The following is a 54877-nucleotide window of genomic DNA, read 5'->3' as shown; positions in this document are numbered from 1 at the left end:
ATCACGTTCGCGTAGATGTCGTGCGCGAAGGACGAGGAGGAGGCCAGGGTGAGGCCGGCGACCACGGCGAGGATGGTGGCGAAGGCGACCGCCGAGATGACGGCGAGGAGGATCGCGCCGCCGGTGGAGCCCGCGCCGCCGCCGACTTCGAGGGCGGTGAGCGGGGCCGCCGTGTTGCCCGCCTTGTTGGACGCCTTGATGGTGTCGCCGCTGAGCAGTGCGGCGGCGCCGAAGCCGAGGACGATCGTCATCAGGTAGAAGGCGCCGATGATGCCGATCGCCCAGTTGACCGACTTACGGGCGGCCTTCGCGGTCGGCACCGTGTAGAAGCGGATCAGGATGTGGGGCAGGCCGGCGGTGCCGAGGACGAGGGCGATGCCGAGGGAGATGAAGTCCAGCTTCGAGAGGGCGGTGGCGCCGTACTTGAGGCCGGGTTCGAGGAAGGCGTCTCCCTTGCCGCTGTTGGTGGCGGCGGCGCCGAGCAGCTGCGAGAGGTTGAAGTCGAACTTCAGGAGGATGAGGAAGGTGATGAGGAGGGTGCCCGCGATGAGCAGGACGGCCTTGACCATCTGCACCCAGGTGGTGCCCTTCATGCCGCCGATCGTCACGTAGACGATCATCAGGACGCCGACGAGGGCGACGATCCCGATCTTGCCGCCGTCGCTGGTGATGCCGAGCAGCAGTGAGACGAGGACGCCGGCGCCGGCCATCTGGGCGAGCAGGTAGAAGATCGAGACGACGATGGTGGAGGTGCCGGCTGCGGTGCGGACGGGCCGCTGGCGCATGCGGTACGCGAGGACGTCGCCCATCGTGAAGCGGCCGGAGTTGCGCAGGGGTTCGGCGACCAGGAGCAGGGCGACGAGCCAGGCGACGAGGAAGCCGATCGAGTAGAGGAAGCCGTCGTACCCGTAGAGGGCGATGGCGCCGCTGATGCCGAGGAAGGACGCGGCGGACATGTAGTCGCCGGAGATGGCGAGGCCGTTCTGGAAGCCGGTGAACTGGCCGCCGCCGGCGTAGAAGTCGGCGGCGCTGCGGGTCTGGCGGCCGGCCCAGACCGTGATGAACAGGGTGGCGACGACGAAGGCCCCGAAGAGGGCGATGATCAGGGGCCGGTGCTCGCTGGTGGCGTTGCCCGCCGCGAGCAGGACGGGGGTGCTCATGCGTCGCCCTCCATACGGTGTCGGATGGCCTCGGCCTTGGGGTCGAGGCGGTTCGCCGCGTGCCGCGAGTAGAGCCAGGCGATGAGGAAGGTGGTGAGGAACTGGCCGAGGCCGAGGACGAGCGCCACGTTGATGTTGCCGAAGAGCTTGGTCCCCATGAAGTCGCCGGCGTAGTTGGAGAGCAGGACGTACAGCAGGTACCAGGCGATGAAGGCGAGGGTCAGGGGGAACGCGAAGGAGCGGTAGGTGCGGCGCAGCTCGCCGAACTCCGCGCCTTCCTGGACCTCGATGAACTCCTCCGTCGTGGGCGAGGCGGGACCCTGGTCGGTCTCCGTCCCCTTCCTGGGCGGCGGCGGTGCTTCGGTAGCCACGGAATCTCCTCGTGACGCGGGGGCGGACGGCATGGTCAAGGGGGCCTCACCGGGGGGTGCGGGACGCGGGGCTCCGGGCGGAGCTCCTCCCCTGTCCAACGGCACGGAGCGGGAAGCGAAGCGGTTCACACGGGGGAATTCCTTGAACGGATCTTCATGAAGTCTTCTCAACTCATTGAACGTTCGGGAAGATCAGCGATAGCTTCACTCGTCATGCACCTGCCCGCGCGCAAACCCGCGCGCGAGCAGTACATACGGATGATGTGGAGAACCCATGGCTCATCTGGGATCGAGGCGCGGCCGAGCACTCGCTCTGCCGGTCGGCCTCGCGCTCACGGCCTCGCTCGGCTTCCTTGCCCCCGGCGCCGCATCCGCCGCGGAGCTGAGCGGCGCCTCGGCCACCGTGGCGACGAACGGCCCGAAGCTGTCGTACGTCGTGAACATCGAGGGTGGTCGCTGGACCGCGGCCTCGGTGAAGAAGGCGATCGCCGCCGCGGGCGGCGAGGTGGTCATCTCGTACGACCAGATAGGCGTGATAGTCGTCCACTCGCAGAACCCCGAGTTCGCGAAGACGATCCGTCAGGCGCGTGGCGTGGTGTCGGCCGGTTCGACCCGTACCGCCCCGCTCTCCGTCCAGTCCGACGACTCCGTCGACGAGGGCGCGCAGACGCTTTCCCCGGCCGAGGCCAAGGCCGCCGCGGCCGCCGCCACGGACGAGCAGGACCCGCTGGAGCCCCTGCAGTGGGACCTGCCGGCGATCAAGGCCGACAAGGCCCACCAGAAGACGCTCGGCAGCAAGCGCGTGACCGTCGCCGTCATCGACACGGGTGTCGACGACACGCACCCGGACCTGGCGCCGAACTTCGACGTCGCCGCGTCCGCCAACTGCGTGTCCGGCAAGCCGGACACCACCGCCGGTTCGTGGCGCCCCAACCCGGGCGAGAGCGACCACGGCACGCACGTCGCCGGCACGATCGCCGCCGCCAAGAACGGCGTGGGCATCACCGGTGTCGCCCCGGGCGTCAAGGTCTCCGGCATCAAGGTGTCCACCCCTGACGGCTTCTTCTACACCGAGGCCGTCGTCTGTGGCTTCGTGTGGGCGGCCGAGCACGGCGTCGACGTCACGAACAACAGCTACTACACCGACCCGTGGATGTTCGCCTGCAAGAACGACGAGGACCAGAAGGCCCTCATCGAGGCGGTCACCCGCGCGACCCGGTACGCGGAGAAGAAGGGCGCGGTCAACGTCGCCGCGGCCGGCAACTCCAAGTTCGACCTGGCCGCCGACTCGATCCTCGACAACAGCAGCCCGAACGACACCACTCCGGGCGACCGGGTCATCGACCCGAAGGAGTGCTTCGACTACCCGGCCATGCTGCCGGGCGTCGTGACGGTCTCCGCGACCGGCGCCAAGGACCTCAAGGCGTCCTACTCCAACTACGGTCTCGGCGTGATCGACATCGCCGCCCCCGGCGGTGACCGCACCGAGTACCAGACCCCGGACGCCCCGGCGGTCAACGGCCGCATCCTGTCGACCACGGTCAACGGCGGCTACAACTACAAGGCCGGCACGTCGATGGCCGCGCCGCACGCGGCGGGCGTCCTGGCGCTGCTCAAGTCGACGCACCCCTACGCGAGCCCGGCGGCCCTCAAGGCGCTGCTGTACGCGCAGGCCGACGACCGCGCCTGCACCAACCCGTACGACATCAACGGCGACGGCACCGTCGACGCCGTCTGCGAGGGTGGCAAGGACAAGAACGGCTTCTACGGAGCCGGTCTGATCGACGCGCTCGACGCCGTCCGCCGCTGGTAGCGGAGGTCCGGTGAGGAGGGCCCCGGTGTGCTGTGCCACACCGGGGCCCTTTGCGTGGCACTGAGTGCCATAGTGCTGTCATGGACAACACAGTGCGTTCCGGTACGGAGTTGCTGTGGTCGGCCCTCGGCGGCGATCCCGCCCTGGTCGACCGGGTGGAGTACGACGGACGTCCGGGGCTGCTGCCCGCGCGCCTGCCGGTGATGGACCTGGCGCGCGCGACCGTCGCCGCCTGCTCGCTCGCCGCCGTGGAGCACGCGGGCCTGCCGGGGCCGGTACGGGTCGACGACGGGGCCGTCGCCACCGCCTTCGTGAGCGAGCGTCATCTGCGGGTCGACGGGCGGGCGCCGGTGAACTTCGCGCCGCTGTCGCGGTTCTGGCGGGCGGCCGACGGCTGGGTCCGTACCCACGCCAACTACCCGCACCACCGGGCCGCGCTGCTCTCCGCGCTGGGCGCCGCCGACTCCGTCGAGGCCGTCGCGGCGGCGATCGGCGAGCGGAAGGCCGTCGAGGTCGAGACGGCGGTGTACGCGGCCGGAGGCCTGGCCGTCGCCCTGCGCACGCCCGACGAGTGGGCCGCGAGCGAGCAGGGCCGGGAGGTGGCGGCGCGGCCGCTGCTGACCCGGGAGCGGCTCGACGAGGCCCCGCCCCGGCGCCGTACCGGCCCGCTGCGGGTGCTCGACCTCACCCGGGTCATCGCCGGGCCCGTCGCCACCCGGACCCTGGCGCTGCTCGGCGCGGACGTGCTGCGGATCGACCCGCCGGGCAACCCCGAGCTGCCGGACCAGCACGCGGACACGGACGTCGGCAAGCGGACCGCCGCGCTCGACCTGGACAGGCCGTCGGACCGGCGCACCTTCGACGAACTCCTGGACTCCGCCGACGTGCTGGTGACCGGCTACCGGCCGGGCGCGCTCGACCGGTTCGACCTGCACCGGCCGGGCCTGGTGACGGCCCGGCTCTCCGCCTGGGGCGACTACGGGCCGTGGCGCGAGCGGCGCGGCTTCGACTCCCTCGTGCAGGTCGCCACCGGCATCGCGGCCGTGGAGGGTTCGGTGGAGGAGCCCGGCGCGCTGCCCGCGCAGGCCCTCGACCACGGCACCGGCTATCTGCTCGCGGCGGCGGTGCTGCGCTCGCTGACCGAGCAGCGGACGGAGGGCGGCGGGCGGCTCGTACGGCTCGCGCTGGCGCAGACGGGCCACTGGCTGACGGGCACGCTGCCGCTCCCCGGCGGCATCCGGGACACGGGCGGTGCCCCCTTCGACTCCGCCCGGTATCTCGCGGAGTCCGAGGGGCCGTTGGGCCGGCTGCGGTACGCGCTGTCGCCGGTGTCGTACGAGGGAAGCCCGGCGGACTGGTCGCGGCCGCCGGGCCTGGCGGGGGCCGACGCCCCCGCCTGGGTCACGGCTTGACCAGGACCTTCAGGGCCGTGCGCTCGTCCATGGCCTTGTAGCCGCCGGGGACGCCGTCGAGGCCGACCGTGAGGTCGAAGACCGGGGACGGGTCGATGGCGCCGGAGAGGACGTCGGGCAGCAGCTCCGGGATGTAGGCGCGGACGGGGGCGACGCCGCCGCGCAGGGCGATGTTCCGGTCGAACATGACGTCGAGGTCCAGGCCGGTGCCGCTGCCGTGGGGGACGCCGACGTAGCCGATGGAGCCGCCGTCGCGGACGATGGCGACGGCCGTGCGCATCGACTGCTCGGTGCCGACGGCCTCGATCACGCCGTGCGCGCCCTGGCCGCCGGTCAGCTCGCGGACGGCGGCCTCGGCGGCCTCGCCGCGCTCGGCGACGACGTCGGTGGCGCCGAAGAGGCGGGCGATGTCGGTGCGGACGGTGTGCCGGCCGAGGGCGATGATCCGCTCGGCGCCCAGGCGCTTGGCCGCGATGACGCCGCAGAGGCCGACCGCGCCGTCGCCGACGACCGCGACGGTGGAGCCGGGCCGCACGCCCGCGCCGAGGGCGGCGTGGTGGCCGGTGCCCAGGACGTCGGAGAGTGCGAGCAGCGCGGTGAGCAGCCGGTCGTCGGAGGCGGCCTCGGCGGGCAGCTTCACCAGGGTGCCGTCGGCGAAGGGCACGCGGACGGCCTCGCCCTGGCCGCCGTCGGAGCCGGCCGAGCCCCAGAATCCGCCGCGGGGGCAGGAGGTCTGGAGGCCCTCGGCGCAGTACTCGCAGGTGCCGTCGGACCAGACGAAGGGCGCGACGACGAGGTCGCCGGCGGCGAAGCCGGTGACCTCGGAGCCGGCCGCCTCGACGATGCCGAGGAACTCGTGGCCGATCCGCTGGCCGGGCTGCCGGGCGGACTCGCCGCGGTAGGCCCAGAGGTCGCTGCCGCAGATGCAGGCGCGGAGCACGCGCAGGACGACGTCGGTGGGGTCTTGGATGACCGGGTCGGGCACGTCCTCCACGCGCATGTCGAACGGGGCGTGGATGGTGGTGGCGCGCATGGCTGCGTTCCTCGCTGTCAGACGGTCATACGACGTTCACCGTACATCGCGCGGAGCGCTCCCGCAGTCAGCAGGTACTGCGCCGCGATGTAGGTCAGCATGACCCAGAAGTCGGGCGCCGGCAGCTGGGGCCACTCGGCGATGCCGGTGGCGATGAGGGTGTCGGACAGCAGGAACAGGGCGCCGCCGAGGCCGGCCAGGAGGCCGAGGGAGCTCGCCCGGTAGGCCATCGCGGTGAGCAGCAGCGAGTAGCCGGTGACGGGGATCCGCAGCTCGGCGGGGAGGTCGGGCCACAGGAGGGTGACCGTGGCGGCGAGGACGACCGCGTACAGCGCGCCGAGCGCCGGGGACGTACGCCTCCGCCCGAAGAGGGACAGGTAGCAGACGTGTCCGGCGGCGAAGGAGCCCATGCCGACGAGGAAGGCCCAGTCGGCGCCGGAGAGCAGGAAGACGTCGCCGCCCCAGCCGAGGAGGAGGGCGGCGGTGAGCGGGCCGGGGGCGCCGCGCGTGACGGCGTACGCGGCGAGCAGCGGCAGCAGCAGCGGCTTGGCGAGCTGGTGGCCGAGCTCCGCGCCGACGAGCAGGGAGCCCAGGTCGACGGCGGCCGCGAGCGCGAAGGCGGCGAGGAGCGCGCGGGAGACCGCGGCCGGGACGGGGCGGGTGGTGACGGGGGTGGTCGTGCTGGTGGTCACGCTGCGGGCTCCGGTGCGGTGGGGGTGGGCGCGGTCGTCGGGGTCGGGGGTCCTGGCTGCCAGCCGGGGCCGCGGAAGACCCGTCCGGCCCGCTCGCGCCAGCCGTGCGCGGCGCGCAGGTCGCGGGCGATGGCGGCGTACTCGTGGGTGGCGACGCGCAGCGGGTTGTAGGTCTCGATGTTCTTGGTGAGCCCGTAGACGGGGCGCTCGGTCTCGCCGGCCCAGGAGCCGAACATCCGGTCCCAGATGATCAGGATTCCGCCGAAGTTCCGGTCCAGGTAGCCGCCCTGGGAGGCGTGGTGGACGCGGTGGTGCGAGGGCGTGTTGAGGAGGTACTCGAAGGGGCGGGGCAGCTTCCCGATCCGCTCGGTGTGGATCCAGAACTGGTAGACGAGGTTGACCGAGTAGCAGAAGGCGAGGGCCGCCGGGTGCACGCCGAGCACGATGAGCGGCAGGTAGAACGGCCAGCCCGTGACACCGGTCCACGGCTGGCGCAGGGCGGTGCTGAGGTTGAACTTCCGACTGCTGTGGTGGACCACGTGGCAGGCCCAGAGGACGCGGATGACGTGGTGTCCGCGGTGCTGCCAGTAGTAGAGGAAGTCCTGCGCGAGCAGCATGAGCGGGATCGTCCACCAGAGGACGGGGACGCGGAGCGGGGTCAGCTCGTACACGGCCGTGTAGATCGCGACGACGGGGATCTTCCACAGCGCGTCGAAGAAGAGGCTCCCCAGGCCCATGCCGATGCTGGAGGCGGCGTCCTTGGCCTCGTACCCGGCGGCGTCCTCGTCGGGGTGGATCCGGTGGGCGGCCATCTCCAGGACGGTGAGCAGGACGAACGCCGGTATGGACCAGAGCACGACATCGGGCAGGTTCGGCATGCCGTCGACGGTAGAGGCGGCGGGCGGACGCGACTAGACGTGATTACTTACAAGTAAGTGAGACAGCTTGTCAGCAAGCTTTGGCACCTTTCGACAAGGCGCCCCTCAGACCCCGGCCGCGCCCAGGAGGGAGCCGGCGCCGTAGGTGACGGCCATGGCCAGGGCGCCGCCGGCGACGTTGCGGAGGACGGCGGGGGCGGCCGGGGCGCTGCCCAGGCGGGCGCTCCACCAGCCGGTGAGGGTGAGGGCCGCGAGGACGGAGAGGACGGTGACGAGGAGCCGGGCGGAGGCCGGCGGGAGGACGATCGCGAGGAGCGGGAGCAGGGCGCCGACGGTGAAGGCCAGGAAGCTGGCGCCGGCCGCGTGCCAGGGGTTGGTGAGTTCGTCGGGGTCGATGCCGAGCTCCACGCGCGCGTGGGCGCGCAGGGCGTCGCGTTCGGTGAGCTGGACGGCGGCCTCGCGGGCCACGTCCGCGGAGAGGCCGCGGGCGGCGAGCAGGCCGGTGAGCTCGCGGAGCTCGGCCTCGGGTTGTTCGCGCAGTTCGCGCTTCTCCTGGGCGAGCGCGGCCTTCTCGGAGTCGCGCTGGGTGGAGACCGAGACGTACTCCCCCGCCGCCATCGACATCGAGCCGGCGAGCAGCCCCGAGAGGCCCGCCGTGAGCAGGGCGGCCTGGGACTCGGTGGCGCCGGCGACGCCGACGACGAGGCCCGCGGTGGAGACGACCCCGTCGTTGGCTCCGAGCACGGCGGCCCGGAGCCAGTTGAGACGGGAGCCGAGGCCGCCGCCGTGGGCCTCGTCGTGCGCGGCGTCCGGTGCGGTGGGTGACATCACGTCAGGAGGGTCGCACCCGCCGGGTCACCAGACGCGGACCGACCCGCCCGGGGCGAAGGCCGGGCTGGTGGCGCCGGCCGGCACCTCCCCGAGCGGCTCGGCGATCTCCGCGACCGTCGGGCCGTGGACGGCGGCCAGCCGGTCGAGGAAGGCGAGGTCGAAGCCGTAGACGCGGGCGGCGTTGCCCCCGACCATGGCGGCGACCTCGTCCCTCGGCAGCCCCGCGTAGGCGATGCGGAGGCCTTCGCGGGAGTACGGGGTGGTGCCCTCGTCGTGCGGGTAGTCGGTGCCCCACATGATCTTGTCGAGGCCGATCCGGCCGCGCAGCGGCACCTCGTGCGGGCGCATGAAGCTCGCGCCGACGAAGCAGTTGTCGCGCCACACCTCGCTGGGGCCCTTGCCCATGGACTCGGCGAGCCCGGCGCCGAACTTGGACTCGGCGGTGGAGGCCTTCGTCGCGGCCGACACCAGGCGCCCGTGGTAGTAGTCCAGCATGTCGAGCACGCCCGGGATCCAGCCGGAGCCCTGCTCGGTCAGGACCAGCTTGAGCCCCGGGTGGCGGCGGAACGCGCCGCCGAAGACCAGGTGCCACAGGGCCCGGTGGGAGAACCAGGTGGTCTCCACCATGAAGACCGCCCGGGCCGCCGGTTCGTCGCCGAGCGGCGGCGAGGCCGAGCCGCCGTGGTGGTTGACCGGCACGTCGAGCTCGGCGCAGACCGCCCAGATCGGGTCGTACGTCTCCGAGTAGAGCTCGGGGACGGGCGAGCCGGGCGGGACGCCGGGCAGCAGGATGCCGCCGGTGAGGCCCTCCTCGCGGGTGCGGCGGATCTCGGCGACCGCCGCGTCGACGTCGTTGAGGAGGATCTGCGCCACGCCCGCCCGGCGCCCCGGGGCGTCCGCGCAGAAGTCGGCCAGCCAGCGGTTGTGCGCCTGGAGCCCGGCCCAGCGCTGCTCGTACTCGGCGCGGGTGGGCGGCTGGGCCATCAGCGAGGCCTTGGGGAAGAACGGCGGGATCGTGTTGGGGAAGACGACCTCGGCGACGACGCCGTCCTCCTCCAGCTCCCGCAGCCTGCGTCGCGAGTTCCAGTTGCGGTCGGCGGTGTCGGCGAGGAGGTCCTCGTACGGGTTGACGTACGTCGCCGCCCAGGCGTCGAAGTCGTCGTGGTGCCTCTTCTCCAGGTACGGCTTGTAGTCCAGGAGGTCGGCGCCCGCGTGGCAGTCGGCGGAGATGACGGTGTACCTGTCCATGTCCCCGCCCCCCTCAGTTCGTTCCGAGGACCGGGAAGTCGTGCTCCGTCAGCCAGTGGCGGCCCACCTCCCGCGAGCGCGCCCAGGACGCCTCCACGGCCTCCTGGTCGGGCGACTGGCCGAGCTCGGCGGGGGTGGGGCCGATGCGGCGGGCGATCGGTTCGAGGGCGGCGACGTCGAAGCCGAAGACCTCGGCCGCGGCCAGGCCGAGCATCCGCCGGGTCTCCTCGACGGGGATGTCGTGGAAGGTGTTCCGCAGCCACGCGCGCGTGGCCGGCCAGGTGCCCTCCGGGTGCGGGAAGTCGGAGCCCCACAGGATGTTGTCGACGCCGATCTCGTACCGCTGGGCGAGCTCGCGCCGCTTGGTGTTGGTGGCGCAGACGAAGACCTGCCGGTCGAGGTACTCGCTCGGCGGGCGCTTCAGCTCCGCGAACGGCGACAGCTTCTTGCCGCCGTGCGCGCCCAGGTAGAGCCGGTCCATGAACCAGAGCAGGTTCGGCAGCCACCAGCAGCCGGACTCGGCGACGCCGAACCGCAGGCCGGGGTGGCGCTCGAAGACCCCGGACCAGAGCAGGAACCAGAGCGGCCTGGCCGGCCAGAAGGTGACCTCGGAGACGTAGATCCCGAGGTGGTCGCCGTACTCCTCGCGCGGCGCCGCACCCGAGTGCGTGACGACGGGCATGCCGGTCTCGGCCGCCGCGGCCCACACCGGGTCGTAACGCCGGTCGTGGTACGGGGCCTTGTCCACCCACATCGAGGGGATCATCAGGGCGCCGAGTCCGGACTCCTTGGCCCGGTGGATCTCGGCGACGACCTTCGCGGGCTCGGCGGTGACGGGGAGCAGCGCCACCCCGCGGTGCCGCTCCGGGTTCTGCCCGACGAACTCGGCGAGCCAGCGGTTGTGGGCCTGGGCGCCCGCCATGCCGAGCTCGGGGTCCTGGTCGCCGGAGAGGCCGAGGCCGACGCCGAAGGGGGCGGCGGTCTGGCTGTCGACGGCGTCCGCGTCGGGGAAGACGACCTCGGCCGCGACACCGTCGCCGTCGAGCTCCTTGAGCCGCTGGGTCGCGTCCCAGCCGCCGCGCAGGCCCTCCTCGTTGTCGTGGAACCACTTGTCGGCGAAGGCCTCGTTGCGCACGCCGAGGCGGGTCATCGCCTCCCGGCGCGCCTCGCGCCCGGCGAGGAACTCGTCGAAGGCGCGGTGGTGGCGGGAGTCCAGATAGGGCCGGTACTCCTCGGTCGGCAGCCCGGCGTGGCAGTCGGAGGAGATGATCAGGTACGGGTCCTCGTAGGTCATCGTGCGGTCTCCTCAGTCGCGGTCGGTCCGGTCGGTCCGGTCGAGGATGAAGCTCTCCAGGTAGGACGGGTTGGCGCGGTCGAGCATCGCCTGCGAACGCGCCCTGATCTGGCGGTCGCTGTGCTCGCTCGGCGGCAGCATCCAGAAGCGGTCGGCGCGGATGCCGTCGACGACGTGCTCGGCGACGTCCTCGACGGGCGTGAAGTTCACCTCGTGGCCGGCCTCCTTCATCGCGGCCTCGTACTGGTCGAGACTGCGGTACGGGGTGCGCCGCGGCTTCTGCTTGGCGTACCGCTCGGGCCGGTTGCGGTGCGACTCCCACAGGCCGGTGCGGAGCATGTGCGGGCCGGGGAAGAGCACGGAGGCGCCCACCCGGGCCTTCTCCGCCCTCAGGTGCGCGTACAGCGACTCGGTCATGGTGACGACGGCCGCCTTGGTGACCGCGTACACGGAGGCGGTGGGCAGCGGGGCGATGCCGCCGTCGCCCGAGGAGGTGTTGACGATGTGGCCGGGTTCGCCGCCCGCGAGCATCCGCGGGACGAAGGCCTGGATGCCGTGGAAGACGCCCCAGACGTTGACCGAGAAGGCCCACTTCCAGTCGTTGGGCTCGTGCTCCCACATGCGGCCCTCGGCGCCGGAGCCGACGCCGGCGTTGTTGCAGAGGACGTGGACGGCGCCGAAGGTGTCGTAGGCGGCGTCCGCGAACGCCCGGACCTCCTCGGGGTCGGAGACGTCGACCGTACGGGCGAGGACCTGCGCCCCGCTCGCCATCAGCTCGTCGGCGGCCTCCTCGAGCGCACCCCGCTCCACGTCCCCGAGGACGACGGCGAGCCCTTCGGCGGCGAAGCGGCGGGCCATCGCGAGCCCGATGCCGCTCGCCGCGCCCGTGACGACGGCGACCTGTCCCTCACGCAGCTCCATCAGACACTTCCTTCCGGGGGGCCGTCGAGGATCTGGAGCGGGTCGTCGTAGCGCTGGTGGACGTACGGCAGCAGGGCCTGGGCCGAGACGCGTTCGGCGACCGTGCCCTTCTGGTCGGTGGTCTTCTCGCCGATCGTGATCTCGACGAGCCGGCGCACCGGGAGGTCGGCGACCGGGTCGTACATGGACTCGCGCAGCACCACGTCCCCGGTGATCCGCTCCAGCTTCCGCACCTTCTCGTTGCGGACGCAGTGGACGAGGACGGGGTCGGCGTCGAAGCCCGTGCCCTCCACGCCCGGGAGGAACTTGAAGTAGAAGTCGGTCTTCTCGACCGGCCCGGGTACCGGCAGCGGCCCCGAGACCGCGCCGCGCACCTCCACGAACGCGATGCCGTGCCGGGCGAGGGCGGCGCGGACGACGAGCCCGTCGCGCTCGACGGTGACCTCGCCCAGCTTCTTCGGCTCGCCGAAGACCTCGCGGCCGCCGATCAGGGCCCGCTCGTGGGTCATCGGCATGACCAGCGGATACCAGCCCTCGCGGTCGCCGTGGGCCGCGGCGACCGCGACCGAGCCGGCGCCGAGGGGGTAGCCGGGCAGGTCGACCTGGCTGATGTTGACCCGCACGAGGGGGCGCGCGGTGGGTTTCAGCGGGGGCGGCAGGACCGCCGCGATGACGTCGGGGTCGGTCTCCCAGACGGCGACCACCCCCGTGGACCAGATGTCGGGGAGCTTGGCGGACCGCTCTCGGGCCGCCGCCGCCTCCGCGTCGCTGCGCGCCCCGTACCGTACTCGTGCCATGACGTACCACCCTTCGGGATCGTCGGCCTGTAACACAGTTACACCGACGGCGATGAACGGTAAAGACCCGTGCACGCAGAGGAATTGGGGGATGCGATGGCACGCTCCGCACTGAGCCGCGACGAGATACTGGACACCGCCGCCGCCCTGGTGAGGGAACACGGCCCGGACGCCCTCACCATGCGCAGGCTGGCGGCCGAACTCGGCACCGCCGTCACCTCGATCTACTGGCACGTCGGCAACCGCGAGTCGCTGCTCGACGCGCTCGTCGCCCGCACGGTCGCCGACCTCGGCACCCTCCGCCCGCAGGGGGCGACCCCGGCCGAGCGGATGGTGTCCGTCGCCCGCGCCCTGCGCCGCGCCCTCCGCGAGCGCCCGCACCTCGTCGCGATGGTCCACGAACGGGGCCTCACCGAGCGGATGTTCCTGCCGGCCCAGCGCGCCCTGGTCCACGAGGCGCACGCGGCGGGCCTGCGCGGGGCGGCCGCCGCGCGCTCCGTGCGCGCCCTCCAGTTCCAGGTCGTCGGCTATGTCCTCGTCGAACGCAACCGCGAACGCGCCCCCGCCCAGTCCCCCGCCGAGGAGGAGCTCTGGCGCGGGGAGGACGCCGAGGCCGACGGGCCGCTCGCCCGGGCCCTCGCCGCCCCGATCGACACCGAGCAGCTCTTCGTGGAGTCCGTACGGGCACTGGTCGACGGGCTGCTCGCGGGGGCCTCGGGGGACACCGGGGACCGGGTTGTCGGTCGCGGGCCGTATTCTCAGTGACCGTGTTTGACGACCGTACGACAGCAGCGACGTGGCCGGCCGCCTACCCACAGGGGTACGCGGTCGTCGACGTGGAGACCACCGGACTCGCCCGCGACGACCGGATAGTGTCGGCTGCCGTCTACCGGCTCGACGCCCAGGGGAACGTCGAGGACCACTGGTACACGCTGGTCAACCCCGAGCGCGACCCCGGCCCCGTCTGGATCCACGGGCTGACCAGCGACGTCCTGGAGGGCGCGCCGCTCTTCCCGGAGATCGCGGCGGAGTTCGCGGCGCGGCTCGACGGACGGGTGCTCGTCGCGCACAACGCGATGTTCGACTGGCAGATGATCGCCAGGGAGTACGCGCGCGCGGAGTCGGCCGCCCCGGTGCGGCAGCGGCTGTGCACGATCGCGCTCGCCAAGGAGCTGTCGCTGCCGCTGCCCAACCACAAGCTGGAGTCGCTCGCCGCGCACTTCGGCGTCGTGCAGCAGCGCGCGCACAACGCGCTGGACGACGCGCGGGTCCTCGCGGAGGCGTTCCGGCCGAGCCTGCACGCGGCGGCCGAGCGGAACGTCCGGCTGCCGCTCCTGGAGTGCCGGCCGCTGACCGAGTGGGCCTCGGCGCCCGCGCGGCCGCGGATCGGGCAGCAGTCCTCCTACGGGTCGAGCGGCTGGCGGCCCTCGCGGAAGCGCCCGGCCTGCCCGTACCCCAACCCCGGACGTTACGAGTCGGACAAACCGCTCAAGCAGGGCATGCGGGTCGCCTTCTCCGGGGACACCTCCGTCGACCGCGAACTCCTGGAGGACCGCACGGTCGAGGCGGGGCTGCACGTCGCCACCAGCGTCTCCCGGCTGACGAGCCTGCTCGTCACCAACGACCCGGACTCGGCGACCTCCAAGACCCTCAAGGCCAAGTCCTTCGGCACGCCGGTCGTCGACGAGGCCGCCTACACGCAGCTGCTGCGGGACGTGACCCCGGCAGACGGGTGACACCCCCGCCCCGGCGGGCGTGCCGTGCTGCGCGCGCCCGCCGGGGAGCCCCACCCTGTGGCGCATGGCACGTTGTGAGGTCTGCGGAAACGATTACGGCATGTCCTTCGAGGTGCACGCGCAGGGCGCGGTGCACGTCTTCGACTGCTTCTCCTGCGCCATCCACCGGATGGCGCCCATCTGCGAGCACTGCCGGGTCCAGATCATCGGACAGGGCGTCGAGGTCGACGGCAGCTGGTACTGCGGCGGCCACTGCGCCCGCGCGGAGGGAAAGGTGGGAATCGTCGACAGGGTGTGAGGAAACGATCCTGGGCGGCCGGGCGAACCGACCCGAACCCCCCGTGCGTGCACCTCGCGACCGGGTTGTACGGTCGTGGGGTGTACCGCTTCCTGTTGTCCCGACAGTGGGTGATCCTCACCCTCGTCGCCCTCGTCCTCATGCCGACGATGATCGAGCTGGGCTTCTGGCAGTTCCACCGGCACGAGCGCCGGGTCGCCCAGAACAACCTGATCGCGGACAACCTCAAGGCGAAGCCGGTGCCGGTCGAGGAGCTCACCTCGCCCAGTCACACCGTCCCGCGCGCCGACTACTGGCGGCCGGTCACCGCGACCGGCACCTTCGACACCGCCCACGAGGTGGTCGTCCGCCGGCGCACCTCGTCCGACGACCGGGTGGGCGCACTCGTCCTGACCCCGCTGGTCCTGAAGGACGGCAGGCTCGTCCTGGTGAACCGCGGCTGGGTGCCGGGCGCCGCCGACCAGCGCAGCTACCCCGAGGTGCCGCCCGCGCCGAAGGGCGAGGTCACCGTCACCGGCCGGCTCAAGGCCGACGAGACGACCGGCGCCAGCGGCATCAAGGACCTGAAGGGCCTGCCGGACCGCCAGGTGATGCTGATCAACAGCCGCCAGCAGGCCGAACTGACCGGCCGAGAGGTGCTCGGCGGCTACCTGGAGCTGACCGCGCCCGCCCCGGCGAACGGCTCCCCCGAGACGATCGCCGAACCCGACCACGACTCGATCGGCGCGCACATGGCGTACGCCGTCCAGTGGTGGCTGTTCACGGCCGGGGTACCCGTCGGCTGGGTGATCCTGGTGCGCCGGGAGAAGCGCGACCGGCAGGCGGCACAGGCCTCCGGAGCCCCTGCCGCCCCGGAGGACGACACAGCGCCGGTCGAGGCCGTCCCGTCCCGCTGATTGACCGGCGCCGCTTCCGGGAACAGCCCAAAGCGTGACGCAACGTATCGACGACTACGCCCTCATCGGCGATCTCCAGACCGCCGCGCTCGTCGGCCGCGACGGATCGGTCGACTGGCTGTGTCTGCCCCGCTTCGACTCGGCCGCCTGCTTCGCCGCCATCCTCGGCGACGAGAACAACGGCCACTGGCGGATCGCCCCCAAAGGCGCCACGAGTTGCACCGGACGCCGGTACGCCGAGGACACCCTGGTCCTCGAGACGTACTGGGAGACCCGTACGGGCACCGTCAAGGTCGTCGACTTCATGCCGCAGCGGGACCAGGCACCCGACCTGATGCGGATCGTCGAAGGCGTCAGCGGCAGCGTCGAGATGAGCGCCGTCCTGCGGCTGCGCTTCGACTACGGCTCGATCGTGCCCTGGGTGCGCCGCTCCGACGGCCACCGGGTCGCCGTCGCCGGACCCGACGCCGTCTGGCTGCGCAGCGAACCCCCCGTGAAGACCTGGGGCCAGCAGTTCTCCACCTGCTCCTCCTTCACCGTCGCCGCCGGCGAGCGGGTCGCCTTCGTCCTCACCTGGCACCCCTCGCACGAACCGCGCCCCGCACGGGTCGACCCCTACGAAGCCCTGGAGCAGACCCTCGCCGACTGGCGGGACTGGTCGGCCCGCTGCACCTACGAAGGCCCCCACCGGGAGCCGGTGCTCCGCTCCCTGATCACCCTCAAGGCCCTCACGTACGCCCCGACCGGCGGGATCATGGCCGCCCCCACCACCTCGCTGCCCGAGGAGCTCGGCGGCGTACGGAACTGGGACTACCGGGCCTGCTGGCTGCGCGACTCCTCCCTCACCCTCGGCGCGCTGCTCGCCGCCGGATACGTCGAGGAGGCCGCCGCCTGGCGGGACTGGCTGCTGCGCTCCGTCGCCGGCGACCCCGCCGACCTCCAGATCATGTACGGCCCCGCCGGGGAGCGCCGGCTCCCCGAGACGACCCTGCCGTGGCTGCGCGGCTACGCCGACTCGGTGCCGGTGCGCACCGGCAACGCGGCCGTGGACCAGTTCCAGCTCGACGTGTACGGCGAGGTGATGGACTCGCTGCACCTCGCCCGCGAGGCCGGGATCCCGGCGGAACGGCACGCCTGGAACCTCCAGCTGAGCCTGCTCGGCTTCCTGGAGTCGACCTGGCGGGAACCCGACGAGGGACTGTGGGAGGTGCGCGGGCCGCGCCGCCACTTCACCCACTCGAAGGTGATGGCCTGGGTGGCCGCCGACCGCGCGGTCCGCACCCTGGAGGCCGACCCCTCGCTGCCGGGGGACGCGACGCGCTGGCGGGCCCTGCGCGACGAGATCCACGCGCAGGTGTGCGCCCGCGCGTACGACCCGGTGCGGAACACCTTCACCCAGTCCTACGGTTCCCGGGAGCTGGACGCCGCCACCCTGCTCATCCCCCGGGTCGGCTTCCTGCCGCCGGACGACCCCCGGGTGGTGGGCACGGTGGACGCCGTACGGGCCGAGCTGACGCACGGCGGGTTCGTGCGGCGCTACAGCGTGCCCGACGCCGCGGGCACGGCCGCCGTGGACGGACTGCCGGGGCAGGAGGGGACCTTCCTCGTCTGCTCCTTCTGGCTCGCGGACGCCCTGCGGCTGACCGGGCGGACGCGGGAGGCCCGCGAGCTCTTCGAACGGCTGGTCGCCCTCCGCAGCGACGTGGGGCTCCTGGCCGAGGAGTACGACCCGGTGGCCGGCCGCCAGCTGGGCAACTTCCCCCAGGCCTTCAGCCACATCGGCCTGGTGGGCACCGCCTTCGCGCTCGCCGCGCCGGAAACGGCAGGATAGGGCCATGGATCTTGGACTGAAGGACCGTGTGTACGTGGTGACCGGCGCGACCCGAGGGCTCGGCCGGGCCTCGGCGGAGGCGCTGCTCGCCGAGGGCGCCAAGGTGCTCGTCACCGGGCGCGAGGAGAAGACGGTCGCCGACGCGGTGGCCGAACTGGGCGAGGGCGCGGCCGGGATCGCCGCCGACAACGCCGACCCGGAGACCCCGGCCCGGCTGATCGCCGAGGCCCGGGCCCGGTTCGGCGCCTTCGACGGCATCCTGATCAGCGTCGGCGGCCCGGCGCCCGGCTTCGCGGCGGACAACACCGACGAGCAGTGGACGGCCGCCTTCGACACCGTCTTCCTCGGCGCCGTACGGCTGGCCCGCGCGGCGGCGGAGACGCTCACCGAGGGCGGTGTGATCGGCTTCGTGCTCTCCGGCTCCGTCCACGAGCCGATCCCCGGCCTGACCATCTCCAACGGCCTGCGGCCCGGCCTCGCCGGATTCGCCAAGTCCCTCTCCGACGACCTGGGACCGCGCGGCATCCGCGTGATCGGCCTGCTGCCGAGCCGGATCGACACCGACCGGGTCCGCTCCCTCGACGCGCTCTCCGGCGACGCGGACGCGGCCCGCGCGGCGAACGAGGCCCGGATCCCGCTGCGCCGCTACGGCACCCCGGAGGAGTTCGGGCGCACCGCGGCCTTCCTGCTGTCGCCGGCCGCCTCCTACCTGACGGGCCTCATGCTCCCGGTGGACGGCGGCGCCCGCAGCGGCTTCTGAGCACCCTCGCGTACGGCCCGCCGTCAGGTCACGCGGCGGGCCCGGTGTTTGACGGCCCGCAGCCGCGCCTCGGTGGGCAGGGCGGGCAGGCCCGTCGACGTACGGGCGTGGGCGAGGGCCTCGGTGCTGAGGGCGCTCAGGGCGTCCCCCGGGGAGGCGTACGGCTCCAGGAGGAGGGCGACGCGGGTACGGGGGGCGCTCCGGCGGCCGGTGAGGGAGACCCGGGCCCTGGCGACGCCCTCCTGGGCCGCCGCGTCCGCCTCCAGGACGCTCTCCAGGGCGCGGCCGCGCAGGATCGCCTCCTCGCCGTCGCCGGTGTCGACGAGGACCTCGGCGAGCCGGGCCCGCCGGAACTGGACGAGCAGCCACCACAGGGCGAGCAGGACGACGAGCCCGAGGACGGCGATGACCACCGGCCACCACCAGCCCTCGGCGCGCCAGCGCTGCCGGTCGGCGGTGGAGAGCAGCACGTCGGAGGGGCCCGACCAGGGCCACCAGGACGGCACGGGCAGATCGAGGGCGGCGGCGAGTACTCCCCCGCCGCCGAGGACGAGCAGCAGCCCGGCGAGCCCGAGCAGGACGCGGTTGACGCGCCGGAGGACGACGGTCACCGGCTCCTCCCTTCGTGGTCCTCGGACCTCATCGGCTCATCCCTTCCCGCGCGGCCGGGCCACCCGTACGGTCACCGAGGGCGGGTGGGCGAGGCCGAGTTCGTCGACGCCGGTGGCGAGGACCGTCTCGACGTCGGCCTGGACCTCGTCGAGTGCGCGGAAGTGCGAGACCGCCCGCACGACCACCTTGGAGCGGCCGAACCGCACCTGGACCGACTGCACCCCGGAGACCTCCATCGCCCGGTCGCGCAGGGTGAGCGCCGCGGCCTCTCGGTCGAGACCGGCCCGTACGTCGGCGTGTTCGCGGCGCATCGGGAGCACCGCGCGCAGTCCGGGCGTGGCGGCGAGGACGAGCAGCCAGACGCCGAGGACGACGGCGACGGCCGCGCCGACGACGACCGCCGCGCTGTCCAGCGGCCGGGTCGCGAGGGCGTCGGCGAGCTCCCGCCGCCAGGCCATCGCGGAGTGGTCGGCCCGCACGGCGGCCACGTCGTACAGGAGCAGTCCCGCCCCGCCGAGGACGACCGCCGCGAGGAGCGCGGCGGGGATGCGGCGCACCGCCCAGAAGCGGCGGACCGGACTCTCGGGGGCGTCCGCGAGGACGGGTACCGCGCCGGGCTCCCCGGCGGGCGGCGGGTCCGGGGTCGGGGTGCTCATGAGAGGCGGTCCCGGTGTGCGGACTGGCGGGTGAGCGGTGAGTGGAGGCGCTCGACGTGGACGGTGACCTCGTGGACCTCCATGCCGGCGAGCTCCTCCACGCGGGTGCGTACCCGGCCCCGGACGGCCCCGCACTGGCGGCCGACGTCGGACGGGTAGTCGAGTTCGAGGCTGACGGAGACCCGGGCGACGTCCCGGTGGACGACGACCGAGGCGTGCGGTTTCGAGCCGCCTTCGGGCACCCGGTCGAGGGCCTCCTTGGCCGCCTGGGCGGCGATCTTCGCGACGACCCGGTCGGCGATCCTCGTCGCCCCCCGGTCGCGCGCCAGGTCCGTCACCACCCCGCCGTCACCGCCGCCGGTCGCCGCGGCCGCGGCCCCGGAACAGATCGCCTGCCTCCAGGTCGCCGTCGAGGAAGCGGCCGGCCACGAAGCCGATCGCCCCCAAGGCCGCGACCAGGAGAAACGCCCCGAAGCCGCCGAAGTACCCGGCGAAGCCGAGGGCCATGCCGGCCACCAGGCCGACCATCGCCATGCTCATCCTGAGCCCCTTCCGTGCCCGTGCCGCCGTGATGGCTACTGAAGCCGGGACTCCGGCTCCTCGTCCTCTTCGTCGGGCAGCTTCACGTCGCTGACCGCGATGTTGACCTCGACGACCTCAAGGCCGGTCATCCGCTCCACGGCGGCGATGACGTTCTCCCTGACGTCGCCCGCGACATCGGCGATGGAGACGCCGTAGTCGATGACGATCTCCAGGTCGAGCGCGGTCTGGACCTCGCCGACCTCCGCCTTCACGCCGCGGGTGACGCTCGCCTTGCCGCCGCCCCCGCCGGGGACCCGGTCGCGTACGGCGCCGAAGGTGCGGGAGAGTCCGCTGCCCATGGCGTGGACGCCGGCGACGTCGCGTGCCGCGAGACCGGCGATCTTCTCGACGACGCCGTCGGCGATCGTCGTCCTGCCCCGTGAGGCCGGGGCCCCGCCGCCGCGCTTGGTCACATTGGCGCGGCGCGGTTCCTCGGGCGTGGGGTTTCCTGCGGTCGTGGTGTCAGTCATCAGATTTCGCCCCTTCTGTGATAGTTCGGGGTTCCTCGCCCACACTAAGGGCGCTTGCCCCGATCCGCCCCGGGGATACGGCAGGCTGGGGGAATGACGACGGCTGAGGGTTGGACGACGCCGGTACGGGACCGCCTCGCGCCGGGCAGGCTGCTGCCCCTGGGCGCGGCACGGGACGGCGTGTGGATCACCGAACGGGCCGCCCGCGCGGTCCTCGACCGCGCCGCCTCCGCGGTACGGGGGGGTGGTGCCCGGCACCCTCCGCGTCGGGCCCGACCCCGAGGACTCGCCCGAGTCCCCGGCGGACCCCGGCGCCGAGCCGCTCCCCGTGCCGCCGGGCGGCTTGCCGCCGGGGCCGCTGCGGATCTCGGCGGAGTTCGCGGCGGTGGCGGGCCGGCCGCTTCCGGAGACGGCCGGGGAGCTGCGGGCGGCCCTGCTCGGGGCCGCGGAGGACGGGCTCGGGCTTGTGGTGGCGGGAGTGGACCTGCGGGTGACGGAGCTGCTTGACGCGGCGCCGGAGCCGGCCGGGCCCGCCGCTCCCCCGCCGGGGCGGACCTCGCCCGCGACGGACGACCCGGTGGCCCTCGCGGTGCTGCGGGTGGACGGGGTGGCGGGCGTGACGGACGTCCTGGGGGCGCCGGTGCGCCGGGGGCCGGGCGAGCGGCTGCGGATCGAACTGGCCGTGACGGCCGGCCGGCGGCCGCTCGACGTGGCCCGCGCCGCCCGGAGCGCCGCGACCGCGGCCGCCGGTGGGGCGACCGCGGTCACGGTGCTGGTGTCGGAGCTGCGCTGAACGCGGGCGCGCGTCAGTCGCCGAGGCCCGCCAGATCGCGCAGGCGGCGGGCCTGGGCGGCGCGCTCGGCCGTGCGCTGCTCCTCGTACGAGCGGCCGGAGACGCCCTGGAGCAGCGCCTTGGTCTCGGTGAGCGCGGCGCGGGGCGCCGCGAGCAGGGCGGCGCTGAGGTCCCGTACGGCCGCGTCGAGGTCTTCGGCGGGCACGGACAGGTTGGCGAGACCGATGCGCTCGGCCTCCTCCGCGTGCACGAAGCGGCCGGTGGCGCAGATCTCCAGCGCGCGGGCGTAGCCGACGAGCGAGACGAGCGGGTGCGTCCCGGTGAGGTCCGGGACGAGGCCCAGGCTGGTCTCGCGCATGGCGAACTGCACGTCCTCGGCGACGACCCGCAGGTCGCAGGCGAGGGCGAGCTGGAAGCCCGCGCCGATGGCGTGCCCCTGGACGGCCGCGATCGACACGAGGTCGCTGCGGCGCCACCAGGTGAACGCCTCCTGGTACTCGGCGATCTCGCGGTCGAGGTCCTCGTCGGAACCGCGTGCGAGGTCGAGGAAGGACGGCTCTCCGTCGAAGCCCTCGGGCGTGAACGCCTGCCGGTCGAGCCCGGCGGAGAAGGACTTGCCCTCACCGCGCAGGACCACGACCCGCACGCTGCCCGGCAGTGACCGCCCGGCTTCCGTCAACGCCCGCCACAGAGCGGGAGACTGAGCGTTGCGCTTCGCCGGGTTGGTCAGGGTCACCGTGGCAACGGCGTCTTCGACGGTGAGCCGTACACCGTCCTTGTCGAATACGGGCTCAGAGTCTTCGAGCGTCGTCATGGGGGCGCCTCCGGTTCCGGTGCAGCACTGCATGGGGATGCTAAGTGACTGCACAGTAACCACTCGGTCGACCGCAGGGCCGACCGGGTGGCCACCGAGGGATCCGGTGGCCGGTCGAGCCGCCCCTATGTCAGACCGAGGCCGCCTTCTTGCCCCGTGTCGCTCCGCCGCGTCCACGCAGCGTGACTCCGGACTCGCTGAGCATCCGGTGGACGAATCCGTAGGAGCGGCCGGTTTCCTCGGCCAGCGCCCGGATGCTCGCACCGGAGTCGTACTTCTTCTTCAGGTCTGCCGCGAGCTTGTCGCGCGCGGCGCCGGTCACCCGGCTGCCCTTCTTCAGAGTCTCGGCCACCCGTGCCTCCTCATGGGAAGTGCGCTCTGGACTTCTCATGATCACCCCTCCCCGCCCTCCTGGCCACCCATTCGACAAGGTCCGTGCCGCCGGGTTTGCGGAGGAGTACGGCGTCATCACAAACGGAGCAACGAATTCCGTAGCCGGGGAAGGGTCCGTACATACCGGTCAGGACGGGAAGTGGCAGGTCAGCGACGGCGGGGGAACACACGTGCGGCGCGGGTCTGCCGGAAGGATTCGGCAGAGCACCGCGCCGGGGTGTACCAGAGACCCTCACTCAGATGAAGGATCACCGATGAGCCGAATGATCCAGCCCCGCATGATCACTCCGGGCCCGGGAAGCACCCTTTCGGGCGCATCCGGGGCCGCCGGCCGGGTCAGGCCAGGGCCACCAGGTCCGCGTAGTCGGGGCCCCACAGGTCCTCGACGCCGTCCGGGAGCAGGATGATCCGCTCCGGGTCGAGCGCCTCCACGGCGCCCTCGTCGTGGGTGACGAGGACGACGGCGCCCTTGTACGTCCGCAGGGCGCCGAGGATCTCCTCGCGGCTGGCCGGGTCGAGGTTGTTGGTCGGCTCGTCGAGGAGCAGCACGTTCGCCGAGGAGACGACCAGGGTCGCGAGGGCGAGACGGGTCTTCTCGCCGCCGGAGAGCACACCGGCCGGCTTGTCGACGTCGTCGCCGGAGAAGAGGAAGGAGCCGAGCGTCTTGCGGACGTCGACGAGGTCGAGGTCGGGCGCGGCCGAGCGCATGTTCTCCAGAACGGTCCGCTCGGGGTCGAGCGTCTCGTGCTCCTGGGCGTAGTAGCCGAGCTTCAGGCCGTGGCCCGGGGTGACCTCGCCGGTGTCGGGCGTCTCGACGCCGCCGAGCAGGCGGAGCAGGGTCGTCTTGCCGGCGCCGTTGAGGCCGAGGATGACGACGCGGGAGCCCTTGTCGATCGCGAGGTCGACGTCGGTGAAGATCTCCAGCGAGCCGTAGGACTTGGAGAGCCCCTCGGCGGTCAGCGGGGTCTTGCCGCAGGGCGCCGGGTCCGGGAAGCGGAGCTTGGCGACCTTGTCGGAGACGCGGACGGCCTCAAGGCCCGAGAGGAGGCGCTCGGCGCGCTTGGCCATGTTCTGCGCGGCGACGGTCTTGGTGGCCTTGGCGCGCATCTTGTCGGCCTGCGAGTTGAGCGCGGCGGCCTTCTTCTCGGCGTTCTGGCGCTCGCGCTTGCGGCGCTTCTCGTCGGCCTCGCGCTGCTGCTGGTAGAGCTTCCAGCCCATGTTGTAGACGTCGATGGTGGAGCGGTTGGCGTCCAGGTAGAAGACCTTGTTGACGACGGTCTCGACCAGGTCGACGTCGTGGGAGATGACGATGAAGCCGCCGCGGTAGGTCTTCAGGTAGTCCCGGAGCCAGACGATGGAGTCGGCGTCGAGGTGGTTGGTGGGCTCGTCGAGGAGCAGCGTGTCGGCGTCCGAGAAGAGGATGCGGGCGAGCTCGACGCGGCGGCGCTGACCACCGGAGAGGGTGTGCAGCGGCTGGCCCATCACACGGTCGGGAAGGCCGAGGGCGGCGGCGATGGTGGAGGCCTCCGCCTCGGCCGCGTAACCGCCCTTGGTGAGGAACTCGGTCTCCTGGCGCTCGTACTGCCGCAGCGCCTTCTCGCGGGTGGCGCCGGCGCCGGTCGCGATGCGCTCCTCGTTCATCCGCATCTTCTTGAGGAGGGTGTCGAGGCCGCGGGCGGAGAGGATGCGGTCGCGGGCCAGGACGTCGAGGTCACCGGTGCGCGGGTCCTGCGGGAGGTAGCCGACCTCGCCGGAGCGGGCGATGGCGCCGGCGGCCGGCTGGCCCTCGCCCGCGAGGCACTTGGTGAGGGTGGTCTTGCCCGCTCCGTTGCGGCCGACGAGGCCGATGCGGTCGCCCTTGGCGATGCGGAAGGAAGCGGATTCGATGAGGACGCGGGCGCCGGCGCGCAGCTCGATGCCGGAAGCGGTGATCACGGACAGACTCCAGGGCGGTGGGAAACGGCGGAAGGACGACTGGTGGCGGGCTTCGACGCCGCTAATGCACCCAAAGGAGAATGGCCATACAGCCAGTCTAACGGGCTTCTGCAACTGGTTTTCGGCCATGTGAGGCACGGGACACCTACGGAGTTATCACCCTCTACCGCCCATGACGCCTAAAAGGGGCGATGTGGGCGAGATCATCCGATACTCGGCGCAGGGCGGCGGCCACTGCCGCGGCAGTGACGCGGAGGGTGGTGGACCGTGCAGTTCGACGACGACGCCGACCTGGACACCTCGGAGGTACGGGACGTCCGGAACAGTCGCATCCCGGGCGGCAAGGCGACCGTGGGCGGCGGCGTCATCGGTCTCATCGCGCTGATCCTGGGCGTCCTGTTCGGCGTGGGCCCCGATCAGCTGGGGCTCTCCGGCGGCGGCGACGAACCGGCCGCGAGCTCCTCGTCCGCGACCCAGGTGAACCAGACCTGCCGGAAGGGCTCGGACGCCAACACGCGCGAGGACTGCCGGATCGTCGCCGTCGTCAACAGCGTCCAGGACTTCTGGCGCGGCGAGTACGCGCGCCGCGGCGGCACCTACGGGAACGCCGCCACCGTGATGTTCACCCAGCGGGTCGGCACCGCCTGCGGCTCGGCGACCTCCGCCGTGGGGCCCTTCTACTGCCCCGGCGACCGGCAGGTCTATCTGGACCTCGGCTTCTTCGAGGAGCTGCGCACCAAGTTCGGCTCGAACGGCGGGCCCTTCGCCCAGGCGTACGTGATCGCGCACGAGTACGGCCACCACATCCAGAACCTGATGGGGACCCTCAGCCGCGCCCAGGACGGCCGGACCGGCGCGAACTCCAACGCCGTCCGGGTCGAGCTCCAGGCCGACTGCTACGCCGGGGTCTGGGCGCGCCACGCGACGACCACGCCCGACGACAAGACGGGCCGGCTGCTGCTGACCCGGCTCACCGACGACGACATCCGGGACGGCCTGGACGCGGCGGCCGCGGTGGGCGACGACCGGATCCAGGAGAAGTTCCAGGGCCGGGTGACGCCGGAGAACTGGACGCACGGCTCGGCGGCCCAGCGGCAGCAGTGGTTCTACCAGGGCTACAAGACGGGCGACATGGCCCAGTGCAACACCTTCCGCTGACTTGTCGGCGGCGGCTGCCAGACTGAGATCCAGGTCACATTCGGCAGTGCGAGAGGAAGCGATCGGGATGCCTGACACCCCCGACATCTGTCCGGCCCTGCGGTACGAGGACGCGAAGGCGGCGATCAAGCAGCTCACGGAGGGCTTCGGCTTCACCGAGCACGCCGTCTACGAGACCGAGGACGGCCGGGTGGCGCACGCCGAGCTCTCGTTCGGGAACGGCATGGTGATGCTCGGCAGCAAGGGCACCGGCTCCGAGTTCGACCGGCTCATGACCGGCGGCGGACCGGTCGCGGTGTACGTGCGGGTGGCCGACGTCGACGAGCACCACGCCCGCGCGCTGGCGCAGGGCGTCGAGATCGTGATGCCGCCGACGGACCAGGAGTACGGCGCCCGGGACTACACGGCCCGGGACGCCGAGGGCAACGTGTGGAGCTTCGGCACGTACGCCCCCGGCTCGATGACCGGCTGAGGGCCCGTCCGACCCCCGCTCCCCCGGTGTGGATCTGGGGCCCCGGAGCTCAGGCTCCCCCGGTGTGGATCTCGGGCCCCGGAGCTCAGGCTCCCCCGGTGTGGACCTGGAAGGCGGCGCGGCGGACCGCCTTGGCCAGGGCCGGGTCGGGGTGGGCGGCGGCGAGCGCGACCAGGACCTGGACGGTACGGGGGTGGCCGACGGCCCTGACCTCGTCGAGGAGGGCCGGGACCGTGCCCTGCACGGCCGAGTCGAGGTGCCGGACGAGCAGCGCGCTCTCGCCGTGGTCGGCGACGGCCGCGGCGGTGTCCACCCAGAGCCAGGTCGCCTCCTCGCGGGTCAGCACCTCCTGGGCGTCGTCGGGGTCGGCGCCGTCGTACTCCGCGAGCCACAGCAGCGCGTACGGCCGCAGCGAGGGCTCGGCGAGGGTGGCGCGGACCTCGGCCTCCGCGGGGGCTCCGACGACCCGGAGCGCCTCGAAGGCGAGCCCGCGCAGCAGGGCGTCCTCGCCCCGGGCGACGGCGAGGAGCTCGGTGACCGCGCTGGACAGGGTCCGGGCGGCGAGCCAGGCGCGGTACTCGTCGCGGGCCGGTCCCGGGGTGAGCCGGGCGCAGCCGCGGAGCATGTCCTCGGCGGACTGCTCGATGTTGCCCGCGGGGCTCTGCGCGGCGACGCAGATCTGCTCCAGCTTGACCCAGACCGCCCAGTTGCCGAGCGGGGTGAGGGTGGCGTGACGTCCCTCGGCGCCGGGATCGAGGGTGAGCGCGCCGACGGCGGCCAGGCCTTCGAGAGCCCAGTCGAGGAGGGCGGGGAGTCCGTCGGTGCCGGGGGTGCTCGGCGGGGCCTGCTCGGCGACGGGGACCTCGCAGCGCTCCTCGCGGAGCTCCTCGACGCGCTGGCCGAGGAGGTCGAGGAGGGCCGGGACGAGGACCGGGCCCTGGGAGAGCTGGAGGAGCGAGAGCACCTGCGGGACGGCCTCGACGACCTCGGCGACGGCGGTCGGCTCGACGCCCTCCGGGGCCGGGTGGACCAGCGACCAGGCGTCGAAGAGGGCGACCCAGCCGCGCAGCACGGCGGAGTCGTCGCGGTCCCAGGCGTGCAGCCGCCAGCCGGGGCGGACGGTGTCGCCGTGCAGTTCGACGAGGCCGGCCAGCCGGGCGCGGTCCCAGCCGGCCTTGATCTGGCCGGGCGTCAGGTTCAGTGCGGCCGAGGCCCGTTCCCTGGCGGGGGCGGGTGCCGCCCCGGTGCCGGGGGCGATGTCGGTCCCGCGCTCCACGGCCGCCCAGCGGGCGAGCCGTACGGCGTCGGCGAGGACCTGCCGGGCCTGGCGGGCGAGTTCCGCGCGGGGCGGAGTGCCCTCGGGCGGCCGCGGCGCCGGCCGGGTGCGCCGGGTCGTCACGGCCCGTCGGGCGGTGGCCAGGGCCCGCGGGCGGACGAGTCGGAGTCTGGAGTTGCGCGCCAATGGTTCATCGGGCTTTCGAGACGTCACGGGGGCAGTCTTCCCGCTGACGGCCCGAAAGCCCAATCGGAATCCGCAGCCCCGTCACGACTGCCCCCGTACTGCCGCCCGGAGCGCCGCTCCTGAGCGGCTTCCGGGGGCGGTCGTCAGAGCAGTGGGGTGAGGAAGCGGCGGAGGGACTCCTCGTAGCGGACCGGGTCGGCGTTCCACATGGCCGCGTGCGGGGCCTGGCGGACGGTCTGGAGGCTGACCAGGTCGGGGCGGCGGGCGGCGAGTTCGACGGAGGTCTCCCAGGGGGCGATGGTGTCGTCGGGGCCGTGCAGGAGGAGGACGGGGACGCGCAGGGCGTCGGGTTCGGAGGCGGCCCTGAGGCGGTCGCCGTGCGGCCCCGTCCTGCCCTGGGCGGCACGGACGGCGAGCGGCAGCAGGGGTCCGGGGACGTGGCGGGCCGCGGCGAGGTGGCGGAGGGTGACCTCCCAGTCGAGGACCGGGGAGTCGAGGACGAGGCCGGAGATCCGGTCGCGCACCCCGGATTCGGCGGCGGCCCGCAGCGCCGCGGAGGCGCCGGTGCCCCAGCCGTGCAGGACGACCTTGGCGGCGCCGCGGCGGACGGCGTAGCGGATGGCCGCGTCGACGTCCCGCCACTCGGAGTCGCCGAGGTGGGCGAGGCCTTCCGGGGACGGGGGCGCGCCTTCGTCGCCGCGGTAGGCGGGGATGAGGACGGGGATCTTGCGGTGGCTGAAGAAGGAGACGACGTTCAGCGGGTGCTCGCGGGTGGTGCCGAGGCCGTGCAGGGCGATCACCCAGGTGGTGCGGGGGCCGGGCACGAGCCAGGCGGGCAGGGGGCCGAGTTCGCCGGGGATCTCGACGTCCTCGTGGGGGAGACCGAGGGCGGTGGTGGGGGTGCCGCGGTGCAGCTGCGGGGTGAGGCGGACGCGGGCGCCGGGGGCCGGGGTGCCGAGCTCGACCCGTTCCAGGCGGCGGACGACGGTGTCGGCGGTGTGCGGGACGCGGTCGAGGACGGGTCCGACGACGGCGTGCAGCCCCGGGGCCGCCATTCCGTAGGTACCGGGGCGCAGGGAGGCGAGGCTGCGGGTGAGGGTGATCCGTTCGGGGCCCGTGGCGTGCACGGTCAGTTTGGGATCTCCGGGCAGGGGACGTCCGGACGGCGCCTTGAGGGCGACGTCGCTGGCGTACCGGCCGGCCACTACCGCGGCCGCGCCGACACCGATCAGGGTGGTGACGGCCGCTGCCGTCGCTGTAGCCGGGCGCACGATCCCAGTGTCGGCAGGGTCGCGGCGCGGTGCCACCGGAGGGAGCCGGGCCGGGTGCGCGGAGCGGGTGCGCGGAGCGGGTGGAGGGGCCCCCGGGGAGTGACATGGATCTCCTCGGCGGGGTCCCCCGGTCGGATGGTCCGGTCCAGGGAGCGGAACGGGGTGCCGGGGGAGGAAGCGGGACAGGTCGCGTGTGTCCCGTGAGGCCCCGGATTACCCGGGGTTGCGGGGTGACCGCATCGTGGACAGCCGGCCCGCCGAAGGGCTAAGCGGAATCTCTTGACACCGGTTAGGGACACCACGTCGCCCGCCCCAGTTCATCTTCCGTTCACCCAGGTTGCTTACGTTCGACGAGCCACTGACGTCAAACGATTGCCTGGGTAAATGGAACACATCACGCTGCTGCTCGCCATTGTGGTCGTGACAGCTCTCGTGTTCGATTTCACGAACGGTTTCCACGACACCGCCAACGCGATGGCCACGACCATCTCGACCGGTGCGCTCAAGCCCAAGACGGCGGTGGCCATGTCCGCCGTTCTGAACCTCGTCGGAGCGTTCCTGTCCGTGGAGGTCGCCAAGACGATCTCCAAGGGCCTGGTCAACGAGGAGGGCATCCAGCCCGAAGTGATCCTCGCCGCGCTCGTCGGCGCGATCCTCTGGAACCTGGTGACCTGGCTGGTCGGCCTGCCGTCCAGCTCCTCCCACGCGCTGATGGGCGGCCTCATCGGTGCGACGATCGCCTCGATCGGCGTCAGCGGTGTCAACGGCGACGTCGTCGTCACCAAGGTCCTCATCCCGGCCATCGCCGCTCCGATCGTCGCGGGCATCGCCGCGATGCTGGGCACGAAGCTGACGTACAAGATCGGCGCCAAGACCGACGAGAAGCACACCGCCAAGGGCTACCGGGTCGGCCAGATCGCCTCCGCCGGCCTCGTCTCCCTCGCCCACGGCACCAACGACGCCCAGAAGACGATGGGCATCATCACCCTCGCCCTGGTCGCCGGCGGCACCCTCGCCCCGGGCTCCAACCCGCCGGTCTGGGTCATCGTGTCCGCGGGCCTGGCGATCGCGCTCGGCACCTACCTCGGCGGCTGGCGCATCATCCGCACCATGGGCAAGGGCCTCACGGACCTCCAGCCGCAGCAGGGCTTCGCCGCCCAGACCAGCGCGGCCACGGTCATCCTGGCCTCCTCCCACCTGGGCTTCTCCCTCTCCACCACGCACTCCGTCTCCGGTGCCGTGATGGGCGCGGGCCTGGGCCGCAAGGGCGGCGTCGTCCGCTGGTCGACGGCCACCCGCATGTTCGTCGCCTGGGGCCTGACCCTGCCGGCCGCCGGCCTGGTCGCCGCGGGAGCCGAGTACATCGCCCGCCAGGGCGACTGGGGCGTCTACACGGTCGCGGCCTTCCTGGTCGCCTCCTGCCTCGGCATCTGGCTGATCTCCCGCCGCCAGGTGGTCGACCACACCAACGTCAACGACGTCGAGGCCGAGGCCGAGGCCGACGGCGTGGTCACCACCGCGATCGCCGCCGTCACCCCGCCGCCGGCCGGCTCCGTCGCCGCCGTCGCGGACGAGGACCTCAAGACCACCATCCCCGCGCCGGTCCCCACGGACCCTGCCGCTCCCCCGGCCCCCGCCGCCGCGGTCTAAGGAACTGGAACCAAGCATGAAGATCGACTGGGCAGCCCTCGGCTCCGTCTTCGGAGTCAGCCTCGTGGCGACCGTCGCCCTGGTGGGCCTCTTCACCCTCGGCATCATCGGCCTCTCCAAGCAGGAGCAGGCCGCCGCCCAGGGCGGCTCCGCCGTCCTGGCCCGCACCGGCGCCTACGCCTGCTTCGCCCTGTGCCTGGCGGCCGTGGCGTACGGCATCTACCTGATCGTCGCCTGACGGTCCCCGGTTACCTCGGCCGGGCGGTCCGCACCTTCGGGAGCGGGCCGCCCGGCCGTCGTGTTTGTGGTGCTCCGCACAGTGACGCGACGCAGGTCAAGGGTGAGTTGACGGGTGTTCTCGGCCCGTGGTGGACTTCCGGGGCCATTACGGCGGCAGCAGAGGAAGCCCGGTGCGAATCCGGCGCGGTCCCGCCACTGTGACCGGATCCGAAGGGTCCGGGAGTCAGGAACTCTCGCCGCCGGTCACGTCGATCCAGGGCGCGGACCCTGAGTGAGGACATAGCGCCATGCCCGGCTGCAGCCGCAGCGTTTCCCGAGCCACCGGTGTCTTCGCGTACGGAGCGGCCCTCGGCCTCGCCGTCGACCGGCTCGTCGGCGATCCCCGCCGCGGCCATCCCGTCGCCGCGTTCGGCCGGGCGGCGGCCGGCGTCGAACGGGCCCTGTGGCACGACCACCGCGGCTGGGGAGCCCTCCACACGGCCGTCTGCGCCGGGACCACCGCCGCCGCCGGCGCCCTCGCCGCCCGTACGGTACGGGGCAGCCGCGCCGCCTCCGTCGCCCTGACCGCGGCCGCCGTCTGGGCCGTCGTCGGCGGGACGACCCTGGGGCGCGAGGCCCGCGCCATCGGCGGCGCGCTGGCCGCCGGGGACCTGGAGGTGGCGCGCGAGCGGCTGCCCCACCTCTGCGGGCGCGACCCGCACTCCCTCGACGGTCCCGCGATGGCCCGCGCGGTCGTCGAATCCGTCGCCGAGAACACCTCCGACGCGGTGGTCGGCGCCCTGTTCTGGGGCGCCGTCGCGGGCGTGCCGGGACTCGTCGGCTTCCGGGCCGTCAACACCCTGGACGCGATGGTCGGGCACAAGTCGCCGCGGCTGCGCCGCTTCGGCTGGGCCTCGGCCCGGCTCGACGACGTGGCCGGCTGGCCCGGGGCGCGCCTCACCGCCGCCCTGGCGACCGTCGCCGGCGGGAACCCGCGCGGGGCCGTACGGGCCTGGCGGGCGGACGCGGCGAAGCACCCCAGCCCCAACGCAGGACCCGTCGAGGCCTCCTTCGCGGGCTCCCTCGGCGTGCGGCTCGGCGGCACCCTCGCGTACGGCGGCCGGGTCGAGCACCGGCCCGTGCTCAACGGGGAGGGGCGGGCCGTCGAGGTCGCCGACATCGAGCGGGCGGTCCGGCTGTCCCGCCGGGTCACCGGACTGACCCTGGCCGCCTGCGTGGGCGGCCGGCTGATCGCGAGCGCGCTGAAGCGGAGGAACGCATGAGGGGTGGCGGACTGCTCGTCGCCGGGACCACGTCGGACGCCGGCAAGAGCGTCGTGACGGCCGGCATCTGCCGCTGGCTGGTCCGGCAGGGGATCAAGGTCGCACCGTTCAAGGGACAGAACATGTCCCTCAACTCCTTCGTCACCCGCGAGGGCGCCGAGATCGGCCGCGCCCAGGCCATGCAGGCGCAGGCCGCGCGCGTCGAAGCGACCGCCCTGATGAACCCGGTGCTGCTCAAGCCCGGCAGCGACCGCTCCAGCCAGGTCGTCCTCATGGGCAAGCCGGTCGGCGAGCTGAGCGCCCGCGGCTACCACGGCGGGCGGCAGAAGGAACTCTTCGAGCCCGTCCTGGCGTGCCTGGAGGAACTCCGGGGCAGATACGACGCCGTGATCTGCGAAGGGGCGGGCAGTCCGGCCGAGATCAACCTGCGGCGCACGGACATCGTGAACATGGGCATCGCGCGGGCCGCGAAGCTGCCCGTGGTCGTCGTCGGCGACATCGACCGGGGCGGTGTCTTCGCCCAGTTCTTCGGCACGACGGCGCTCCTGAGCCCCGAGGACCAGTCCCTCGTCGCCGGCTACCTGGTCAACAAGTTCCGCGGTGACGTGACCCTGCTCGAACCCGGCCTCGACATGCTCCAGGGCCTCACCGGCCGCCGTACCTTCGGCGTCCTGCCGTACGCCCACGGTCTCGGCATCGACGAGGAGGACGGCCTCCGCGTCTCCCTGCGGGGCACCGTCCGCGAGTCCGTGGTCGCCCCGCCGGTCGGCGCCGACGTGCTGCGGGTCGCCGTCTGCGCGATCCCCCTGATGTCCAACTTCACCGACGTCGACGCGCTGGCCGCCGAACCGGGCGTCGTCGTCCGCTTCGTCGACCGTCCGGAAGAACTCGTCGACGCCGACCTCGTCGTCGTCCCCGGCACCCGGGGCACCGTCAAGGCGCTCGCCTGGCTGCGCGAGCGCGGCCTCGCCGACGAGCTCGCCCGCCGCGCGGCCGAGGGCCGTCCCGTCCTCGGCATCTGCGGCGGCTTCCAGGCCCTCGGCGAGCGCATCGAGGACGACGTCGAGTCCAAGGCCGGTGTCGTCGACGGGCTCGGGCTGCTCCCCGTCCACGTCCGCTTCGGGGTCGAGAAGACCCTCGCCCGCCCGGTCGGCGAGGCGCTCGGCGAGCGCGTCGAAGGGTACGAGATCCACCACGGCGTCGCCGACGTCCGCGGCGGCGAACCCTTCCTCGACGGCTGCCGCGTCGGCTCCGTCTGGGGCACCCACTGGCACGGCTCCCTGGAGAGCGACGGCTTCCGCCGGGCCTTCCTCCGCGAGGTCGCCGCCGCGGCCGGCCGCCGCTTCGTGCCCGCCCCCGACACCTCCTTCGGCGCCCTGCGCGAGGAACAGCTCGACCGCCTCGGCGACCTCATCGAGGAACACGCCGACACCGACGCCCTCCTCCGCCTCATCGAGCGGGGCGCCCCGGCCGGTCTCCCCTTCGTGCCCCCGGGCGCGCCGTGAGCGCCCGGCCCGCCCCGACTTCCGTACCCCTCGAAGGAGTGACCGCACGATGAGCACCCGCTTTCCGTTCACGGCCGTCGTCGGCATGGACGACCTGCGGCTCGCGCTGCTGCTGAACGCCGTCTCACCGGCGGTGGGCGGTGTCCTCGTGCGCGGTGAGAAGGGGACGGCGAAGTCCACCGCCGTCAGGGCGCTCGCCGAGCTGCTGCCCGAGGTGCCGGTGGTCGCCGGCTGCCGGTTCAGCTGCGACCCGGGCGCCCCCGACCCCGGCTGCCCCGACGGGCCGCACGGCGACGCTCCCGGCACCTCCCGGCCGGCCCGGATGGTCGAACTGCCCGTCGGCGCCTCCGAGGACCGGCTCGTCGGCGCGCTCGACATCGAGAAGGCGCTCGCCGACGGCGTGAAGGCCTTCGAACCGGGCCTGCTCGCCGCCGCGCACCGCGGGATCCTGTACGTCGACGAGGTCAACCTCCTCTCCGACCACCTGATCGACCACCTCCTCGACGCCGCCGCCATGGGCGCCTCCCACGTCGAACGCGAAGGCGTCTCCGTACGCCACGCGGCCCGCTTCCTGCTCGTCGGCACCATGAACCCGGAGGAGGGCGAGCTGCGGCCCCAGCTGCTCGACCGCTTCGGGCTCACCGTGGAGGTCGCGGCCTCCCGGGTGCCCGAGGAGCGGGTGGAGGTCGTACGGCGCCGGCTGGCGTTCGAGGACGACCCGGCCGGCTTCGCCGCGCGCTGGGCCGGCGAGGAGAGCGCGCTGCGCGCCCGGATCGTCGCCGCCCGGGAGCTGCTGCCCCTGGTGACCCTCGGGGACGCGGTGCTCCTCCAGATCGCCGCGACCTGCGCCGCGTTCGACGTGGACGGCATGCGCGCCGACATCGTCATGGCCAGGACCGCCACCGCGCTCGCCGCCTGGGCCGGCCGCACCGAGGTCACCTCGGAGGACGTCCGGCAGGCCGCGCTGCTCGCGCTCCCCCACCGGCGGCGGCGCAATCCCTTCGACGCGCCCGGCCTCGACGAGGACAAGCTCGACGAGACGCTGGAGCGGTTCAAGGGCGAGGACACGCCCGACGACGACCCCGAGCCCGAGCCCGACGGGCCGGGTGACGGCGGTCCCGACGGCGGTCCCGACGGCGGTGGCGGCGGCGGGATTCCGCCGCAGGGCGAGGGGCCCGCGCCGCAGGACTCCGGGGTGCCGGACTCCGAGGTGCCGGACTCCGGAATGCCGGAAGAGGCGCCCGCGCCCCGGGGGTCGCACGCCGGTTCCGGCGAGCGGGCCGCTGTTCGGGCCGGGGAGCCGTTCCGTACGAGGATGCTGAGCGTGCCGGGGCTGGGCGAGGGAGCGGCCGGGCGCAGGTCCCGGGCGCGTACCGAGCACGGGCGTACGACCGGGTCGACGCGGCCGAGGGGCGCGCTGACCAAGCTGCACCTGGCGGCGACCGTGCAGGCGGCGGCGCCGCACCAGCGGGCGCGCGGGCGGTCGGGGCCGGGTCTGGTGGTCCGCAGGGACGACCTGCGGCAGGCGACCCGGGAGGGCCGCGAGGGGAACCTGGTGCTCTTCGCCGTGGACGCCTCGGGCTCGATGGCGGCGCGGCAGCGGATGAGCGCGGTGAAGGGCGCGGTGCTCTCGCTGCTGCTCGACGCCTACCAGCGGCGCGACAAGGTCGGCCTCGTCACCTTCCGCGGCCGGGACGCCGAGGTGGCGCTGCCGCCGACCTCGTCCGTGGACGCGGCCGCCGCCCGGCTCGAACAGCTCCCGACCGGCGGCCGGACGCCGCTGGCGGCCGGGCTGCTCAAGGCCCACGACGTGCTGCGGGTCGAGCGGCTGCGGGACCCGTCGCGCCGGCCGCTGCTCGTCGTCGTGACCGACGGGCGGGCGACCGGCGGGAGGGCGGCCGGCGACCCGGTGGCGCTCGCCGCCCGGGCCGCGCGGCTGCACGCCGCCGACGGCACCGCGAGCGTCGTCGTGGACTGCGAGACCGGACCGGTGCGGCTCGGGCTCGCCGGGCAGCTCGCCCGTGAACTCGGCGGCACCGCCGTCACCCTGGACGAGCTGCGCGCCGACTCGATCGCGGGCCTCGTCAGGGACGTACAGGCATCACACACCACGTCAGCATCTTGGAGGGCCGCTTAATGCCGCAGGGACAGCCGACCGTCGTGCCCGACGACGGTCTCACCACCCGTCAGCGCCGCAACCGGGCACTCGTGATGGTGCACACCGGCGTCGGCAAGGGGAAGTCGACCGCCGCCTTCGGCATGGCGCTGCGCGCCTGGAACCAGGGCTGGCCGATCGGGGTGTTCCAGTTCGTGAAGTCCGCCAAGTGGAAGGTCGGCGAGGAGAACGCCCTCAAGGCGCTCGGCGAGACCGGCAAGGGCGGCACGGTCACCTGGAACAAGATGGGCGAGGGCTGGTCCTGGATCCAGCGCGAGGTCGCCGAGGGCGAGATCTCGCACGAGGAGAAGGCCCGGCAGGGCTGGGAGCAGGTCAAGCGGGACCTCGCCGCCGAGACGTACAAGTTCTACGTGCTCGACGAGTTCGCGTACCTGCTCCACTGGGGCTGGATCGACGTCAAGGAGGTCGTCGAGGTCCTCCGCGACCGTCCGGGCTCCCAGCACGTCGTCATCACCGGCCGGAACGCCCCGCAGGAGCTGCTGGACTTCGCCGATCTCGTCACCGACATGTCCAAGGTCAAGCACCCGATGGACGCCGGTCAGAAGGGCCAGCGGGGCATCGAGTGGTAGCACGTCTCGTCATCGCCGCGCCCTCCTCGGGCGCGGGCAAGACCACGGTCGCGACCGGCCTCATGGCCGCGTTCGCCGGCCGTGGTCTGGCCGTCTCCCCGCACAAGGTCGGTCCCGACTACATCGACCCCGGCTACCACGCCCTGGCCACCGGCCGCCCGGGCCGCAACCTCGACGCGTACATGTGCGGTACGGAGCGGATCGCGCCGCTCTTCCTGCACGGCGCGCGCGGGTGTGACCTGGCGGTCGTCGAGGGCGTCATGGGCCTGTACGACGGGGCCGCCGACCAGGGTGAGCTGGCGTCCACCGCGCAGGTCGCCAAGCTGCTGCGGGCCCCGATCGTGCTGGTCGTGGACGCGTCGTCGCAGTCGCGGTCGGTGGCCGCGCTCGTGCACGGTTTCGCGTCGTGGGATCCCGAGGTGCGGATCGGCGGTGTCATCCTCAACAAGGTCGCCACCGACCGGCACGAGCACCTGCTGAGGGAGGCCCTCGGGGAGTCCGGCGTTCCGGTGCTGGGGGTGCTGCGGCGGGCGCCGGCCGTGGCCACTCCGTCGCGGCATCTGGGGCTCGTGCCGGTGGCCGAGCGGCAGGCGCAGGCCGTGGAGGCGGTGGCGGCGCAGGCGGAGCAGGTGCGGCGGGGGTGCGACATGGAAGCGCTGCTCGCGCTCGCGCGCAGTGCTCCTGAACTCGGTGCCGAGCCGTGGGACGCGCCTGGGCCGGTGGACCGGCCGGGCCGGCGGCCGGTCGTCGCCGTGGCCGGTGGGGCGGCGTTCACGTTCTCGTATGCCGAGCACTCGGAGCTGCTCACGGCGGCCGGCGCCGAGGTCGTCACGTTCGACCCGCTGCGGGACGAGGCGCTGCCGGAGGGGACGAGCGGGCTCGTCATAGGCGGCGGGTTCCCGGAGATGTACGGGGAGCGGTTGTCGGCCAACGAGCCGCTGCGGAAGGCCGTGGCGGAGCTCGCCGCGTCGGGGGCTCCGGTGGCGGCGGAGTGTGCGGGGCTGCTGTATCTGGCGCGGTCGTTGGACGGGAACCCGATGTGCGGGGTGCTCGACGCGGACGCGCGGATGTCGGAGCGGCTGACGCTGGGGTACCGGGACGCGGTCGCGGTGAACGACAGTGTGATCGCTCCGGCGGGGGCGCGGATGCGGGGGCACGAGTTCCACCGGACGGTGATCGAGCCGGGTGCGGGGGCGGTGGCGGCCTGGGGGCTGCGGCAGCCGGAGCGGCGGGTGGAGGGGTTCGTACAGGGCGGGGTGCACGCGAGTTATGTGCACACGCACTGGGCGGGGGCCCCGGAGGTCGCCGCGCGGTTCGTGGAGCGCTGCAGGTGAGTTCAGCCGCCCGAGAGGCCCACCACGAGCCAGATGAACGCCACGCCCCCCACCGTGCAGAGCAGGGTGGAGCGGGCGGGGTGTTCGTGGTGGGCCTCGGGCAGGATCTCGGCCGCGGCGAGGTAGAGCAGCGCGCCGCCGAAGAACCCGAGATAGCCGCCGAGGAGTTCCTCCGGAAGGGTGAACAGCAGGGTGGAGGCGGCGCCGAGGAGCGGGGCGACGGCGTCCGCGACGAGCATGGCGACGGCCTTGCGGCGGGCGTTCCCGTAGAGGCTCGTGATCGTGTACGTGTTGAAGCCGTCGGCGAAGTCGTGGGTGATGACGGCGAGCGCGACGGTGGCGCCCATGCCGCCGCCGACCTGGAAGGCGGCGCCGAGGGCGATGCCGTCCATGAGGCTGTGGGCGACCATCGCCGCGGCGGCGGTCAGGCCGACCTGCGGGACCCGCCCGCCCGTCTCCCGGCCACCACCCCTCATCGAAGCGCTCTGCGCTGCCCCCCAGTCCTGGCCGACGCCGTGCGCGGCGCTGCGGACGGCGAGGAGACGTTCCATCACATGGGCGAGGAGGAAGCCGCCCACGAAGAGCAGCAGGGCTTCCGGTACGCCGAATACCTCGCGGCCGGCGGCCTCCAGGGCCTCCGGCAGGAGGTCGAGGCCGACGACGCCGAGCATGAGGCCGCCTGCCAGGCCGAGGACGAGGTGGCGGCGGTCGGTGACGCGCTGTGCGACCCAGCCGCCGAAGAGCGTCATGAGGAACGCGCCGAGCGCGACGACTACAGCCATGGGCCTTTGCTATCCGATGGGGCGGCGTCCGCGCACCTCGGCGTCGGTGCCCGGTCGGGCGTGGCGGTGGACGAGGTCCTCGCGCTGGCCGACGCCGTGCTGCGGGAGGCGCGGCTGACGCGGGCCGGCCTCCGGTCCCTGGCCACTCTCGACGCGCGCGCGTCGGAGCCGGGGATCGTGGCGGCGGCGGAGGTTCTCGGCGTGCCCCTGCGCGCCTTCACGGCCGAGGAGCTGGCCGCCGTCTCCGTACCGCATCCCTCGGCGCTGCCGCTGGCCGCGACGGGCACGGCATCGGTGGCGGAGGCGGCGGCCCTGCTCGCGGCCGGCGCGGGGACGGGCGGGGCGGACGGGGGCGCGAGGGGTGGTGCGGGCGTGGGGCTCGCGACCTTAGGAGGCGGCGGCAGCGGGGTCGTGCTGGTCGTGCCGAAGCGGAAATCGCGGCGGGTGACGTGTGCGATCGCCGTTTCCGTCCCGTTTCGTCCGAACGAAGACGCCCCAGGCGTACGGTTGTTGCCCTCGGCTCACGGGTACATCGCTGGCGAGCCTGGCTCACCCCCCACCATCCCCACCCCCCACACGACGGCGGCCATGGACACCCACACGGAAAGAGACGCCCACGACCTGCGGCACCACGGTGACGCGGAGGTCAGGGACGAGAAACTGATCGATCTGGCGGTCAACGTCCGGACGAACACCCCGCCGGAGTGGCTGCGGGAGCGGATCGCCGATTCGCTGACCGGTCTCGCGGCCTATCCGGACGGGCGGGCGGCCCGGGCGGCGGTCGCGGAGCGGCACGACCTGCCGTCGAACCGGGTGCTGCTGACGGCCGGCGCGGCGGAGGCGTTCGTGCTGCTCGCGCGGGCGCTCCGGGTGTCGCGGCCGGTGGTGGTGCACCCGCAGTTCACCGAACCCGAGGCGGCGCTGCGCGACGCCGGGCACGAGGTCGGGCGGGTGGTGCTGCGCGAGCGGGACGGTTTCCGGCTGGATCCGGCGGCGGTGCCCGAGGACGCGGATCTGGTGGTGATCGGGAACCCGACGAACCCGACCTCCGTGCTGCATCCGGCGGCGGCGATCGCCTCGCTGGCCCGGCCGGGGCGGACGCTGGTGGTCGACGAGGCCTTCATCGACGCGGTGCCGGGCGAGCGCGAGTCGCTGGCCGGGCGGACCGATGTGCCCGGGCTCGTGGTGCTGCGGAGCCTCACGAAGACGTGGGGGCTCGCGGGGCTGCGGATCGGCTACGTGCTCGCCGATCCGGAGACGATCACGGCCCTTGAGCGGGTGCAGCCGCTGTGGCCGGTGTCGACGCCGGCCCTGGTGGCGGCGGAGGCCTGCATGTCGCGGGCCGCGCTCGCGGAGGCCGAGCACGCGGCGCACCGGGGCGGGGTGGAGCGGGCGCACCTGCTCGCCGGTCTCGCGGAGTTCGACGAGGTGCGGACGGTGCCGGGGGCGGAGGGCCCCTTCGTGCTCATCCGGATCGACGGCGCGGACGCGGTACGGGAGACCCTGCGGTCGCTCGGCTTCGCGGCCCGCCGCGGCGACACCTTCCCGGGGCTCGACCGGAACTGGCTGCGGCTCGCGGTGCGGGACCGGGTGACGACGAACCGCTTCCTCCAGGCCCTCGACCAGGCGCTGTTGATCGGCGGCTGAGGCCGGGCCTCGCAGGACGGGGACGTACGAAGGGGGGGGGGGGGGGGGGGGGGGGGAGGGCCCCCCCCCCCCCCCCCCGGACCCCTTTCTCCCCCGGCGCCCCCCGGCGCCTCCCCCTCGGGCCGTCAGCCGCGCGAGCGGGCGCGCGAGCGGGTGAGCGCGAGGGCGCCGCCGCCCGCGACGAGCAGGGCGAGGGCGCCGCCCGCGATGTACGGGGTGGTGGAGCTGCCGCCGGTCTCGGCGAGGCTCTCGGTGGGGGTGGTGCCGCCGTTGTTGGTCTTGATGCCGCCGGCGTCGCTCGGCTTGGCGGTGGGCTGCTGGGTGGGCTGCTCGGACGGGCGCCCGGTGGGCTCCTCGGTGGGCCGCTGCGTCGGTGCGGTGCCCTTGGGCGTCTCGCAGGTCGCCTGGGCGAGGGTCACGGTGCCGTTGACCTCGGCCACGCCGAGCTTCAGCGGATCGACCTCCACCCTGAGTTCGAGGGCGGTGGCGGCGGCGGTGCGGGAGGTCGTGGAGGTGCGGGAGAGGTCCAGCGTGACGGCGCCGATGCCGGGCACGCTGACCTGGGTGCGGCCGCCGGTGGACAGGGTGGTCTTCTTGCCGAAGACGGTGACGTGGCCGAGGACGTTGGACTCGGCGACCGGCCGCTTGCCCGTCTCGCACAGCGCCTTGGAGGTGACCTTCTCGACCTCGATGAGGGAGAGCGCGGGGATGCCGGGGACGTGCACCCGCGCCTTGACCAGGTTCACGTACCCCTCGGCCTTGTTCTCGTCCACGGTGGCCTTCGAGGTGGCCACGTCGGCGGCGAGGAGGTCGATCGGTTCGCCGCCCTCGGCTCCCTGCACCTTCACGGAGAGCGCGGTCTCGCTCTCCGTCCGCGGCGCCTTGACCTCGTTGAGGGAGGCGCGGACGGGCACGTCGACGGTCTTCCCGAGGAGGGAGACGTCGAGGCCGGTCCGCAGGACGACGGCGGTGGCCTGCCCTTCGCCGCCCGTGGCGTGCGCCGCGGGGGCGGCGAGGAGCACCGGTCCGACGGTCAGCGCGGCGACGGTCGCGGCGGCGGCGGAACGGCGTACGGGCATGCGGAAGGTGTTGCTGTTCAAGATGGTGGAACCCCCACAGGAGACATGGCGTCGCCGGCCGCTCACCACGGGGACGGTGGGTCGGCGCGGCCTCGGCGACTTGAGACACCGGAATCTTCACGCACGGAGAGTGAACCGGCAGTCGCCTGACGTGAGTTCACTCCAAAGGGGGGTTTCCGTGTTCATTTTCGAATTTTTTGGCCACAACCGTTCCCGCCCGCCCCGCGTCTTTCGCACGGGGTGGTGTGCGCGGATTTGGTGAGAACGAGTCACGAGGCCCGCGCGTCACGGATCGTCAACCCCGTGCACCTCGCCCACGCGCGACTCCTGTAGATTAATTTAGGCCAGCCTAACCTAAGAAAATCTGCGAAGACATGGACGGGATCGGGGTCTCCGTGAGCATCGAGGTCTACCGGGACGCCTGGGGCGTCCCCCATCTGCGCGCCGCGGACCCGGACGAACTCGCCTTCGCCCAGGGCCGGGTCACCGCACGGGACCGCGCCTGGCAGCTGGAGGTCGAGAGGCACCGGGCCCAGGGCACCACCGCCGCCTTCCTCGGCGCCGCCGAGCTCGGCTGGGACACCTTCGTCCGCCAGGCCCGGCTCGCCGACACCGCCCGCCGCTGCTTCGAGCGGCTCGACCGCACCGACCCGGAGACCGCCGCCTGGGTACGCGCGTACGTGGACGGCGTCAACGACGGCCTCGCGGAAGGGGCCGGCCGCGCGCCCGAGTTCGCCGCCACCGGCCTCGCCCCCGGCCGCTGGGAGCCCTGGACCCCGCTCGCCGTCTGGCTGTCCACCCACATCCTCTTCGCCGGCTTCCCCACCAAGCTGTGGCGGGACGAGGTCGCCCGGCGGCTCGGCGAGGAGTGGACCGAGCTCTTCGCGACGGACGGCCCCGGCACCGCCGGCTCCAACGGCTGGGTGGTGGCCGGCGAACGCACCGCGAGCGGCGCGGCCCTGGTCGCCGGCGACCCCCACCGCTTCATCGAGGCGCCCGGCGTCTACCAGCAGATCCGGCTCGCCTGCCCCGCCTACGACGTGGTCGGCCTCGCCGTGCCCGGCATCCCCGGCCTCGCCCACTTCGGCCACACCGGAGCGGTCGCCTGGGCGATCACCAACGCGATGGCCGACTACCAGGACCTCTACCGCGAGCGGCTGCACCGGCTCCCCGACGGCCGCGTGGAGGCCGTCGGCCCCCACGGCCGCCGCCCCGCCGCCCGCCACACCGAGACCATCGAGGTCGCGGGCGCGGAACCGGTCGTCATCGAGGTCATCGAGACCGACCGCGGCCCGGTGATCATCGGCGCGGACGGCGGTCCCGGCACCGATGCCTCCGGACGCGAGGCGGACGGCGGCGAGGCGGACGGTGGGCCCGGCCCTGATGCCTCCGGACGCGGGGCGGACGGAGACCAGCCCGGCAGCGGGCCCGGCGCCGATGCCTCCGGACGCGAGGCCGACGGCGGCGAGGCGGACGGCGGGCCCGGCCCGGATGCCGCCGAACGCGAGGCCGACGGAGACCAGCCCGACGGCGGGCCCGGCCCGGATGCCGCCGGACGCAGGGCGGACGGAGACCAGCCCGACAGCGGGCCCGGCCCGGATGACTCCGGCTGGGAGGCCGTCAGTCTGCGGTATCCGCCGCGGGTGACGGGCGAGCTCGGTTTCGGGGTGCTGCCCGCGCTGCTGCGCGCCCGGACCGTCGCCGATGTGGACACGGCCCTCGACGGCTGGGTCGAGCCGGTGAACGTCGTCCAGGCCGCCGACACGGCGGGCGGGCTGCTGCACCGGGTCGCCGGCCACGTACCCGTACGGGACCGGGCCAACTCCCTGCGGCTCGTGCCGGCCTGGGACCCCGCGCACGCGTGGGAGCCGGCGCCGGCGCCGCTGCCGCGCGCCGAGGTGCGCGGGCACGCGGTGATGGCCAATGCCCGGGGGCTCGCGGCGCCGCTCGGCGTCGAGTTCGCGCCGGCGCACCGGGCGGACCGGATCGCCGAGCTGCTCGGCGCCTCGGCGTCCTGGACGCCGGAGGCGACGGCCGCCGTCCACGCGGACACCGACAACCCCTCGGCCGCCCGGCTCCTGGAGCGGGTGGCGGCCGCCGGCGAGGGCCTCTCCCCCGCCGCCCGCGCCGTGCGCGAACGGCTGCTGGGCTGGGACCGCCGGATGGACGCGGAGAGCACCGACGCGGGCCTCTACGCCGCCGTGCGCGGAGCCGTGGTGCGCCGGATGGCCGGTCACGAGGCCTTCGCCGCGCTGCGCGCCCCCGCTCCGTACCCCGAGCTGTTCCGGCCGTGGCTGGCGCTCGGCCCGCGGGTCGCCTACGCCTTGGAGACGCTGCTCACGGCGGGCCCCGTGCCCGCCGCGGACGTGGACCGGATCGTCCGGGAGGCGCTCGACGAGGTCGGGGCGGGTGAGCCGCCCGCCGCCTGGGGCGTCACCCACCGGCTGGCGCCCTGGCAGGCGCTGCCCGACGCCGACGACGACCAGTGGCCGGGGCTCGGCGGGGACCACGACTGCGTGCTCTCCACCTCCAGCGTGCCCGGGTGGACCGACCGCGGCGCCCGCGCGTCCGCCGCCCGGTACGTCTGGGACCTCGGCGACCGCGAACGGAGCCGCTGGATCGTGCCGTTCGGCGCCTCCGGCGTCCCCGGCGACCCGCACCACCGCGACCAGCTCCCCCTGTGGCTGCGCGGCGAGCTCGCCCCCGTCACCACCGACTGGCAGAACCTGATCAAGGAGCAAGGATGACCACCGCCGTACACGTCCAGACCGTGGAGGGCTTCGGAACCGTCACGGTCCGGCCCGTCGACCCCGACGCCGACGCCCCTCTCCTGCACGGCTGGGTCAACGAGGAGCGGGCCCGCTTCTGGGGCATGGTCGGCACCACCGTCGAGCAGGTACGGGAGATCTACGCGCACCTCGACTCGCTGACCACGCACCACGGTTACCTGGTCAGCCGGGACGGCGAGCCGGTCGCGCTGTTCCAGACGTACGACCCCGAGGCGGACCGGGTGAGCGAGTGCTACGAGGTGCGGCCGGGCGACATCGGCGTGCATCTGTTCGTCGCGCCCGGCCTCGCCCCCGAGCCCGGCTTCACCGGCCTGCTGCTCACCGCGCTCGTCGACTTCTCGCTGAAGGACCGGGCCCGGATCGTGATCGAGCCCGACGCCGCCAACGAGAAGGCGATCGCCCGCATGGTGCGGGCCGGGTTCGTGCTCGGACCGGAGGTCGTGCTCCCCGAGGTGGACCTGCCGGAGGTCTTCATCCCGGAGAAGCGGGCCCGGCTGGCCTTTCTCAGCCGCTGACGGGCCCGCGGCCGGGCCTCAGCCGGCCACCCGGCCGTTGACGACGATCCGGCGCGGCGCGGCGAGGACGCGGACGTCCGCGCGCGGGTCCTCGCCGTAGACGACGAGGTCGGCCGGGGCGCCCTCTTCGAGGGACGGGCGGCCGAGCCAGGCCCTGGCCCGCCAGGCGGTGGCCGCGAGGGCGTCGATCGGCGGGATGCCGGCCCGGGTGAGCTCCTCGACCTCCTCGGCGACGAGACCGTGGGCGAGGGAGCCGCCGGCGTCGGTGCCGACGAAGACGGGGACGCCCGCGTCGTAGGCGGCGCGGACGGTGTCGTACCGCCGCTCGTGGAGTCGGCGCATGTGCGCCGACCAGCGGGGGAACTTCTCCTGGCCGCCGTCGGCGAGGTGCGGGAAGGTCGCGATGTTGACCAGGGTGGGGACGATGGCGACGCCCCGCTCGGCGAAGAGCGGGATGGTGTCCTCGGTGAGTCCGGTGGCGTGCTCGATGCAGTCGATGCCCGCTTCGACGAGGTCGCGCAGCGAGTCCTCGGCGAAGCAGTGGGCGGTGACGCGGGCGCCGAGCCGGTGCGCCTCGGCGATGGCGGCCTCCACCTCGGGGCGCGGCCAGCAGGCGGTGAGGTCGCCGGCCTCGCGGTCGATCCAGTCGCCGACGAGCTTGACCCAGCCGTCGCCTCGGCGGGCCTCGCGGCCGACGTAGGAGACGAGGTCGGCGGGTTCGATCTCGTGGGCGTAGTTGCGGATGTAGCGGCGGGTGCGGGCGATGTGCCGGCCGGCGCGGATGACCTTCGGCAGGTCCTCGCGGTCGTCGATCCAGCGGGTGTCGGAGGGCGAGCCCGCGTCCCGGATGAGCAGGGTGCCGGCGTCCCGGTCGGTGAGTGCCTGCTTCTCGCTGGTGGCGTCGTCGACGGGGCCGTGCCGGTCGAGGCCGACGTGGCAGTGGGCGTCGACGAGTCCGGGGAGCACCCAGCCCTCGACGGTCACCGCCTCGGCGGCGGGCCGGTCGAAGGTGATCCGGCCGCCGACGCACCACAGTTCGTCGCGTACGTCCTCCGGGCCGACGAGCACCCGCCCCTTCACGTGCAGCACCGCGTGATCGCTCATACCCGCACTCTACGAGCCGCCGCCCGGGTCCCGGGCGGCGATGTCCGTCACGTGCGCGCGTGCACCGGCGTGACCGCCGGGCCGCCGCTCACGGCCGCCAGTCGGCCTGCTGGTCGTGCGAGTCGGTCTTGGTGAGCTGGGTGAGCCCGGTGCCGTCGGCGCCCACCAGGAAGAGGTGTTCGGGGTCGGCGTCGTCGGTGCCGCCCCGGGTGAAGACCAGGCGTCTGCCGTCCGGGGACCAGGAGGGGTACTTGTCGTGGGCGCGGGCCGAGGTGATGCGGTGCGCGCCGGTGCCGTCGGGGCGGATCACGTAGAGGTGGGCGAAGCCGGTGGAGTCCAGGCGGCCGAAGACGATCCGGTTGCCCCGTGACCAGTCGGGCGTCCAGTCCCGCGAGGCGGCCGGCGTGATCGGGGTCTGGACCAGGGTGGAGACGTCGATCCGCATCAGCCGGCTGTTTCCCGCGGCGTCCGCGCGGCTGTAGGCCAGGTTCTTGCCGTCCGGGGACCAGGTCGGGTGGGCCTCGTCCGCCGCGGTGTACGTGAGCCGCTTGGCGGGGGTGCCGTCGACGTCGGCCGCGTAGATCTCGCGCTGGGCGCCGACCGGCAGGGAGAAGGCGATCCGCTTGCCGTCCGGGGACCAGGCCGGTTCGGAGGCGCCCTTGGTGCCGGGCACGGCCTTCAGGTCGCCGCCGCCGCTCTTCATCGTCCAGACGCCGTCGATCGCGCCGCCGGAGCCGTACCGCAGGAACGCGATCCGCTTGCCGTCCGGGGACCAGCTGGGCATCACGTCGCTGACGGTGGGGGTGCTGGTGAGCTTGACGGCCGTGCTGCCGCCCGGGGAGATCGCGTACAGGTCCTCGACGGGCGCGCCCATGGTGTAGCGGGCGAAGACGATCGGCCGGGCCGAGACGGCCCAGGCCGTGCCCACCGCGCCCGCGTCGCCCGAGGCACCGAGGGTCAGCGGTGCGGCGAGGGCGAGCACGGCGGCCGCCACCGCCGCCCGGCGCAGCAGCGTCCGGTCGGTTCGGGCCGCCTCGTCGGATCTTCCGGTGCCGTCGGTGCTGCCGGTGCTCGCGGTTCCGTCGGTGCTGGCGGTGCTCGCGGTTCCGTCGGTGCTCGCGGTTCCGTCGGTGCTCGCGGTTCCGTCGGTGCTGGCGGTGCTCGCGGTTCCGTCGGTTCCGTCGCCGTCGGCGATGTCTCGGGCCATGGCGCCCACCCCACTTTCCTCACGGCGGCTCCCCGCGGCGCCGCTCCGGCCGCAACATCCCACCGGCGGGGCCCGGGGGGAAGCGCCCGGGAGCGGTGGTACGAGGCCTGTGACATGTTCCGCACAGCCTCGTGACGGCGCGCGGCGTCGGGGCGGGGTGCCGCGCCTGCCGGGGCCGCGCGGCGCTTACGCTGGCACGAGCCCGATCCCGATGTATGCGACACGCATACGACACCGAAGAAGGAACCCCCGTGACCGTGACGCATCCGCTCCTGGACCTGGCCCCGCTGACCGCCGCGCACTTCGCGTCGATCGAGCGGCGGGTGGCCGCGCTGCTCTCCACGGAGCAGGACGTGGTGATCACCCAGGGCGAGGCGCTGCTGCCGCTCGAAGGGTGCATCCGGAGCGGGGCGCGGGCCGGTTCGACCGCGCTGAACATCGTCACCGGTCCGTACGGGCAGACCTTCGGCAACTGGCTGCGGGACTGCGGGGCGACCGTCGTCGACCTGGAGGTGCCCTTCCACACGGCGGTGACGGCCGCCCAGGTGGAGCGGGCGCTCGCCGAGCACCCGGCGATCGACTTCGTCTCGCTCGTGCACGCGGAGGCGGCGACCGGCAACACCAACCCGGTGGCGGAGATCGGCGAGGTCGTGCGGGCGCACGGCGCGCTGTTCTACCTGGACGCGGTGGCGTCGATCGGCGCCGAGCCGGTGCTGCCGGACGCGTGGGGCGTGGACATGTGCATCATCGGCGCGCAGAAGGCGATGGGCGGGCCCGCGGGCGTCTCCGCGGTGTCGGTGAGCGCGCGGGCCTGGGAGCGGTTCGCCGCCAACCCGGCGGCCCCGCGCCGCTCGTACCTCTCCCTCCTCGACTGGAAGGAGCGCTGGATCGACGGCGGCCGCAAGACGCTGCTGCACGCGCCCGCGCAGCTGGAGATGCTCGCCCTCGAGGCCTGTGTGGAGCGGATCGAGTCGGAGGGTCTGGACGCGCTGATGGCGCGGCACGCCTCCGCGGCGGCCGCGACCCGGGCGGGCGCGCTCGCGCTGGGCGGCGGTCTGGAACCGTACGTGTACGAGGCCCGGGACGCGGCCCCGGTGGCGACGACCCTGCGCGTGCCGGCCGGCGTGGACGCCTCCGAGCTGGTGGCGAAGGCCCTGGCCGCGGATCCGTCGCTGCCGCTGATCGCCGGTGGCGGGGCGCTCGCCAAGGAGATGATCCGGGTCAACCACTACGGGGTGGACGCGACCCCGGGCGCGGTCCAGTCCTCGCTCGCCGCCCTCGGCGCCGCGCTCGGCGAGACGGGCCGCCCGGTGGATCTGGAGGGCGCGCGCCGCGCGGTGACGGAGGCCTGGAGCTAGTCGGCGCGGGTGCGGGGAAGGGGCGGGGTCCGGTGCCGGACCGCCGCCCCTTTCCCGTATCCGGGGACTACAGCGCGGGGTAGTCGGTGTAGCCGCGCTCGCCGCCGGCGTACATCGTGGTGCCGTCCAGGGGGTTGTAGGGGCCGTCGGTCCGGAGGCGGGCGGGCAAGTCGGGGTTGGCGATGAAGAGCCGGCCGAAGGCGACGAGGTCGGTGACGCCGTCCTCGATCAGGGCGAGGGAGGCGGCGTCGGTCTCCGCCTCGGTGGCCGGGTTGAGGATGAAGGTGCCGGCGAAGCGCTTGCGGAGGTCGAGGACGAGCGGGCGGCGCTCGGGGGCGGTCTCCAGGACGTGGAGGTAGGCGATGCCGACGGGCTCGATGGCGGTGAGCAGCTCGGTGTAGAGCTCCTCGGTGTCGGTCTCGCTGATGTCGTTGAGGGTGTTGGCCGGGGAGATGCGCAGGCCGGTGCGCTCGGGGCCGATCTCGGCGGCGACGGCCTTGACGACCTCGACGGCGAAGCGGATGCGGTTCGCGACGGGGCCGCCCCACTCGTCGGTGCGGTGGTTGGAGCCGGAGGCGAGGAACTGCTGGATCAGATAGCCGTTGGCGCCGTGGATCTCGACGCCGTCGAAGCCGGCCTCGACGGCGTTGCGGGCGGCGGAGGCGAAGCCGGCGACGGCCTCGCGGACCTGGTCGCCGGTGAGTTCGCGCGGGGTGACGAAGTCCTTGGGGCCCTCGTGGGTGTAGACCTGGCCGGCGGCGGCGACGGGTGAGGGGCCGACGGGGTGGAGGTCGCCGTCGAGCAGGTCGGGGTGGCCGATCCGGCCGGAGTGCATCAGCTGGGCGAAGATCCGCCCGCCGCGCTCGTGCACGGCGGAGGTGACCTCGCGCCAGGCGGCGATCTGCGCGCGGCTGTGCAGTCCGGGGGTGTTGGGGTAGCCCTGGCCTTCGGGGACCGGCTGGACGCCCTCGGTGATGATCAGTCCGGCGGAGGCGCGCTGGGCGTAGTACTCGGCGACGGCCGCCGTGGGGGTGCCGTCCTCGCCGTTGGCGCGGCTGCGGGTCATGGGGGCCATCGCGATGCGGTTCGCGAGCGTGGTTCCGGCGAGGTCGATGGGGTCGAATGCAGTGGTCACGGCTGTCCCTCACATGAATATGTGGTCGGCCAACTAATCGGGCCGTACTCACTGTAACCCATTTGGTTGGCCAGCCAAGGGTTTCCTCGGGTCAAGGTAATCTGAGGGGGAGAGAGCCGTCCCGAGGAGCCCGCATGCCAGGAACCGATCCCGTCTGTACCGAGCCGGCGCCGTCCGCCGCCCACCGGGGACCGGTCAGCATCGCCCTGGCGAAGGTCGCCCGGATGCACCGGGTCGCCGCCGGACGGCGGCTCAAGGAGCTCGGCCTCTACCCGGGCCAGGAGCTGATGATGATGCGGCTCTGGGACTGCGGCCCGGTCCGGCAGTCCGAGCTGATCCAGTCGCTCGGCCTCGACGCCTCGACCGTGACCAAGATGCTCCAGCGCCTCGAACAGTGCGGCCACGTCCGCCGCAGCCCCGACCCCGCCGACCGCCGGGCCGTCCTCGTCGAACCCACCGAGGAGGGGCGCGCGCTCCGCGACGGCATCGAGGGCGTCTGGTCCGACCTGGAGAGCGTCTCCCTCGACGGCCTCACCGCCGACGACCGCGCCGAGCTGGCCCGCCTCCTCGGCCTCGTCGCCGACAACCTCCGCGAGGAGGCAGGCGAGGCGGGCGAATGCCCGCCCCCGCCGGGCAGCTGCTGACGGCGGCGGCGAGGGCGGGCGCGGGCGGCGCTCAGCCCGCCAGGACCTCCAGGGCGCGGTCGACGTCCGCCGCCGTGTTGTAGAGGTGGAAGGAGACCCGCAGATTGCCGGCCCGGGAGGAGATCAGCACGCCGGCGGTGCACAGCGCGTCGGCGCGGTCGCCGAGGCCGGGGATGCCGACGACCGTCGAGTCGTCCGCGACCGGGGCGTGGCCGAGCGAGACGAGCCCGGCGCGGAAGCGGGCCGCGAGGCCCTTGTTGTGGGCCTCGACGGTCTCGATGCCGATCTCTTCGAGGAGCCCGAGCGAGGCGGCGGCTCCATGGTACGAGAGGAAGGCCGGCGGCTCGTCGAAACGGCGCGCGGAGCGGGCGAATTCACGGATGGGGCCGTAGCTGTTGGCGTACCGCTCCTCGCCCGTCACCCAGTTCGCGTGGATGGCCAGGAGCTCCTCCTGCGCCTCCTCGGTGACGGTGAGGAAGGACGCGCCGCGCGGGCAGAGCAGGTACTTGTAGGCCCCGGCGACGGTGAAGTCCCAGTCCCCCGCGTACAGCGGCAGCCAGCCGGCCGACTGCGTGGCGTCGAGGAGCGTGCGGGCGCCGTGGGCGGCCGCGGCGGCCCGGATGGCGGCGAAGTCGGCGGTGCGGCCGTCGGCGGACTGCACGGCGGAGAACCCGACGAGCGCGGTCCCGGGACGGACGGACTCGGCGAGCCGCTCCAGGGGCGCGAAGCGGACCTTGAGGTCGCCGCGGACGGCGAAGGGGGCGATGAGGGACGAGAAGTCGCCCTCGGGGAAGAGGATCTCGGCGCCCGCCGGCATCGACTGGGCGATCATCCCGGTGTGCACGCCGACGGAGCTCCCGAGGGCGACCCGCTCGTGCGGGACGTGCGCGAGGCGGGCGAAGGCCGCCCGGGCCTCGTCGACGACGTCGAAGTCGCCCGCGCCGTCGGGGCGGCCGTCGGCGGCCTGCCCGGCGAGGAGCGTGACCGCCTCGACGGTCCTGCGGGGCATCAGGCCGCAGACGGAGGTGTTCAGATAGGTCTTCTTGGGCGCGAACTCGGCGCCGCCGAGCGGCTGGTCAAGGGATTCCATGGCCCCACCATGATTTCCCCACGATCGCCCGTCAATGGCGTTTCAACCGTGGGGAAATCCAAGCCGCGCTTATCACCGCAGGTCAGACGGTACGCAGCCGGTACGGCGGCGGTCAGGCCTGCGGAACCTCGCAGGCGCCGTCAGGGCCGCAGACCTCGGCGTCGGAGCCGACCGGCTGGAGCACCCGGCCCTGCCAGGCCTGTTCGAGGGCCTGGGTGAAGACCTCGGCGGGCTGGCCGCCGGAGACGCCGTAGCGGCGGTCGAGGACGAAGAACGGCACGCCGTTGGCGCCGAGTTCGGCGGCCTCCCGCTCGTCCTGGCGTACGGCGTCGGCGTAGGCGGACTCGTCGGCGAGGACGGCGCGCACCTCGGTCTCGTCGAGACCGGCCTCGGTGCCGAGCGCCACGAGGGTCTCGGCGTCGAAGACGGAGCGCTCCTCGGCGAAGTGGGCGCGGTAGGCCAGGTCGAGCAGCTCGCTCTGGCGGCCGCGCTCCTTGGCGAGGTGGAGCAGCCGGTGGATGTCGAAGGTGTTGCCGTGGTCGCGGCCCTCGGTGAGGTAGGCGAGGCCCTCGGAGTGCGCGTTGGAGGCGACGTGGGCCTCCATGGCGCGGGCCTCGTCGAGGGTGCGGCCGTACTTCTTGGCGAGCATGTCGAGGACGGGGGCCCGGTCGCCCTTGGGGCTGTTCGGGTCGAGCTCGAAGGAGCGGTGCACCACCTCGACGTCGTCGCGGTGGGCGAAGGCCGCGAGTCCCTTCTCGAAGCGGGCCTTGCCGATGTAGCACCAGGGGCAGGCGATGTCGCTCCAGATCTCGACGCGCATGTGACTTCTCTCCGGGGGTCGCGGGCGGGGTGTTCCGTAGGGCGGAAACGCCCCGCCCACCTCCGTCATTCCGGCAGCGGCGCCAGTGTGAGGCGGAGCACGACGTGGTCGCCCTCGCGCGGGTTCTCCGGGTCCGGGGTCCAGCCCTGGGCGGCGTAGAAGGCCTGGGCGCGCTCGTTCTTCTCGAAGACTTCCAGGCGGGCGGTGCCGACGCCGGCCGTGCGCCAGGCGTCGACGCAGGCGGTGTGCAGCTCGGTGCCGACGCCGCCGCGCCACCGGGAGGTGCGGACGTGCAGCTGGGAGAGGTGCGCGACGCCGTCCCTGATTCCGGAGGCGGCGATGCCGACGAGTTCGCCGTCCCGCTCGGCGCACAGCACCCTGCCGGCCTCGACGGCCCCCGCCCAGCCGGCCCGGGAGCGGGCCAGCTCCTCGGGGCCCTCGAAGTCGGCGTCGGGGAGGTGGCCGCGGTAGTAGCTGGCGCGGGCCTCGGTGTGCAGGCCGACGATGGCGTCGAGGTCGTCTGCGGTGGCGATTCTGATCATGCCCCCTCAGGACGCGGCGGGTACGGCTCCGGTTCCGGGCAGGCTCACGCGGGCGCGTACGGCTCCGGTTCCGGCCGGGCTCGCCCCCCCCTGGCCCGGTTCCGGTTCCGGTCGGGTTCAGGCGCCCTTGCGGTACTGGCCGGGGGCGACGCCGTACTCGCGTTTGAAGGCCTTGGCGAAGGCGAACTCGGAGGAGTAGCCGGAGCGCTGGGCGACGACGCGGAGCGGCAGGTCGTCGGTGCGGAGCAGGCGGCCAGCCGTGGTCATGCGCCACCAGGTGAGGTACGCGAGGGGCGCGCGGCCGACGAGGGCGGTGAAGCGGCGGGCGAAGGGGGCGCGGGAGAGGCCGGTGAGGGCGCCGAGCTCCTCGACCGTCCACGGCCTCGCGGGGTCCTCGTGGAGGGCCCGGAGGGCCTCGGCCACGGCCGGGTCTCCGAGCGCGGCGGACCAGCCGGTCGACCGGTCGGCGCGTTCGGCGAGCCACCAGGTGCGGAGCAGGTACAGGAGCAGGGTGTCGAGGAGGGCGGGGACGATGGCGTCGGAGCCCGGCTGCGGTTCGGCGAGCTCGGCGCCGAGCAGATCGACGGCGGCCCGCAGCCTGGGGTGGGCGCCGACCCGCGCCGGCAGGTGGACGAACGGGGGCAGCTCGGTGAGCAGCGGGTGGGCGCGGGCCCGGCTGAGCTGGTAGGAGCCGCAGAGCAGCAGGGTCTCGGCGGCGCCGATCGGGCCCCGGTCGGGCGGGGTGGGCCAGGAGCCGTCGGCGGCGGGCAGGGCGTCGACGAGCGGGGTGTCGGGCCGGTCGGCGAGGCCGTGGCCGGTGCCGTGGGCGAGCAGGATGACGTCGCCGGGGCCGAGCCGGACGGGCGCGCCGTCGTCCGGGGGCAGCAGCCAGGCGGTGCCCTGGAGGACGACGTGGAATCCGGCGCCCTTGCCCTCGGGGAAGCGGATGCCCCAGGGCGCGAAACGTACCGTGCGGGAGGAGTGGGGCCGTCCGGTGCGCATGACGGCGATGGCATCGCTCAGTACGTCCATCCCGGCACCGTACCCCTCCCCCTCGGCACCGAACTCCCCTTCCCCGGTGGCGAGACGATCGGACATGTCCGGGAGCGATCAGGACATGGATCGTCTCGATGCACCCTCTTACGGTCGAGGCATGACGACGACAACAGGCAGGACGACCAAGGCGGTTCTCTTCCACGAGACCGGCGGACCCGAGGTGCTGACGGTGGAGGAGGTGCCGCTGGCGGACCCCGGCCCCGGCGAGGTGCTCGTACGGGTCGAGGCGATCGGACTCAACCGCGCCGAGGCGCTGTTCCGCGAGGGCACCTACTACTACCAGCCGACGCTGCCGGGTTCGCGGCTCGGCTACGAGGCGGCCGGGGTGGTCGAGGCGGTCGGCGCCGGGGTCACCGCGTACGCCCCGGGCGATCCGGTGATGGCGGCGGCCAACTTCGACTTCGGGCGGTTCGGCGTGTACGCGGAGCGGGTCGTGCTGCCCGAGGAGTACGTGGTGGCCAGGCCCGAGGGGGTCGACGCGGTCACGGCGGCCGCGGTGTGGCTGACGTACTTCACCGCGTACGGCGGGATGGTGCTGACCGGCGGGCTCCGCGCCGGCGACCACGTGGTGATCACGGGCGCGTCGAGCGGGGTCGGCACGGCCGCCATCCAGACGGCGCTGCGGATCGGCGCCGTGCCCATCGCCGCCACCCGCGGCGAGGAGAAGCGGAAGCGGCTCCTGGAGCTCGGCGCGGCGCACGTGATCACCACGGACACCGAGGACCTGCTCGCCGAGGTGCGGCGGATCACCGGCGGCGCGGGCGCGGACCTGGTCTTCGACGCGATCGGCGGCCCCGGTTTCGCCCGGCTCGGCGACGCGCTGCGGACCGGCGGCACCGCCGTCCTGTACGGCTGGCTCGACCCGCGCCCCGTCCTGCTCTCCGCGAACTGGCCGCTGACCCTGCACACGTACGCCAACGGGGCCCTGGCCAGGACCGAGGAGGGCCGCCGCCGCGCCGCCGGGTTCATCGGTTCGGGGCTGCGCGACGGCTCCCTCGCGCCGGTGATCGCCGAGACCTTCGACGGCCTGGACCGGGTCGCCGACGCCCACCGCCTGATGGAGTCGAACACGCACTTCGGGAAGATCGTGGTGCGCGTCGGTTCCTAGGGCGTGTCCGTCGGACACGCCCTGGGACGCCTGGGTCAGCGCCTCGGTACCCCCAGCGGGTTGCCGTCGCGGAGCTCGGGCGGGAGGAGGGGGTCGGGGGTCGACTGGTAGGTGACCGGGCGCAGCCAGCGCTCGATCGCGGTGGCGCCGACCGAGGTGCTGGTGGAGGTGGTGGCCGGGTAGGGGCCGCCGTGGTGCTGGGCGGGCGCGACGGCGACGCCGGTGGGCCAGCCGTTGACGAGGACGCGGCCCGCCAGCGGGGTGAGTTCGGCGAGCAGCGGGGCCGCGTCGGCGTCCTCGGCGGCCTCCGTGGCGATGTGCAGGGTGGCCGTGAGGTTGCCCGGCAGCAGGCCGAGGGCGGCGGTGACCTCCGCGCGGGAGGAGTAGCGGGCGACGACGGTGACGGGGCCGAAGCACTCCTCCAGGAGGAGGTGGTGGCCGCCGTCGGCGAGCCGGTCGGCGTCGACCTCCAGGACTCCGGCGCTGACGGTGTGCTCGCCGCCCGCGCCGGGGGTGACGGGGGTGCGCACCCCGGGGAGCGCGGCCCGCTCGGCGACGCCGGTGACGAAGGCCTCCCGCATCCGGTGGTCGAGCATCACGGCCGGTTCGGTCTCGCTGACGCCGGCGGTGAGCGCGGCGAGGAAGCGGTCGCCGTCCTCGCCGCGCGGGGCCAGGA

The 54877-nt window shown here is 73.7% G+C and carries 54 protein-coding genes and 1 riboswitch (2 of these 55 only partly in view); of the genes, 24 read left to right on the top strand and 30 right to left on the bottom strand.

The features are described 5' to 3' along the window. A protein-coding gene (locus ACZ7G1_RS32475) for a solute symporter family protein (RefSeq protein ID WP_470878203.1) crosses the window boundary here: on the bottom strand, positions 1-1160 show its 5' portion. The gene continues 481 nt to the left of window position 1, outside the view; only the first 1160 of its 1641 coding nucleotides appear in the window; its start codon is at positions 1158-1160; the stop codon falls past the left edge of the window. Beyond that, positions 1157-1531: a DUF485 domain-containing protein gene (locus ACZ7G1_RS32470; RefSeq protein WP_470878205.1), complete on the bottom strand. Its 375-nt coding sequence runs from the start codon at positions 1529-1531 to the stop codon at positions 1157-1159. The genes ACZ7G1_RS32475 and ACZ7G1_RS32470 overlap by 4 nt, the downstream gene beginning before the upstream one ends. 274 nt (positions 1532-1805) lie before the next feature. On the opposite strand from ACZ7G1_RS32470, the gene ACZ7G1_RS32465 reads away from it, so the two are divergent. Further along, positions 1806-3344 (top strand): S8 family peptidase, encoded by a 1539-nt coding sequence (locus tag ACZ7G1_RS32465; protein ID WP_470878207.1) that lies wholly within the window; start codon positions 1806-1808, stop codon positions 3342-3344. Between the two features lie 80 nt (positions 3345-3424). Then, complete coding sequence (locus ACZ7G1_RS32460) at positions 3425-4756, top strand: CoA transferase (RefSeq protein ID WP_470878209.1); 1332 nt, start codon at positions 3425-3427, stop codon at positions 4754-4756. Here ACZ7G1_RS32460 and ACZ7G1_RS32455 read toward each other — a convergent pair. From ACZ7G1_RS32455 to ACZ7G1_RS32420, 8 genes are all read right to left on the bottom strand, one after another. Further along, positions 4746-5789, bottom strand: coding sequence for a zinc-dependent alcohol dehydrogenase family protein (locus ACZ7G1_RS32455; protein WP_470878211.1), 1044 nt, complete (start codon positions 5787-5789; stop codon positions 4746-4748). The two genes, ACZ7G1_RS32460 and ACZ7G1_RS32455, sit on opposite strands and share 11 nt — an antisense overlap. A 17-nt stretch (positions 5790-5806) precedes the next feature. Further along, positions 5807-6481, bottom strand: coding sequence for a lysoplasmalogenase family protein (locus ACZ7G1_RS32450; protein WP_470878213.1), 675 nt, complete (start codon positions 6479-6481; stop codon positions 5807-5809). Continuing rightward, the gene (locus ACZ7G1_RS32445; protein WP_470878214.1) at positions 6478-7359 is read right to left on the bottom strand and encodes a sterol desaturase family protein; all 882 of its coding nucleotides are present in this window, start codon (positions 7357-7359) and stop codon (positions 6478-6480) included. Before ACZ7G1_RS32445 ends, ACZ7G1_RS32450 begins: the two co-directional genes overlap by 4 nt. A 105-nt stretch (positions 7360-7464) precedes the next feature. Next, positions 7465-8187, bottom strand: a complete 723-nt coding sequence (locus ACZ7G1_RS32440; RefSeq protein ID WP_470878450.1) for a VIT1/CCC1 transporter family protein — start codon at positions 8185-8187, stop codon at positions 7465-7467. 27 nt (positions 8188-8214) lie between these two features. Then, entirely contained in the window at positions 8215-9438 is a 1224-nt protein-coding gene (locus ACZ7G1_RS32435; protein WP_470878215.1) for an amidohydrolase family protein, read from the bottom strand. Between the two features lie 13 nt (positions 9439-9451). Beyond that, positions 9452-10732, bottom strand: a complete 1281-nt coding sequence (locus tag ACZ7G1_RS32430; protein WP_470878217.1) for an amidohydrolase family protein — start codon at positions 10730-10732, stop codon at positions 9452-9454. 12 nt (positions 10733-10744) lie between these two features. Beyond that, positions 10745-11653 (bottom strand): SDR family NAD(P)-dependent oxidoreductase, encoded by a 909-nt coding sequence (locus tag ACZ7G1_RS32425; RefSeq protein WP_470878219.1) that lies wholly within the window; start codon positions 11651-11653, stop codon positions 10745-10747. Continuing rightward, positions 11653-12450, bottom strand: a complete 798-nt coding sequence (locus ACZ7G1_RS32420; RefSeq protein ID WP_470878221.1) for an acetoacetate decarboxylase family protein — start codon at positions 12448-12450, stop codon at positions 11653-11655. The genes ACZ7G1_RS32425 and ACZ7G1_RS32420 overlap by 1 nt, the downstream gene beginning before the upstream one ends. A gap of 96 nt (positions 12451-12546) precedes the next feature. Between ACZ7G1_RS32420 and ACZ7G1_RS32415 the strand changes: the two genes are divergently transcribed. The 6 genes from ACZ7G1_RS32415 (at position 12547) to ACZ7G1_RS32390 (ending at position 17971) form a co-directional block, all read left to right on the top strand. Then, positions 12547-13215, top strand: coding sequence for a TetR/AcrR family transcriptional regulator (locus ACZ7G1_RS32415; RefSeq protein WP_470878223.1), 669 nt, complete (start codon positions 12547-12549; stop codon positions 13213-13215). Continuing rightward, positions 13212-14186: a DEDDh family exonuclease gene (locus ACZ7G1_RS32410; RefSeq protein WP_470878225.1), complete on the top strand. Its 975-nt coding sequence runs from the start codon at positions 13212-13214 to the stop codon at positions 14184-14186. Before ACZ7G1_RS32415 ends, ACZ7G1_RS32410 begins: the two co-directional genes overlap by 4 nt. Positions 14187-14250: 64 nt before the next feature. Further along, the gene (locus ACZ7G1_RS32405) at positions 14251-14484 is read left to right on the top strand and encodes a hypothetical protein (protein WP_402462705.1); all 234 of its coding nucleotides are present in this window, start codon (positions 14251-14253) and stop codon (positions 14482-14484) included. A gap of 80 nt (positions 14485-14564) precedes the next feature. Continuing rightward, entirely contained in the window at positions 14565-15380 is an 816-nt protein-coding gene (locus ACZ7G1_RS32400) for an SURF1 family cytochrome oxidase biogenesis protein (protein ID WP_470878227.1), read from the top strand. Between the two features lie 34 nt (positions 15381-15414). After that, positions 15415-17211 (top strand): glycoside hydrolase family 15 protein, encoded by a 1797-nt coding sequence (locus ACZ7G1_RS32395; RefSeq protein ID WP_470878229.1) that lies wholly within the window; start codon positions 15415-15417, stop codon positions 17209-17211. 4 nt (positions 17212-17215) lie between these two features. Beyond that, positions 17216-17971 carry an SDR family oxidoreductase gene (locus tag ACZ7G1_RS32390; RefSeq protein ID WP_470878231.1) on the top strand — a complete coding sequence of 252 codons (756 nt, stop codon included), beginning with the start codon at positions 17216-17218 and terminating at the stop codon, positions 17969-17971. Positions 17972-17994: 23 nt separating this feature from the next. Here the strand turns inward: ACZ7G1_RS32390 and amaP are convergent, their stop codons facing one another. Genes amaP through ACZ7G1_RS32365 form a run of 5 tightly spaced genes read right to left on the bottom strand, consistent with a single transcriptional unit; the run spans position 17995 to position 20291 of the window. Continuing rightward, positions 17995-18582 (bottom strand): alkaline shock response membrane anchor protein AmaP, encoded by a 588-nt coding sequence (amaP, locus tag ACZ7G1_RS32385; protein WP_470878233.1) that lies wholly within the window; start codon positions 18580-18582, stop codon positions 17995-17997. Positions 18583-18618: 36 nt separating this feature from the next. Next, entirely contained in the window at positions 18619-19239 is a 621-nt protein-coding gene (locus ACZ7G1_RS32380; protein WP_470878235.1) for a DUF6286 domain-containing protein, read from the bottom strand. After that, positions 19236-19580, bottom strand: a complete 345-nt coding sequence (locus tag ACZ7G1_RS32375) for an Asp23/Gls24 family envelope stress response protein (protein ID WP_470878237.1) — start codon at positions 19578-19580, stop codon at positions 19236-19238. The genes ACZ7G1_RS32380 and ACZ7G1_RS32375 overlap by 4 nt, the downstream gene beginning before the upstream one ends. 7 nt (positions 19581-19587) lie before the next feature. Further along, complete coding sequence (locus tag ACZ7G1_RS32370) at positions 19588-19779, bottom strand: hypothetical protein (protein ID WP_470878239.1); 192 nt, start codon at positions 19777-19779, stop codon at positions 19588-19590. Positions 19780-19814: 35 nt separating this feature from the next. Further along, positions 19815-20291, bottom strand: coding sequence for an Asp23/Gls24 family envelope stress response protein (locus tag ACZ7G1_RS32365; RefSeq protein ID WP_470878241.1), 477 nt, complete (start codon positions 20289-20291; stop codon positions 19815-19817). Between the two features lie 247 nt (positions 20292-20538). On the opposite strand from ACZ7G1_RS32365, the gene ACZ7G1_RS32360 reads away from it, so the two are divergent. After that, complete coding sequence (locus ACZ7G1_RS32360; RefSeq protein WP_470878243.1) at positions 20539-21084, top strand: hypothetical protein; 546 nt, start codon at positions 20539-20541, stop codon at positions 21082-21084. A gap of 13 nt (positions 21085-21097) precedes the next feature. Here the strand turns inward: ACZ7G1_RS32360 and ACZ7G1_RS32355 are convergent, their stop codons facing one another. The 3 genes from ACZ7G1_RS32355 to ACZ7G1_RS32345 all read right to left on the bottom strand — a co-directional run bounded on the left by ACZ7G1_RS32355 (position 21098) and on the right by ACZ7G1_RS32345 (position 24226). Next, a complete protein-coding gene (locus tag ACZ7G1_RS32355; RefSeq protein WP_470878245.1) occupies positions 21098-21898 on the bottom strand; it encodes an enoyl-CoA hydratase/isomerase family protein in 801 nt (266 codons plus the stop codon). A 130-nt stretch (positions 21899-22028) separates the two neighbouring features. Next, positions 22029-22250 (bottom strand): helix-turn-helix domain-containing protein, encoded by a 222-nt coding sequence (locus ACZ7G1_RS32350; RefSeq protein ID WP_024756249.1) that lies wholly within the window; start codon positions 22248-22250, stop codon positions 22029-22031. Positions 22251-22627: 377 nt separating this feature from the next. Continuing rightward, positions 22628-24226, bottom strand: coding sequence for an ABC-F family ATP-binding cassette domain-containing protein (locus ACZ7G1_RS32345; RefSeq protein ID WP_470878247.1), 1599 nt, complete (start codon positions 24224-24226; stop codon positions 22628-22630). Between the two features lie 267 nt (positions 24227-24493). Between ACZ7G1_RS32345 and ypfJ the strand changes: the two genes are divergently transcribed. Together ypfJ and ACZ7G1_RS32335 are read left to right on the top strand one after the other, a co-directional pair. Then, positions 24494-25384, top strand: a complete 891-nt coding sequence (gene ypfJ / locus ACZ7G1_RS32340) for a KPN_02809 family neutral zinc metallopeptidase (RefSeq protein ID WP_470878249.1) — start codon at positions 24494-24496, stop codon at positions 25382-25384. A 67-nt stretch (positions 25385-25451) separates the two neighbouring features. Further along, positions 25452-25856, top strand: a complete 405-nt coding sequence (locus tag ACZ7G1_RS32335) for a VOC family protein (protein ID WP_470878250.1) — start codon at positions 25452-25454, stop codon at positions 25854-25856. A gap of 85 nt (positions 25857-25941) precedes the next feature. On the opposite strand, the gene ACZ7G1_RS32330 is transcribed toward ACZ7G1_RS32335, so the two are convergent. Together ACZ7G1_RS32330 and ACZ7G1_RS32325 are read right to left on the bottom strand one after the other, a co-directional pair. Further along, positions 25942-27345, bottom strand: coding sequence for a hypothetical protein (locus ACZ7G1_RS32330; RefSeq protein WP_470878252.1), 1404 nt, complete (start codon positions 27343-27345; stop codon positions 25942-25944). 116 nt (positions 27346-27461) lie between these two features. Continuing rightward, positions 27462-28589, bottom strand: coding sequence for an alpha/beta hydrolase (locus ACZ7G1_RS32325; RefSeq protein WP_470878254.1), 1128 nt, complete (start codon positions 28587-28589; stop codon positions 27462-27464). A gap of 384 nt (positions 28590-28973) precedes the next feature. Between ACZ7G1_RS32325 and ACZ7G1_RS32320 the strand changes: the two genes are divergently transcribed. From ACZ7G1_RS32320 to ACZ7G1_RS32290, 7 genes are all read left to right on the top strand, one after another. Further along, positions 28974-30239, top strand: coding sequence for an inorganic phosphate transporter (locus ACZ7G1_RS32320; protein WP_470878255.1), 1266 nt, complete (start codon positions 28974-28976; stop codon positions 30237-30239). Between the two features lie 16 nt (positions 30240-30255). Then, positions 30256-30477, top strand: coding sequence for a hypothetical protein (locus tag ACZ7G1_RS32315; protein WP_470878257.1), 222 nt, complete (start codon positions 30256-30258; stop codon positions 30475-30477). Between the two features lie 114 nt (positions 30478-30591). After that, positions 30592-30731, top strand: a riboswitch (cobalamin riboswitch). A gap of 35 nt (positions 30732-30766) precedes the next feature. Next, on the top strand, positions 30767-31741 hold the full coding sequence (locus ACZ7G1_RS32310; RefSeq protein ID WP_470878259.1) for a cobalamin biosynthesis protein: 975 nt from the start codon (positions 30767-30769) through the stop codon (positions 31739-31741). Next, a complete protein-coding gene (locus ACZ7G1_RS32305) occupies positions 31738-33246 on the top strand; it encodes a cobyric acid synthase (protein ID WP_470878261.1) in 1509 nt (502 codons plus the stop codon). The genes ACZ7G1_RS32310 and ACZ7G1_RS32305 overlap by 4 nt, the downstream gene beginning before the upstream one ends. Before the next feature lie 49 nt (positions 33247-33295). Then, entirely contained in the window at positions 33296-35383 is a 2088-nt protein-coding gene (locus tag ACZ7G1_RS32300; RefSeq protein WP_470878263.1) for a putative cobaltochelatase, read from the top strand. Next, positions 35383-35991: a cob(I)yrinic acid a,c-diamide adenosyltransferase gene (cobO, locus tag ACZ7G1_RS32295; protein WP_470878264.1), complete on the top strand. Its 609-nt coding sequence runs from the start codon at positions 35383-35385 to the stop codon at positions 35989-35991. Before ACZ7G1_RS32300 ends, cobO begins: the two co-directional genes overlap by 1 nt. Further along, positions 35985-37325, top strand: coding sequence for a cobyrinate a,c-diamide synthase (locus ACZ7G1_RS32290; RefSeq protein ID WP_470878266.1), 1341 nt, complete (start codon positions 35985-35987; stop codon positions 37323-37325). Before cobO ends, ACZ7G1_RS32290 begins: the two co-directional genes overlap by 7 nt. Before the next feature lie 2 nt (positions 37326-37327). Here ACZ7G1_RS32290 and ACZ7G1_RS32285 read toward each other — a convergent pair whose 3' ends face one another. Beyond that, positions 37328-38107, bottom strand: coding sequence for a ZIP family metal transporter (locus ACZ7G1_RS32285; RefSeq protein WP_470878267.1), 780 nt, complete (start codon positions 38105-38107; stop codon positions 37328-37330). Between the two features lie 6 nt (positions 38108-38113). Here ACZ7G1_RS32285 and cobC point away from each other — a divergent pair, with 6 nt between their 5' ends. Continuing rightward, on the top strand, positions 38114-39754 hold the full coding sequence (cobC, locus tag ACZ7G1_RS32280; protein WP_470878269.1) for an Rv2231c family pyridoxal phosphate-dependent protein CobC: 1641 nt from the start codon (positions 38114-38116) through the stop codon (positions 39752-39754). Positions 39755-39879: 125 nt separating this feature from the next. Here cobC and ACZ7G1_RS32275 read toward each other — a convergent pair whose 3' ends face one another. Continuing rightward, entirely contained in the window at positions 39880-40854 is a 975-nt protein-coding gene (locus tag ACZ7G1_RS32275) for an SCO1860 family LAETG-anchored protein (RefSeq protein ID WP_470878271.1), read from the bottom strand. A gap of 353 nt (positions 40855-41207) precedes the next feature. Here ACZ7G1_RS32275 and ACZ7G1_RS32270 point away from each other — a divergent pair, with 353 nt between their 5' ends. Both ACZ7G1_RS32270 and ACZ7G1_RS32265 read left to right on the top strand, forming a co-directional pair. Further along, complete coding sequence (locus tag ACZ7G1_RS32270; RefSeq protein WP_470878273.1) at positions 41208-43580, top strand: penicillin acylase family protein; 2373 nt, start codon at positions 41208-41210, stop codon at positions 43578-43580. Beyond that, positions 43577-44137 carry a GNAT family N-acetyltransferase gene (locus ACZ7G1_RS32265; RefSeq protein WP_470878275.1) on the top strand — a complete coding sequence of 187 codons (561 nt, stop codon included), beginning with the start codon at positions 43577-43579 and terminating at the stop codon, positions 44135-44137. Before ACZ7G1_RS32270 ends, ACZ7G1_RS32265 begins: the two co-directional genes overlap by 4 nt. Positions 44138-44155: 18 nt before the next feature. Here ACZ7G1_RS32265 and ACZ7G1_RS32260 read toward each other — a convergent pair whose 3' ends face one another. Both ACZ7G1_RS32260 and ACZ7G1_RS32255 read right to left on the bottom strand, forming a co-directional pair. Further along, positions 44156-45241, bottom strand: a complete 1086-nt coding sequence (locus ACZ7G1_RS32260) for an amidohydrolase family protein (RefSeq protein WP_470878277.1) — start codon at positions 45239-45241, stop codon at positions 44156-44158. Between the two features lie 88 nt (positions 45242-45329). Then, entirely contained in the window at positions 45330-46448 is a 1119-nt protein-coding gene (locus ACZ7G1_RS32255) for a hypothetical protein (protein ID WP_470878279.1), read from the bottom strand. 257 nt (positions 46449-46705) lie between these two features. Between ACZ7G1_RS32255 and ACZ7G1_RS32250 the strand changes: the two genes are divergently transcribed. Next, positions 46706-47806 carry a pyridoxal-phosphate-dependent aminotransferase family protein gene (locus ACZ7G1_RS32250; RefSeq protein ID WP_470878452.1) on the top strand — a complete coding sequence of 367 codons (1101 nt, stop codon included), beginning with the start codon at positions 46706-46708 and terminating at the stop codon, positions 47804-47806. A 67-nt stretch (positions 47807-47873) separates the two neighbouring features. Here ACZ7G1_RS32250 and ACZ7G1_RS32245 read toward each other — a convergent pair whose 3' ends face one another. Continuing rightward, positions 47874-48941, bottom strand: a complete 1068-nt coding sequence (locus tag ACZ7G1_RS32245; protein ID WP_470878281.1) for an alkene reductase — start codon at positions 48939-48941, stop codon at positions 47874-47876. 134 nt (positions 48942-49075) lie between these two features. On the opposite strand from ACZ7G1_RS32245, the gene ACZ7G1_RS32240 reads away from it, so the two are divergent. Further along, entirely contained in the window at positions 49076-49585 is a 510-nt protein-coding gene (locus tag ACZ7G1_RS32240) for a MarR family winged helix-turn-helix transcriptional regulator (protein WP_470878283.1), read from the top strand. A gap of 31 nt (positions 49586-49616) precedes the next feature. Here the strand turns inward: ACZ7G1_RS32240 and ACZ7G1_RS32235 are convergent, their stop codons facing one another. From ACZ7G1_RS32235 to ACZ7G1_RS32220, 4 genes are all read right to left on the bottom strand, one after another. Next, on the bottom strand, positions 49617-50675 hold the full coding sequence (locus ACZ7G1_RS32235; RefSeq protein ID WP_470878284.1) for an aminotransferase class V-fold PLP-dependent enzyme: 1059 nt from the start codon (positions 50673-50675) through the stop codon (positions 49617-49619). Positions 50676-50787: 112 nt separating this feature from the next. Further along, a complete protein-coding gene (locus ACZ7G1_RS32230; protein WP_470878286.1) occupies positions 50788-51495 on the bottom strand; it encodes a DsbA family oxidoreductase in 708 nt (235 codons plus the stop codon). Positions 51496-51560: 65 nt separating this feature from the next. Then, positions 51561-52037: a GNAT family N-acetyltransferase gene (locus ACZ7G1_RS32225; protein WP_470878288.1), complete on the bottom strand. Its 477-nt coding sequence runs from the start codon at positions 52035-52037 to the stop codon at positions 51561-51563. Positions 52038-52154: 117 nt separating this feature from the next. Then, positions 52155-53069 carry an AraC family transcriptional regulator gene (locus ACZ7G1_RS32220; protein ID WP_470878290.1) on the bottom strand — a complete coding sequence of 305 codons (915 nt, stop codon included), beginning with the start codon at positions 53067-53069 and terminating at the stop codon, positions 52155-52157. Positions 53070-53190: 121 nt separating this feature from the next. Between ACZ7G1_RS32220 and ACZ7G1_RS32215 the strand changes: the two genes are divergently transcribed. Continuing rightward, the gene (locus tag ACZ7G1_RS32215; RefSeq protein WP_470878292.1) at positions 53191-54201 is read left to right on the top strand and encodes a zinc-dependent alcohol dehydrogenase family protein; all 1011 of its coding nucleotides are present in this window, start codon (positions 53191-53193) and stop codon (positions 54199-54201) included. 35 nt (positions 54202-54236) lie between these two features. Here the strand turns inward: ACZ7G1_RS32215 and ACZ7G1_RS32210 are convergent, their stop codons facing one another. Beyond that, on the bottom strand, positions 54237-54877 hold the 3' portion of the coding sequence (locus tag ACZ7G1_RS32210; protein ID WP_470878294.1) for an aldehyde dehydrogenase (NADP(+)). The gene runs 862 nt beyond the window's last position; only the last 641 of its 1503 coding nucleotides appear in the window; its start codon lies beyond the right edge, outside the window; the stop codon is at positions 54237-54239.

This window comes from Streptomyces sp. NPDC037273 (assembly GCF_055603625.1).
This window is presented reverse-complemented; position numbering and strand designations above follow the sequence as displayed.

What these genes read in the sequence shown, in the direction of transcription:
- ACZ7G1_RS32285 (WP_470878267.1), bottom strand. Translation starts at nt 38,107, where the DNA reads ATGGCTGTAGTCGTCGCGCTCGGCGCGTTCCTCATGACGCTCTTCGGC.
- ACZ7G1_RS32335 (WP_470878250.1), top strand. Translation starts at nt 25,452, where the DNA reads ATGCCTGACACCCCCGACATCTGTCCGGCCCTGCGGTACGAGGACGCG.
- ACZ7G1_RS32390 (WP_470878231.1), top strand. Translation starts at nt 17,216, where the DNA reads ATGGATCTTGGACTGAAGGACCGTGTGTACGTGGTGACCGGCGCGACC.
- ACZ7G1_RS32425 (WP_470878219.1), bottom strand. Translation starts at nt 11,653, where the DNA reads ATGGAGCTGCGTGAGGGACAGGTCGCCGTCGTCACGGGCGCGGCGAGC.
- ACZ7G1_RS32230 (WP_470878286.1), bottom strand. Translation starts at nt 51,495, where the DNA reads ATGCGCGTCGAGATCTGGAGCGACATCGCCTGCCCCTGGTGCTACATC.
- ACZ7G1_RS32435 (WP_470878215.1), bottom strand. Translation starts at nt 9,438, where the DNA reads ATGGACAGGTACACCGTCATCTCCGCCGACTGCCACGCGGGCGCCGAC.
- ACZ7G1_RS32405 (WP_402462705.1), top strand. Translation starts at nt 14,251, where the DNA reads ATGGCACGTTGTGAGGTCTGCGGAAACGATTACGGCATGTCCTTCGAG.
- ACZ7G1_RS32225 (WP_470878288.1), bottom strand. Translation starts at nt 52,037, where the DNA reads ATGATCAGAATCGCCACCGCAGACGACCTCGACGCCATCGTCGGCCTG.
- ACZ7G1_RS32235 (WP_470878284.1), bottom strand. Translation starts at nt 50,675, where the DNA reads ATGGAATCCCTTGACCAGCCGCTCGGCGGCGCCGAGTTCGCGCCCAAG.
- ACZ7G1_RS32315 (WP_470878257.1), top strand. Translation starts at nt 30,256, where the DNA reads ATGAAGATCGACTGGGCAGCCCTCGGCTCCGTCTTCGGAGTCAGCCTC.
- ACZ7G1_RS32430 (WP_470878217.1), bottom strand. Translation starts at nt 10,732, where the DNA reads ATGACCTACGAGGACCCGTACCTGATCATCTCCTCCGACTGCCACGCC.
- cobO (WP_470878264.1), top strand. Translation starts at nt 35,383, where the DNA reads ATGCCGCAGGGACAGCCGACCGTCGTGCCCGACGACGGTCTCACCACC.
- ACZ7G1_RS32355 (WP_470878245.1), bottom strand. Translation starts at nt 21,898, where the DNA reads ATGACGACGCTCGAAGACTCTGAGCCCGTATTCGACAAGGACGGTGTA.
- ACZ7G1_RS32465 (WP_470878207.1), top strand. Translation starts at nt 1,806, where the DNA reads ATGGCTCATCTGGGATCGAGGCGCGGCCGAGCACTCGCTCTGCCGGTC.
- ACZ7G1_RS32270 (WP_470878273.1), top strand. Translation starts at nt 41,208, where the DNA reads ATGGACGGGATCGGGGTCTCCGTGAGCATCGAGGTCTACCGGGACGCC.
- ACZ7G1_RS32310 (WP_470878259.1), top strand. Translation starts at nt 30,767, where the DNA reads ATGCCCGGCTGCAGCCGCAGCGTTTCCCGAGCCACCGGTGTCTTCGCG.
- ACZ7G1_RS32220 (WP_470878290.1), bottom strand. Translation starts at nt 53,069, where the DNA reads ATGGACGTACTGAGCGATGCCATCGCCGTCATGCGCACCGGACGGCCC.
- ACZ7G1_RS32305 (WP_470878261.1), top strand. Translation starts at nt 31,738, where the DNA reads ATGAGGGGTGGCGGACTGCTCGTCGCCGGGACCACGTCGGACGCCGGC.
- ACZ7G1_RS32215 (WP_470878292.1), top strand. Translation starts at nt 53,191, where the DNA reads ATGACGACGACAACAGGCAGGACGACCAAGGCGGTTCTCTTCCACGAG.
- ACZ7G1_RS32240 (WP_470878283.1), top strand. Translation starts at nt 49,076, where the DNA reads ATGCCAGGAACCGATCCCGTCTGTACCGAGCCGGCGCCGTCCGCCGCC.
- ACZ7G1_RS32365 (WP_470878241.1), bottom strand. Translation starts at nt 20,291, where the DNA reads ATGACTGACACCACGACCGCAGGAAACCCCACGCCCGAGGAACCGCGC.
- ACZ7G1_RS32370 (WP_470878239.1), bottom strand. Translation starts at nt 19,779, where the DNA reads ATGAGCATGGCGATGGTCGGCCTGGTGGCCGGCATGGCCCTCGGCTTC.
- ACZ7G1_RS32255 (WP_470878279.1), bottom strand. Translation starts at nt 46,448, where the DNA reads ATGGCCCGAGACATCGCCGACGGCGACGGAACCGACGGAACCGCGAGC.
- ACZ7G1_RS32320 (WP_470878255.1), top strand. Translation starts at nt 28,974, where the DNA reads ATGGAACACATCACGCTGCTGCTCGCCATTGTGGTCGTGACAGCTCTC.
- ACZ7G1_RS32415 (WP_470878223.1), top strand. Translation starts at nt 12,547, where the DNA reads ATGGCACGCTCCGCACTGAGCCGCGACGAGATACTGGACACCGCCGCC.
- ACZ7G1_RS32460 (WP_470878209.1), top strand. Translation starts at nt 3,425, where the DNA reads ATGGACAACACAGTGCGTTCCGGTACGGAGTTGCTGTGGTCGGCCCTC.
- ACZ7G1_RS32455 (WP_470878211.1), bottom strand. Translation starts at nt 5,789, where the DNA reads ATGCGCGCCACCACCATCCACGCCCCGTTCGACATGCGCGTGGAGGAC.
- ACZ7G1_RS32265 (WP_470878275.1), top strand. Translation starts at nt 43,577, where the DNA reads ATGACCACCGCCGTACACGTCCAGACCGTGGAGGGCTTCGGAACCGTC.
- ACZ7G1_RS32380 (WP_470878235.1), bottom strand. Translation starts at nt 19,239, where the DNA reads ATGAGCACCCCGACCCCGGACCCGCCGCCCGCCGGGGAGCCCGGCGCG.
- ACZ7G1_RS32445 (WP_470878214.1), bottom strand. Translation starts at nt 7,359, where the DNA reads ATGCCGAACCTGCCCGATGTCGTGCTCTGGTCCATACCGGCGTTCGTC.
- ACZ7G1_RS32420 (WP_470878221.1), bottom strand. Translation starts at nt 12,450, where the DNA reads ATGGCACGAGTACGGTACGGGGCGCGCAGCGACGCGGAGGCGGCGGCG.
- ACZ7G1_RS32300 (WP_470878263.1), top strand. Translation starts at nt 33,296, where the DNA reads ATGAGCACCCGCTTTCCGTTCACGGCCGTCGTCGGCATGGACGACCTG.
- ACZ7G1_RS32440 (WP_470878450.1), bottom strand. Translation starts at nt 8,187, where the DNA reads ATGTCACCCACCGCACCGGACGCCGCGCACGACGAGGCCCACGGCGGC.
- ACZ7G1_RS32260 (WP_470878277.1), bottom strand. Translation starts at nt 45,241, where the DNA reads ATGAGCGATCACGCGGTGCTGCACGTGAAGGGGCGGGTGCTCGTCGGC.